This window comes from Agrobacterium sp. Ap1, from assembly GCF_017313375.1.
Taxonomy (GTDB): domain Bacteria; phylum Pseudomonadota; class Alphaproteobacteria; order Rhizobiales; family Rhizobiaceae; genus Neorhizobium; species Neorhizobium cellulosilyticum.
Genome location: NZ_JAFLMY010000005.1, coordinates 115,344 through 173,014 on the forward strand (window position 1 = coordinate 115,344; position 57,671 = coordinate 173,014).

Here is a 57,671-nt window from a genome sequence, read left to right on the forward strand (position 1 = left end):
GCGGATGGCGACGAGTTCGCCGTTCTCGACCAGCAACCGGCCGTACCCGAAAGGCTTGTCGGTATGAAAACCGATGACGACGACATCGGCGCCCTCGGCCAGTTTTTCGCGCGCTGCGGCAAAGGGAGCGGCCGTGATCAGCGGCACGTCTCCATAGGCCACCAGCACATCGTCGAAACCTTCGGCAATCGCCTCACGCGCGGCAAGCACCGCATGGCCTGTCCCGAGCCGCTCTGTCTGCAGAAAGCTCTTCACCGAAATCCCGTCGAGCGATCCGGCCTTCGCGACCTTTTCGGCATCGCGGCCCACCACCAGCGCCGCGTCGGTCATTCCCGCAGAAGCCACCGCCGCCATAACATGCGCGATCATCGGGCGGTTTGCGACCGGATGCAGCACTTTCGACATCGACGATTTCATCCGCGTGCTGTCGCCCGCAGCGAGAATGACGGCAAGGCAGGAACGGCTCATTTAGGGAATCTCCTTCGGCATTTGCTCGCTGTTTAGCAGCAACAATCTTGCAGGGCGATAAACGGCTTGTGTCTCAACGACATAAAAAGAAAGGGCGCCCGAAGACGCCCTTTCGATCTGTAACGCGGAAAAAGCTCACTTCGGCAGCTTGTCGTCCACGCCTTCGATGTAAAAGTTCATGCCGAGCAGAACGCCGTCTTCGGCCTTTTCGCCGGCCTTCAGCCATTCCGAACCGTCCTGCTTGTTGATCGGGCCGGTGAACGGATGCAACTCGCCCGACTTGATCTTGGCTTCGGTCTCTTCCGCCATCGCCTTCACGTCGTCCGGCATGTTGGTGTAGGGCGCCATGGTCAGGATACCGTCCTTCAGGCCGTCCCAGATCTGTTCAGACTTCCACGAGCCGTCGAGAACCGCCTTGGTGCGCTTGATGTAATAGGCGCCCCAGGTATCGACGATTGCCGTCAGCTGCGTCTTCGGGCCGGCTGCGATCATATCGGAAGCCTGACCGAAGGCGAGAATGCCGCGCTCGGCAGCAACCTGCATCGGAGCAGTCGTGTCGGTATGCTGGGTGAGGATATCAACGCCCTGGTCGATCAGCGCCTTGGCGGCATCGGCTTCCTTGCCCGGGTCGAACCAGGTATTGGCCCAGACAACCTTCAGCTTGAAGTTCGGATTGACCGACTTCGCGCCGAGTTCGAAGGCGTTGATGCCCATGACGACTTCAGGAATCGGGAAGGATGCGATGTAGCCGGCGACGCCCTTCTTCGACATCTTGGCGGCGATCTGGCCCTGGATGTAGCGGCCTTCGTAGAAGCGCGAATTGTAGGTCGCGAGGTTTTCGGCGGACTTGAAACCGGTTGCGTGCTCGAACTTCACGTTCGGGAATTTCGCGGCAACCTTGACCGTTGCGTCCATGAAGCCAAACGAGGTCGTGTAGATCAGGGCGCAGCCAGAGCGAGCCATGCGCTCGATGGCGCGCTCGGCATCCGGGCCTTCCGGCACGCTTTCCAGGAACGGCGTCTCGATCTTGTCGTCGAGAGCCTTCTGCAGCGCCTGGCGACCGATGTCGTGCGCCTGGGTCCAGCCACCGTCGGTCTTGGAACCGACATAGATGAAGCAGATCTTCTTCTTTTCCTGAGCCGACGCGCTACCGGCAAAACCGCCGAGCACGGCAGCGGTAGCAGCCAGCGCAATGATGAGTTTTTTCATTTTCCAACCTCTGATGGAGTATGACATGAACGTTAACGTGGTCACCGATCGGGGACAAATGGTTTTCCGAGGGATGCCGGCGTATTGATGAGCGTCGTGCGGCGATTATGCGAAATGATGATCAGCACGACAATAGTTGCGACATAAGGCAATGCGGATAGAAGCTGCGACGGAATGGCTATCCCGCCACTCTGCGCCAGAAGCTGCGCATGCAATTGTCCGATGCCCACGGCACCGAAAAGATAACCACCGGCGAGAACCCTGAGCGGCCGCCAGGATGCGAAGACGACGAGCGCCAGCGCGATCCAGCCACGGCCGGCCGTCATGTTCTCCACCCATTGCGGCGTGTAGACGAGCGAAAGCTGTGCGCCTGCAAGACCGGCACAGGCCCCGCCGAACAGGACGGCGAGATAACGTGTGCGAACCACGTTGATCCCGAGCGTGTGCGCCGACCCGTGACTGTCGCCGATCGCCCGCATCTTCAGGCCTGCGCGGCTCTTGAACAGGAACCAGCTGATACCAAAGACCAACGCCACCGACATGTAGAAGATCAGGTCCTGGGAAAACAGCACACGTCCGAAGAACGGGATATCGGACAGGAGCGGAATGACGATTGGCTGCAGGCGAACACCCGGCATACCGACAAAGGCTTCACCAAGCTGTCCCGACAGACCGAGGCCGAGGATTGTCAGCGCCAGACCGGTCGCGACCTGATTGGCGACAAGCGTCAGCGTCAGGAAACCGAAGAGCAGCGAAAAAATGCCGCCGCCGATGATGCCGCCGAGAATACCCAGATAGGCGGAACCGGTCAGCTGCGCCGTGGCAAACGCGGCAACCGCACCCATGATCATCATGCCTTCGACGCCGAGATTGAGCACGCCCGATCGCTCGGTCACCAGTTCGCCGAGAGCGGCAATGACCAGCGGCGTCGATGCGGTGATAACGGTCAGAAGGATAGCTTCGAACATCAGCTTTTTCCTTCCTGAGTGGCGGACGGATTGACGATCAGACGTATCCGATAATGGATCAGCGTATCGCAGGACAGTACGAAGAACAGGATGAGCCCCTGGAAAACACGGCTGACCTTGTCGGAAATGCCGAGAGAAAGCTGCGCCGCCTCCCCACCGAGATAGGTGAGCGCCAGCACGAAGCCCGAGGCGATGATACCGAGCGGATTGAGCCTTCCGAGAAACGCGACAATGATCGCGGTAAAGCCGTAGCCCGGCGAAATCACCGGCTGCACATGGCCGATCGAACCGGAGACTTCCGAAATCCCGGCAAGCCCGGCGAGTGCGCCGGAAAGCAGCATCGAGAACCAGACCATTTTCTTCGCCGAAAAGCCTGCAAACCGCCCTGCCCGTTCCGACTGTCCCAGCACCGAGACCTGAAAGCCTTTCAGCATGAAGCGCATCATGAACCACAGCGCCACGGCAGCGATGAGCGCGAAGACGATGCCGAGATGCGCGCGACCCGAATCGAGGATTTCCGGCAGCACCGCTTCCGACTGGAAACTCTTGGTCTGCGGGAAGTTATATCCCTGCGGATCGCGCCACGGACCACGCACCAGCCAGTCGAGAAACAGTTGCGCGATATAGACCAGCATCAGGCTGGTCAGAATTTCGTTCGTATTGAACCGGGTCTTCAAAAGCGCCGGAATACCGGCGTAAAGCGCCCCGCCGATCATTCCCATGATCAGCATCAGCGGCAGGATCAGCGGCGAATGCCATTCCGGGTTCAGCACGGGCAGGATCGAACCGGTGATCGCACCGATGGTGAACTGCCCTTCCGCGCCGATATTCCAGTTGTTTGACCGGAAACAGACCGACAGACCGACCGCGATCAAAATCAGCGGTGCAGCCTTGATCGCCAGTTCATGCAGCGACCAGACATCGAGCAGCGGCTCGACGAAATAGATGTAGAGCGAGTTGAGCGGGCTTTTGCCCAGAAGGCCGAACATAATTGCGCCGGCAATCAGCGTCAGCGCCAGCGCCAGAAGCGGCGACAGGACCGAAAACAGCATGGATGTGTTGGCGCGTTTCTGAAGCTCAATGCGCATGTGCGGTCTCCATTCCGGCCCGGTCTTCTCCAGAAGACTTTTCCCCGGAATGACTGTCATGGATGCCGCCCATCAGCAGGCCGATCTGTTCAAGTGTAAGCTCTCCTGCAGGATAGGGGTCCGAAAGCCTGCCATCCGAAATCACGGCAATCGTCGTGGCGATCTCGAAAATCTCGTCAAGATCCTGGCTGATAACGACGACGGCGGATCCTGCTTTCGCCAGATCGACAAGCGCCTGACGAATGCGGCTCGCGGCGCCCGCATCGACACCCCAGGTAGGCTGGTTGACGACCAGCACGGAAGGCTGTCGATCAAGCTCGCGGCCAACGATGAATTTCTGCAGGTTTCCACCCGAAAGCGAGCCGGCAGCAGGGTCTTCGCCACTCTTGCGCACATCCATCATCGAACAGATGCGTCGTGCGGCAGACAGGATCGCATCCCGCTTGACGATGGCGAGAGGTCCGCCGGCCAGAAATGCCTTTTTATCGGACCGGCTTCGCGCCAGAAGCAGATTGTCGGAAAGCGAAAGCGCCGAAACCGCCGCGTGGCCATGCCGCTCTTCCGGCACGAACCCCGCTCCGAGCATACGGCGCCCGTTAATCCTAAGGCGACCAACAGGTTTTCCGCGCAGGACAATGCCATCATTGTCAGCAATCGGATATTCGCCGGAAATGGCATCAAACAGTTCCGACTGGCCGTTGCCGGCGATGCCGGCAATGGCAAGCACCTCGCCCGCCCGAACCTTCAGCGAGATATCCTTGAGTGCTACCGCAAACGGCGTACGCGAGGCGACCGAAACCTTGTTCACCTGCAGCAGAATGTCGCCAAGCGCGTTGGCGCTATCGCGTTTCACCTCGGCCACTTCGGTCCCGACCATCATCCGTGCAAGCGAGGCAGGCGTTTCATGCTTGGGGTCGCAAGCACCGGTAACCTTGCCGTGGCGCAAAACGGTGGCGCGATCGCAGATGCGCTGAACCTCTTCCAGACGGTGACTGATATAAAGAACCGAACGCCCTTCGGCCTTCAGCCGCATCAGCGTCTCGAACAGACGCTCGGCCTCCTGCGGCGTCAGAACCGATGTCGGCTCGTCGAGAATGATCAGCTTCGGGTTCTGCAACAGCGCCCGCACGATCTCGATGCGCTGGCGTTCACCGACGGAAAGATCGGCGACATGGGCAGACGGATCAAGCGGCAGGCCATAAGCTCTGGAGACGCTCGCCGTCTCTTCCGCGATCTTCGCCAGAGGCGTCCTTGGGTCAAGCGACAGGGCGATGTTCTCCGCCACCGTCAGCGCCTCGAACAGAGAGAAGTGCTGGAAGACCATGCCTATGCCGAGACGTCGCGCCTCGCCGGGCGATGGGATCACCACTGGCTTTCCTTCCAGTGAAACTGTCCCTGAACTCGGCTGCAAGACGCCGAAGAGCATCTTCACCAGCGTAGATTTACCAGCGCCGTTTTCGCCCAGCAGCGCATGGATTTCCCCATGGCCGATATCGAGATCGATGGCATCGCACGCCGCGAAACTGCCGAAGAGCTTTGTCAGCCCCCGGACAGACAGAAGCGGGCTTGCCTCAACGCCCTCGGAAGAAGTCACGGAACCCCCTTTTTATCATGCAGAGCCGTCCGTTGAAGCTCTGCATTGTTTACGTCTTTAAAATGAAGTGGCCACCTTCCGCATGTCAGAAGGCAGCCGCCTGATATTGATACCGGTTTTGCAGACTTCCACAACATGAAAGAACGGCTCGCCGGTCACCTTGGCCTATTTTCCAAGGTTCGGAAAAAGCTGCAATATTCCACCGATGCAATAGAGGTAAATGCCGCTGATCACCACACCCCAGACGACCCAGTCTGGAGACTGGAAATGCAGGAGCAGCGAATAACCGCCAAGGGCGCACCAGATGGCTCCAACGGTCAGATTGAGCGGCCGCAACCGCTTGACGCGCACCGGATGCAGAAAGTTGATCGGCAGGAAGGTCAAGACCACCGAAACGGTCACCACGATCATCGCGGTCGTTGCACTTGCATCGATGACAAAGAGCGTAAACACAACCATGTTCCAGACGACCGGGAAGCCGGAGAAGAAGTATTCATCCGTCTTCATGCCCATGTCGGCGTAGTAGATCGCGCTCGAAACCACGATCATGCCTGCCGCCACGAACGACCACGGTTCGCCGATCATGCCGCTCTGGTAAAGCGCAAAGGCTGGCAAGAGAACGTAGGTCACGTAGTCGATCACATTGTCCAGCATGTCACCGGACCAGTTCGGCAGCACTTCCTTGACGTTGAGTTTGCGGGCGATCGGCCCGTCGACGCCATCGACGAGCAGTGCCAGACCGAGCCACCAAAACATGTCGATGAAACGATGTTCGGCCGCAGCAACGACGCCGAGAAAGGCGAGAAAAGAACCCGAAGCGGTAAAGATGTGGACGCAGAAGGCGCGGATTTCCGCATAGGGCACTGCACGATAATTGAAGATTCGTCTGAACACGCGCGCCCCGTTTTCTTACTTCCCGCCTCTAGCTTGATCTTCGGGTATGCTGCCAATTCCGGCGCATTGCAACCGCCAGCCGCCTTTATCATGGGTTTTACACCACTTAGCGCCAATGAGAGAGCAATCGTCTATACCCCATGGATTGAAGCTTCCGGAAGCTCTACATAGAGCCCGGCTAAAGCGTGTCGCGATCATCCAGATTCGCTCATGAGCTTTAGATTCTTGATTTGTCGCACGTCTTCAGCGCAAAACCGCTGCACGGTTTTACGCGACATGCTTGAGGAATTGGAAGCGGACAATGCAGCATTACGAGATCGCGATCATCGGTGGCGGCCTGGCAGGCCAGGTGGCAGCTCTTGCACTCGGACGTGCGGGCCGAAAAGTCTGCCTCGTCGCCGCAGCGCCGAAACACGACGATGGACGCACGACTGCGTTGATGGACCAGTCCGTGCGCTATCTTGAGCGTCTCGGCGTATGGGAGAAAATCGCGCCCGCCACGGCCGCACTCTCCGTGATGCAGATCCTCGACGGCACCAACCGCCTCTTGCGCGCGCCGCCGGCGCAATTCCGCGCCAGCGATATCGGCCTTCATGCCTTCGGCTACAATATCCCCAACAAGGCGCTGGCCGAGGTTCTCGACGGCGCCCTGGCTGCAGAACCGAACCTGACCCGCATAGAAACGAATGTCGAGACTGTCGCTATAACGGCTGACAAGGTGACGATCGCGATCGATGGCGGCGAGGTTATCGAGGCCGACTTCGTCATCGGCGCCGACGGCCGCAAGTCGATCACCCGCGAAGCGGCGGGCATCGATGTGCGCAAATGGTCCTACCGGCAGTCCGCCGTGGTGCTGAATTTCGCCCACACACTGCCGCATGGCAATGTATCGACCGAATTTCACACCGAAAGCGGGCCGTTCACTCAGGTTCCGCTGCCCGGCTCGCGCTCCAGCCTCGTCTGGGTCGTTCGGCCGGAGGAAGCCGCCCAGCTGACGAACCTGCCGACGGAAGAGCTGTCGGCGATCGTCGAAGCGCGCATGCAGTCGATCCTCGGAAAGGTCACCGTCGAAGGCAAGGCACAGGCCTGGCCGCTGTCGAGCATGATGGCCGAGCGTTTTGGCGCCGGGCGCGTCGCGTTGATCGGCGAAGCCGCTCACGCCTTTCCGCCCATCGGCGCACAAGGGCTGAACCTGTCGCTGCGCGATAGCATGACGCTGGCGGATCTGTTGTCCGCCCAGCACGACCAGCCGATCCCGGCCGATGCCGGGGACCGCTACCATCGACGCCGGCGCCCGGACGTGATGAGCCGCACTTTCAGCGTCGACCTTCTCAACCGCTCGCTGCTGACCGATCTGATACCGGTCCAGATGGTGCGGGCAGCCGGCATGCACGTGCTCAACGCCGTCTCTCCCCTGCGCAACGCACTGATGCAGGAAGGTGTAGAGCCGGGTCGCAGCCTGAAGAATTTCGTTCGCGAATTAGGGAAACAGATCCGGCGGTAGGATCCCGCTGGAAATCACATACAACCAGGCCGGCAGCGTCACGACCGATAGAAGCGTGATGATCAGGATGCTGGCCGACGCCCTCTCCTGCCACACGCCATATTGCTGGCTGATGACGAATACATTGGCGGCTGTCGGCAGTGCCGCAAGCAGCATTGCCGCGTGCATCCACGCCGGATCGAAGTCCCCGACCAGAGACAGGACAACATAGACGCTGAGCGGCAGGACCAGAAGCTTCAGAACGGCGAGATAACCGAGATCGGCCGGAATGCGTTTTACCGGCCGCAAGGCCAGCGTAACCCCCATCGCGAACAGCGCACAGGGGGCAGCCGCCTGCGCCAGGTAATCGACGAGCTTGAAAGCAGGTTCGGGCAATTGGTACCCCGAGGCTGCCGCCGCAAAGCCGAGCGCCGTGGACAGGATGAACGGATGCAGCGCCACTTTCTTCACGATCGAGCCGACGATCAAGTGTAGCTGCCGCTTGTCGTCTCCGGCCACCGCCATCATCGCCGGCGCCATGATGAAATGCGCTGCATTTTCGAGGCAGACGATCAGCGCCACCGGCACCGCCGCCTTTTCGCCGAAGGCAAGCAGCGCCAGCCCCGGCCCCATATAGCCGATATTGCCGTAAGCCGCGGTAAAGCCCTGGATCGTGCAGTCCTCGAACGAGCTTTTCCGCAGCAGGAAGCCGATCAGGAACGCGACGGCAAAGACCAGATAGACCGCAGCAATCTCACCAAAAATGAAATCCAGCCGCGTCAGTTGCTCGATCGGCGTGTGCGACACCAGCTTGAAGAAAAGCGCCGGCAGCGCCGCATAGATGATGAAGGTATTGAGCCAGCCGAGCGCCTCGAGAGGCTGCCCCGTCGCTCTTGCCGCAACATATCCGATCAGGATCAGGCCGAAGAAGGGCAGAAGCAGCGCTACGACATCGACCATCGGCTCTTTTGATCCGCGATTAGAGCAATTCCAGCAAAAGTGGGAACCGGTTTTGCGTCCGGAATTGCGTTGAAACAAAAAGGGCCAGATCGATCAGCCGATCTGCATCAGGATTGGAAACGTCTCCTGGAACCAGATCGCCGCCGAACTGACGAAGCCGAAGATGAAGGCAAGGCCGGTGACGATCAGGAACACACCCATCGCTTTCTCGACCATTCCGAGATGGCGACGGAAACGGGTCATAAACCGCATGAAAACGCCTGAAAAGGCCGCCGCAATCCAGAACGGTACGGCAAGCCCGAGCGAATAGATGCCGAGCAGCGCCGCTCCCTCGCCCACCGTCTCGCGGGATGCCGCCACGCCGAGAATGGCGCCGAGAACCGGACCGATGCAGGGCGTCCAGCCGAAGGCGAAGGCAAGGCCCATCAGATAGGCGCCCGAAAGCGTCGCAGGCTGACCTGATGCCTGGAACCGCGCCTCACGCGACAGAAAACCTATCCGCAGCACACCGAGAAAATTCAGCCCCATGATGATGATGATCAGCCCGCCGATCTTCGACAGGAGATCGAGATGCTGGCGCAAAAGCACGCCGACCGTGGACGCACCGGCCCCGAGCATGACGAAAACGGTGGCAAAACCGAGCGTGAAAAAGAAAGCCGACCTGAGCACCGCCTTGCGTGCCGGCGATGCGGCCTGAGAATCCTGGTCGCGGAACTGATCAACAGAAATGCCGGCCATGTAACAGAGATAGGGCGGAACCAGCGGCAGGACGCAGGGCGAGAGGAATGACAGTGTTCCAGCCAGAAGCGCGGTAAAGATGGATATTTCGGCAATGGACACTGGATTGCTCCGCTTATCAGATGTGGCAGAGGCGCTATCGCCGATTGCCGCTTAATACCAATCACCTTTTATGCATCGACAGAAATCGATGGAAAAAGCGCCGAACAGCGATTTTTTTGAACGTTTTGCGGGTTGACCGCAAGATGTGACCTGCATATGTATCGCGCACTTTCGAAAGGCGCTGAGGCGCAATGGTGAGAGAGCATAGCTCAGCCGGTAGAGCAACTGACTTTTAATCAGTAGGTCCAGGGTTCGAATCCCTGTGCTCTCACCACTCGAAAGACTTCCATTGCCCGGTCTTTGGTAACATTCCCGCCGTTCGCGATACAATTCTTCAATACGATATGCCGCCTTCCAGCCTTACTCGACGGAACAAGTCTTTCGTTGTGGTGTTATTGCCGCCGAAGGAGACTTCCATGCGGATTATTTTCGTCGTTCTTATTGCCTCTGTTCTGAGCATCCTCGGTTTCAAGTATATGGATCGCTCGATCGGCGAGCAGCAGATCATGGCAACGCCGGCCGAAATGTCGGCAAGCAGCTAGCAGGCAGATCGAAAGCCGCCAGGAACAGGACCGACAGCACGTAATCATCCGCAAGGCATCCCCTTCCTCCCGATCCCGGACGCAGCCGCCAATCTGCTTTGTCGTGAGGGAGCTATATTTCGATGCCTAGTTTTCCTTTTGACCAAGGAGAAATCCAGATGAGACGCAGCACCGAGTTGATTGTCCTGGCGACCCTTATTGCCGGCAGCCTGGCGATCTTCTCTGCGTTGATACCGCCCCGACCCGGAAACCCGGTAAAAACCGACCGGCTGAGCGGAGAACAGACGCAGACGGCATTCCTGCCCGAACGTTTTGGCGTAGCGAGCAGCAGGCAATAGACATGCACAAAGAAAGACTATGGCCGGCGCTCCGCAAGAGCCCGGCCATAGTGATTCTGGACCAGCCTAATCCAGGTCATTTGAGCGGCACTAACCGACAACTTACGGTTATTTAATTTCTCCCGAAGCGCGTTTCATGGCATGGAGCGCGTAAGATTCTACGCCTGCAGGTAGGTCACACGGCTCGCCCGCAGCAGATGAAACAGACTGACCGATGAAAAACGAGGCCTAAGAGTGAACGCCCCTACCGATCCCCTCACTTCCGGCAAGCCGGACGCTCCGGATCTCGCCGCGATCCTCGCAACCTCTGGCCAGAAACAAAAGCGCGGGCGCGGCAAGTGGCTGCTTGTGCTCTGTCTTCTGCTGATAGGCGGCGGTCTCGGCTTCTATCTTTACGGCTCCGGCGACGGCCAGCAGTTCGACTACACGACGCAAGCCGCAAAGACCGGTGACCTGCAGGTCATCGTCACCGCCACAGGCTCGATCCAGCCGACCGATCAGGTCGACATATCGAGCGAACTCTCGGGCACAGTGCGCAAGGTCAATGTCAGCTACAACAGCCCGGTCAAGGCCGGTGATGTGCTGCTGGAACTCGATACCAACAGGCAGGAAGCCGATGTCCAGAGCGCGAGAGCCCAGCTTGCCTCCGCAAGGGCCAACGTTCTGAAGGCCAAGGCCGAAGCCGCCTCCGCAAAGATCAGCTTCGATCGGCTGACCTCGCTGGTCAGCAACCGAATCTCCAGCCAGCAGGATCTCGACGCCGCCAAATATGCCTATGATTCCGCGGTCGCATCGACGGATATCAACGAGGCAGCCGTCCTTTCCGCGGAAGCCAGCCTGCGCTTGGCCGAAATCAATCTCTCCAAGCTCAAGATCGTCTCGCCGATCGACGGCGTCGTTCTCACCCGCGACGTCGATCCGGGCGCGACCGTTGCCTCTTCGCTCAATGCACCGGTGCTCTTTACCATAGCGGGCGACCTGAAACACATGGAGCTGCAGGTCGCCGTCGACGAGGCCGATGTCGGCCAGGTCCGCGAAGGGCAGGAAGCGCGTTTTTCGGTCGATGCTTATCCCAACCGGCATTTCCCGGCAAAGATCGAATCCGTCCGCTTCGCCTCCGAAACCGTCAACAATGTCGTGACCTACAAGGCGATCCTGACGGTCGATAACGAGGACCTGCTCCTGCGCCCCGGCATGACGGCAACTTCGGATATCACCGTGCAATCGGTGACCGGCGCACTGCTCGTGCCCAATGCGGCTTTGCGTTATTCGCCGCCGTCGACCATGCAGCGACGCGGCAGCTTTCTGTCGCGCCTGTTTTCCCCGCCCCGTCCACGCGGAAATCGCGGTACCCGCAACGATGCATCTGCCGCAAGCCGGTCGGTCTGGGTTCTGCGCAATGGTACGCCCGAGCGCGTCTCCGTCGAAATGGGCGCAACCGATGGCCAGTTCACTGTCGTCAAATCACCGGACATGAAGGATGGCGACCTGTTGATCACCGAAGCGACTGCGCGTGGCCGCTGACTGGAGATCGACGATGACAGCACCCCTCATCGCATTCAGGCAGGTCTCGAAGGTCTATGGCCGTGGCGAAGCGACCATTCGCGCACTCGAGAAGATAGACCTGACCATCGCGCAGGGTGAGTTTGTCTCGATCATGGGGCCATCCGGCTCCGGTAAGTCGACGGCGATGAACATCATCGGCGGCCTCGATCTGCCGTCTTCCGGCGAATACATCTTCCAGGGCATCCCGACGAGCGGCTTCAGCCGCGCGCAACTGACTTTGCTACGCCGGCACATGCTTGGTTTCGTCTTCCAGGGTTTCAATCTTCTCGCCCGCACCTCGGCCGTAGAAAATGTCGAACTGCCGCTGGTCTATCGCGGCATGGACCATGCGGAACGCCGACGCCGAGCAATGGCGGCGCTGGAACAGGTCGGCCTGCGCGGACGCGAGGGCCACACGACCCAGGAGCTTTCCGGTGGCCAGCAACAGCGCGTCGCAATCGCCAGAGCCATCGTCACCGACCCGGCCGTGCTCCTCGCCGACGAGCCGACCGGCAATCTGGACACAAAGACCAGCGGCGAGATCATGGATCTCATCACCAGGCTCAATCGCGAAAACGGCATCACTGTCATCATGGTCACCCATGAAGAGGATATCGCCGCCTATGCGAAACGCCTCCTGCGTTTCGTCGACGGTCATCTCGTCAGCGATGAAATCCAGGCCAGGGAGGCTGCCCATGTGGTTTGAGACGGCAAAGCTTGCCTGGCGCGCCATCAGCCGCAACATGTTGCGCTCCTTCCTCACTGTGCTCGGCGTCGTCATCGGCGTCGCTGCCGTCATCGCCATGGTCACCATCGGCAACGGCACCACCGCCAAGGTGCGCGACGAACTCTCGAGGCTTGGCACCAACACGCTTTTCGTCCGTCCGGGCCAGTGGGGACCGGGCCGGGCAAGCACAGAGGCCAAGCGCTTCACCGATGGCGATATCACGGCAATCCGTGATCAGGTGAGCGGCCTGCGCGCCGTGGCACCCGTCAACCGCGGCACGGCGACCGTGATTGCCGGCGGCGCCAACCGCTCCACCAGCGTCATCGGCACGACCGCCGATTATCTGGTCGCGCAGGATTGGGAACTGGCGCTCGGCCGGGATTTCTCAGCCACCGAAGATCGTGGCAGCCAGGCCGCCTGCATCATAGGCGAGACGACACGCCGGGAACTGTTCGGCGCAGCAGATCCAGTCGGCCAGAGCATCCGTGTCAGCAACGTCGCCTGCCCGGTCGTCGGCGTTCTTGCCGTCAAGGGCCAGTCGGGCATGGGCGATGATCAGGACGACACGGTGATCATGCCGTTGAAACTGCATCAGCGCCGGATCGGCGGCACGACAACAATATCGAGCATCGTCCTTTCCGCGCAGGATGGCGTTTCGACGGCAAAGGTTCAGGCAGATGTCGAAAGCCTGCTGAGAGAGCGCCGTCGCATCGCAATCGGTCGCGACGACGATTTCTCCGTCAACGACATGTCGCAGATCGCCGCCGCCATGACCGGCACGACGATGCTTCTGACCGGCCTTCTCGGCGCGGTCGCCGCCGTCAGCCTGCTTGTCGGCGGCATCGGCATCATGAATATCATGCTGGTCTCGGTTACCGAGCGCACCCGCGAAATCGGCATCCGGCTTGCTATCGGCGCACTGGAAAACCAGGTGCTTACGCAGTTTCTGGTCGAGGCCGTGATGCTGTCGATCTTCGGCGGCGTGATCGGCATCGTCACCGGACTTGCTCTCGCCTATGGGGTCGTCAGCTTTCTGGAAGTTCCGTTTGTCGCCAGCCCCACGATCATTCTGCTCGCATTCCTGTTTTCAGCAGCGATCGGCATGATCTTCGGTTATTTCCCGGCAAGACGGGCAGCGCAGCTCAACCCGATCGACGCACTTCGCCACGAATAAGGCCATAAATTGCCGGTGGGAACCGGCAATTCGTCAATAGGCGGATACGTCGCGCTCTTCTTCCGCAAACGCCATCTGCAATTCCATCTGCACGGCGTGCATGAAGATTGCGGCCTGATGACGGATTTCTTCTTCCTCGACACCCTGAGCCCGGAACCCCTTGGCGAACTGTGCCATTTCGGTGCGCCAGAAACGGTTTGCCTCTTCGCCGTGAAGACGCTGAAGAGCGTCGGCGCATCGCCTTACGTCGGCGGTCCGCCGGTCGGCGGGGAACTGCAGCAGTGTCATGCCATCTCCATACTCGATGGGCCGAATCGCCCGTACATGAAGGCACTTTCGCCGCCAGACCTTCACAAAAAGTGAACCGGTCAAAAACCTTTTGGTTCCGATTCAAGGCCTTGCCGTCCCATTTTCGGACAATATGTTAGGATCGAGTTAGGCTTAACGCCCTGCTTCGAGGGGCGCTCAGGCGATTGATAACCAGCCCGGCGCAAGGCGAAGCACTGAAAGATGTCCCCACACACGTCATGAGGACAGATGAAAGGGACATGAATGTCTAAGGAACTTGATCACGTGAACCAGCCTTCGGACCAGTCTATCGCGCTCTTTCTGCAGGAGAACGATATGGACGGCCTGACCGACATTCTCGTAGAGGCATTGTTCCAGGCTCTGAGCATCATGGATGACGAAAAGCCCATCATGGAAACCCTGCATTAAAAGCAGTTCCGGCAAAGCAGGATGCGGTTCTGCGTCCGCAATTGCTTCAGGCTCTAGTCGGATACCGGCGGCTGATCATCTTCGGGCATCATCCGCTGGTAATACACCGCCAGTTCGGGAACCTCCTGCGCCAGCATCCCTATAAGATCGACCGGCGGCATTCTGCCCTCGTAATGAAGAGACAGAGCGTCTTTGTGCCGCTCAGTCAACGAAGTGTCCCGGTTTCGGGTGGCAGCAAAGACGCGCGTTTCCTCCTGTTTGCCCTTGACGGCAATCCTGTCGAGTTCAAAGACGCCAAAAATCCCGCCGATTTCATCCGCCGCCTTTTCGCCGATCAGCAGTGAAACGCCATAGGCTTTCGATGCCGATTCCAGCCTGGCCGCCAGGTTGACCGCATCACCGAGCGCCGAATAATCGAAGCGCTGTTCCGACCCCATATTGCCGACGACGCATTCGCCGGTGTTCACCCCGATGCCGATCCTCAACGGAAAGAACCGTCGCCCGTCAGCCTCCGCCTCATGCTGCAGTTCGTCATTCAGCGTCTGCATCGAGGCAAGCATGTCGAGCGCCGCAGACACCGCATGGACGGCATGGTCCGGGTCGTCGAGCGGCGCATTCCAGAACGCCATCAGGCAATCGCCGATATATTTGTCGATCGTCCCGCCATGGGACAACACGATCTGCGAAAGCGGCGTCAGAAGCCGGTTGATCAGTGCAGTCAACTGCTCCGGGTCGTCCTTCAGCTGCTCCGATATGGTTGTGAACCCGCGCACGTCGCAGAACAGGATGGACAGGAACCGTTTCTCGCCACCGAGTTTCAGCTTGCTCGGATCCTTGGCCAGTTGCGCCACCAGCGCCGGCGCCAGATATTGGGAAAATGCCCGCGTGATCTGTCGGCGGCTCTTGCGCTCCTGTGCATAATCGAGTGTCGCCTGGGCCGCGGCGACGCCGGCAAAGGCGAAGGATGGCGCAAGCGGCGACACGAACAGCCCGGCCCAGTGAAGCGCAAGATAACTTCCGCCGGCAAGAAGCAGAACCGCGGCAACCACGCCGATTATGGTCTTCCACCCGGTACGCCGGCGCACAAGCAGATAGGCACAAAGCGCCGACAGCAGGACTGTCGCCTGCGTCAACGATCCGCGTAGTTCGGTAACGGACCGGCCGAAACGAAGATTGTCGAGGATCGTCGCCTGTATTTCGGCACCGGCTGTCAGGCGTCCGTCATGAACCGTATGCGAGGTGGCAAAGGCATCGGCCCCTCCGCTGGCGATGGAAGGCGCATTCTGCAGGCTCAGGCCGACAATAACCGTCTTGCCCTTGAAAAAACCCGGCGGCAGAAAATTGACGGGATCGAGCGCCTGATAATAGGAAACCGTCCTGTATGTTCTCGCCCCCCCGAAGACCTGCACCAGCCTCCCCTCGTCCGGGACCTCGACAGCATTACCGCCCGCAACGGCAATGGTGGCCGCAAACCCGTCGACAATCGCCGGTACACGTCGAAATGCACCGTCGCGATCGAGCGATATCGAGGCTATTCCGGCAGCGGCTCCCCTTGATGTAAAAATCTCGAGCGGCATCACCCGGATATATTGGTCGGCCTGCTCCGCGGTAACGATCGTCTCGTCGGCCGCCAGAACCACGTCGGGTCCCATGACATCGGCCAGCGCCTGATCATTCACGGATGACGAAGGTTCGGAAAAGATGATGTCCAGCCCGATAACCTTTGCGCCCGCATCTCGAAGTTGCGTGACAAGCCGGGCATGAAGACTTCGCGGCCACGGCCATTGCATGTTGATGTCGGCAAGCGACGGTTCATCGATCGCGACGATCACGATATCGTCCGAAGGCACACCCGGTCCGCGGATCGTCGACAGATAATCGAAAGCCCGATAGTCCATCAGCGCCCAGCCCGGCAGGCGAGAAAGCAAAGCCACCGCGCCGAAGACGAATACCGACAGAAGCAGCACCTGCAGGGAGCGCGCAGCCATCAATCGGCGCGCAAATCGCCATCGTGAGCCGGATTGCATCAGAACCGGACCCTGAACGTGCCTTTGAACGAACGCCCCCAGCCGGGTATGTCGTTGTTCAGTTCGATATCCTCGTCCAGCAGGTTGTAGGCAGCCAGTTCAAACTCGAAGCGCTTGTCGAACGGTTCCCAGACAAGATTGGCATCGAGCGTCCAGTAGTCATCGAGCGACACGCCGGCCTCGTTGACACGGTCGCCGATGTAATTGGCGGCAAGCGTCGTCTTGACATGCGCCTGATTGACCCAGGTCAGTGCCACCTGCCCCGCCCATTCCGGCACGAAGGGTAGCGGCCCGCCCGATGTCGGCGTGCCCGAACCCTGATCCTCGGAATCCGTATAGGCGGCGGTCGAGGACAGGCCGAAACCCGCCCCGAGCACCGCATTGGCCGTCAGGCTCGCCCGGTCGAGCCGCCCTTCGCTCGTGGTAAACGGTGTCGAGACCAAGGGAATCGGAATGCGCGGATGATCCATCTCCTGGTGTTGATATTGCAGCGCCGTGAAGAAATCAGGCGTCCATTCGGCATCCCATCGCAGGGCATAGGTATCGACATACCCTTCCGTCCCGACCGAGATCGCATTCGGCTGGATGCCGACGATACCGATCGGCGACAAGGTCGGTGTCGTGAGGTCGATGCTGCTTCGCATGAACCCTGCCCGCAGCCACTGACCGTCCGTCGGTGACCATGCAAGCCCGATCCGCGGCTCGATGCGCGCCACATCCGACGTCTCGCCATCGATATAGCTGCCGAACAGGGCATATTCCGCCTTCAGACTGTCGCTGATTTCATGCAGAAGATCGACATAAACCCGCCCGACCGTGCTTTCATCGTAATCGGTAGTGCCAGGCGCCCCGGTAACACCGCGATATACACGCCCATCGATCCGGCCTCCCTCCACACCGTATCGCCAGGTAAAATCGTCCGCACCAACCATGTGATTGACCGCGGCTATATAGGATCGCTGCCGAAATTCTTCCCGGGCGGAAACTGTGACAAGCGGGCCTCCGGGTGGCGTGATATCGAGCGACTGGGTGTCATCGCTGCTTATGCCGCCATAAAGCAGAGCAGCATTGACCACATTTTGGTAGGCAACTGTATGGCTCCAACCCAGACCGGCATTGGTCACGCGAGCCGAGACATCCTGATAAGTCCTCAATGTGGTACCGCCGACATCCCCGGTCAAATCGCGAAAAACATCGCTTTTTGCGTCGTTGAAATAAAACACTAGCCGATCATAAGCCGTCGGGCTTGCCGTGAGGTAGGCATTGCCGCCAAGCAGCTTGTTTTCGGTTTCGAGATCCGTGAGCGCCCCGGTATCACGCGCATCCGGCACTTTCTGCCATTGCAGGTTCGCATAGAGGCTGACCGGGAACGGCAGGTTTCGATAGGCCTGTACCTCGCCTTCCGCCGTATATCCCGCCTCGCCCCCTGCCGTGGTGAAGCCGCCTCCGAGTTCGACCTCGAAGAAAGGCTGCTTCAACAGGTTCGCCTCGCGCGAACGGCCCGAGATGATATGCGGATCAAGCAACAGGCCCTGCAACAGAGAGGAAAACGCCTGGCTGTTGCCTTCGTTGGTAATGACATTGTCGCCATAGAAATAATTGTCGACGAAAGGATCGCTGCTGCCGCGCAAACTCTGGTCAACATAGGCCGCCGCCTGGAACGGGTCGAAGGCCGCATCGCCATAATATTCGCCCCAGGCATCCAGCCCCTGCAAACGAAACGCATCGTTGAGTGTAGATCCGGCCTCGTGATTGGCACCGACGGAGGTGAACTCGCCCCCCCGCGCCTTCGACCGTCGCAGATATTCCTGCGCATGCCGGATCGCCCCGACCGAATCGTAATCGTCGATCGCCAGCGCCGTCCTCACCGCCGCGATAACCGGATCGTTGTCATCCAGCCGGTCGGCATTGTCGAGTGCCTGGTTTGCAGCGACGCGATCGCCCTTCTCGTAATGCGCGGCGGCCAGCATCAGCTGTCCTTGAGAATAGGCGGGATTGGCAACCGTGCCGGCCAGCAGGTCTTCGACAGCCTTGTCCACCTCGCCCGTCTGCAGATAGTAGCGCCCGCGGGCGACAAGCGCGAGATCGAAGGCCGGATCAACGGCCATGGCCTTGTCGATCTCCGCCTTGGCCTTTTCGATTCGGCCCGTATCGAGATAGAAGATCGCAAGATTTGCATGCGGGATGGGATCCTGAGGATCAAGCTCGATCGCCTTCAGGAAGGCTGCCTCGGCTTCGCGGTTGGCATCGCGGGAGGATTGCACATTGCCGATCACATTCCACGTCGAGCTGCTGCCGGGTGTCACCCGAGCGGCGGCCTCGAGATCCTCCATGGCGCCGCTGTTGTCGCCCTGAAATCCCGCCCTGTAGAGCGCCCTCGCCTCAAGCGCCGTCGGCTCGTTCGGATCGAGCGACAGTGATCGATCGACCGCCTGCTGATATTCCGGCCTGTCGTTGAGAAGAAGCGCCAGCATTGCCCTATAGGCCGGAAGCTGCGGATCGTCCGGATATTGCCGCTCGGCATCCTTCAGCACGCCCATTGCCGCGCGCAGATCCTGCAGGAAGCCGACCGCATAGGCCCGCAGGAACGCCGCATCCGGCCCTTGGACGCTCCGCGGCATCTTTTCCACCCGGGTCGGATCGGCAAGACTGCGGGCATAATACCCGCCATAAAGCGCCACACCTCGTCGTTTTGCATCGAGCCCGCGCTGAGCCTTGTCGAACAGCTTTGCCGCCTCGGCATAATGCTTGTCTTCGGCCAGCATGATCGCCTCGATCAGCGAGAGCCGGGCCTTCTGGTTCGCGGTCAACGAGCGCCGCTCAAGCGCGCCAAGCGTCCGTTGCGCTGCGGGGCGTCCTTCGAGCGTCAGCTGTGTCTCGGCCAGCGTCACCCATTCCTCCGTCGTGCGCTCACCAGCCGGCTTGGCGACAATCCGGTCGGCCTGCCTGCGCATCTGCGCCACCGGTTGGTTCGATGCAGGCATCCGCCTGAAAGCCTCCCGTGCCGGCAAATAAAACAGCATCTGCTCGCGATCATCGCTATCGACGATCACCACCTTCTGCGGCGCCTGGCCGATCGAGGCGACGGCACCTTCGCCCTCACGCACATCGACACTGCCCTGCGGATTGCTGAGCCGCACCTCGCCTTCGAGCACACTGAGCGATGTCCTTGCCCCATCGACCGTCATCGTCCAGTCGGTTCCACGAATGGCGGCGGCCGCTGCCGGTGTCTGCACCTCGACGCCCGGCCCGCCGCGCTCGGCGCGCGCCCAGATCGTCCCGGCCTGCAGTTCCAGCACCGTATCGGCACCCGAACCTGACGTAACCTGCTTCACCACCAGCGTCGCATTGCGGCCCATACGGATCTGCGTCCGGTCGGAAAACAGGATTGCAAGCTGCCCGGTCGCATTCGTCCGCAGCACATCTCCGCCGACGAGATCCTGCCTCAAATCCACGAATTGCCAGTTCGAAACGTCGATAAAACGGACTTCCTCGCCCGTCTTGCGTGCAATCACCGCGCCGGCAACTGAGCCATCACGCGGCACGGGCTCACTGCGCGCGGGAAGACCACCCCCGGCACCAAGCAGCGTCAAAGAAACCGCAAATAAAAATCGATTGAGCACCCCGCGCATGCCGCAACCTGTGGACACAAACATATAAACTGTCAAGTTTTCGAGCCGATGTCACCTTGCTTTAAGAGGAAGGTGTATTAACACGGAGACACTTGAACGAGGGATCTCAAGAGTAATGAGCGATTTCGACAGCGCACCGACAGAAATGCTGGAAATGCCGATGGCGACAGGCATCGTCACGGAAGAATACATCAATCATATCCGCAAGGTGAACGATGTCTTTTACGATCAGATCAAGATCTCCGATCAGAAGGCTGCCTATATCTTCACCTTCATGCTTGCCTTTCTGATCTCGTCGGCAGAAGGACGCGGCGTATTCACCTTTGCCCGCTACACAGAGGGCAGCTGGCTGGTCGTCATCGTCTCCGGCGCGCTTGCGATTACGTCCGTATCTTCAATCATCTCGGCCATCATGGTCGTATTGCCGCGTCACATCGACAAATCCACCTCGCTTTTCTGGGGAACCTGGCCCCAGCACCGGCCGATTTTCGAACAGGCCGCCCAGCACAGCGATGTCAGCTATCTGTTCAACCAGTATCTCGACAATGCCGATGTACTGTCGCTGATCGCCCGGCAGAAATACCGCTTTGTGGCCTATGCATTCCGCGGCCTTGTTTTCACCGTTTTGGCCTATGTAATTCTGCTTCTTGCAACCTGACGCGAATCCCTCTCTTTCCCGGCCTCCCCTTCTGGCCCCGCCCATGGACCCCCCGCCAATGAATGCTGCCCTGACACCCTTCCTGACCATCGGCCTGCTCATTCTCTCCAACGTCTTCATGACATTTGCCTGGTACGGTCACCTGAAGTTCGAAAACAAGCCGCTCTATCTTGTCATTCTCGCCAGCTGGGCGATCGCCTTTTTCGAATATTGCGCCCAGGTCCCGGCAAACCGCATCGGCTACGGTTATTTCAATGCCGCCCAGTTGAAGACGATCCAGGAGATCATCACGCTCTCTGTCTTCGTCATCTTCTCGGTCTTCTATCTGGGCGAATCGTTCCACTGGAAACAGGCGATCGGTTTCGGGTTCATCGCGCTCGGTGCTTTCTTCATCTTCACCAAATAACGGGGACGTTGCCGGCCTCGTTGGAAAATAATCCGCTGGCGTCGCGGCAACTTAGATTTTGCCGCAGTGCCGTTTCATCCCCGCAACCGCCGTATGCGCGACAATCAGCCTGTCATCGGATGGGAAACCGGATTCGCGAACCGGCCTCCTCAACGGATTTCGGATCGGTTTTCCGGTGATGGTCGAAAGATCGGGGCAAACGGGAACTGACACGTCTCGAAAACCCGGATGATTTGGCCGGGGCAGGCAGATCGATTATCTACCAATCCACCAAATGCCACTGCCTGCTCCATTCCCGTTTCCACCATGCCGGCTTTGCCTTGCGTGGTTCTTCTCGCTGCACGGGATTTCACAAGAGAACGTAGCGGCCGTGCCGACGCTCGCGGCCTTTTCATCGGCAGTACCTTCTATTCCGCCGAAGTTTGTTCTAGAGACAGTGCTTCATCCGCCAGAACTGGGCGGCAGACTGTCTTTAGGTATGTTGATCGATGCTTGATTCTCTTAGAAACGCCGCCCGCTCCTGGGTCGCGAAGTCTCTGCTTCTGCTCTTGGTTGCCTCTTTCGCCATCTGGGGTGGCAGCCAGTCGCTTATCGCCTCGAATGCGAACACCGTGATGACGGTCGGCGACCAGGAAATCTCCACCGAGCAGTTCCGGCTTGCCTATCAGCGTCAGATTGCCAACCTCAGCCGCCAGTTCGGCACCCAGCTGACGGCCCAGCAGGCCCGCTCCTTCGGCATAGACCGTGAGGTTCTGACCCAGCTTTCGGCAGGTGCAGCCCTCGACCAGCTTTCCGATGACATGAATCTCGGTCTTTCCGAACAGCGCCTGGCAGACCTGATCGGTGAAGACCCGGCTTTCAAGGGCACCAACGGCCAGTTCGACCATGACCTGTTCTCCTCGCGCCTGCGCAATGCAGGCCTGCGCGAAAACGACTATATTGCCGAACGCAGCAAGGTCGCAGTCCGCAGCCAGGTCGTGGAAGCCGTTTCAGACGGCTTCAAGCCGCCGCAAGTCATGCTCGATGCGTTGAAACAGTATCGCGACGAGGCGCGCACAATCGATTATCTGCTTCTGTCGAACGCCAATATCGATCCGGTCAAGGCACCGGCGGATGACGTTCTGACCACATGGTTCGACGCCAACAAGGCCAAGTACCGCGCACCGGAATACCGCAATTTCGCCTATGTTAAACTCGAGCCGAGTGACATCGCCGACGCCTCCTCCATTACCGATGACGAGCTGCGCGCCGAATACGACAAGCGCAAGGACGGCTACAAGACACCCGAAACCCGCACGATCGAACAGCTGACCTTCCCGAACAAGGAAATGGCGGATGCAGCAGCAACGCAGTTGCGCGACGGCACGACCACGTTCGACCAGATCATCAAGGATCAGGGCAAGACCCCGACCGACGTCCATCTCGGTGACTTTACCAAGCAGAGCATCCCGGACCCTGCCTGGGCCGAACCAGCCTTCAAGGTTTCGGCCAATGGTGGCACCACCCCTGTCATCAAGGGCACGTTCGGCTCGGTCATCCTGCGCGTCTCCAACATCCGCCCGGAAAGCACCCGCGGCTTCGACGAAGTCAAGGAAGAACTGCGTCAGCAGATGGCGGTTGCAGCCGCCTCGCGTGAAATCGCCAGCGCCCATGACCGTTTCGAGGATCTGCGCGGCGGTGGCGCGACGCTCGATGACGCTGCCAAGGAACTGAACCTCAAGCTCGTCACCGTGACGGCAGATGCCTCCGGCCAGGACGAAAAGGAACAGCCGATCGCAAATCTTCCGGCTGCCAGCAACCTGATCGCCGAAGTGTTCCGCACAGAACCTGGCCAGGACACGATCCCGGTCAGCCTCGGCAATGTCGGCTACATCTGGTTCGAAGTTCGCAACGTAACGCCGGAACGCGAGCGTTCGCTTGGTGAAGTACGCGAAAAGGTCGTGGTTGACTGGACCGCCGAGCAGCAGCGCGAAGCCCTCACCGCCAAGGCAACCGAGCTGAAGGCTCGTCTCGACAAGGGCGAAACTCTGGCCGCGATTGCCGCGGACCTCGGCATCGCCGTCGAAACGAAGACCGGCCTGCGCCGCAACGCCGAAGATGCGATCTTCGGCGCGGAAGCGATCACGACCGCCTTCTCCGGTCCCGTCGACACGACAGGCACCGCCCTTGCAGCAGATCGCGAAAGCCGCATGCTGATGAAGGTGACCGCTGTCGAGCAGGCTCCGTCTGATGAACTGGCCAATGACCCGCAGCTTCAGCGCCTCGCGGAATCAGCAGGCGACGACATGCTTGATCAGATGGTCAACAGCCTGAAGGATCGTTATGGCGTCTCGATCAACCAGACTGTCCTCGATCAGTCCGCATCAACAGTTCAATAATTGAGGCAAATGCCGAAAATGCCTGACTTGAAGCCATTCCTCGCCAAGGTCGCCACCGGCGAATCGTTGACCCGCGAAGAGGCGCATGACGCCTTCGGAATTCTCATGTCCGGCGAAGCGACGCCCTCGCAGATCGGTGGCTTCCTGATGGCACTCCGGGTACGGGGCGAAACGGTTGCGGAAATGACCGGCGCCGTCTCGACCATGCGTGCCAAAATGCTGCGGGTCGAGGCTCCGGCGGATGCCGTCGATATCGTCGGCACCGGCGGCGACGGCGCCGGAACCTACAACATCTCCACGCTCGCCTCGATCATCGCCGCAGGCGCAGGCCTCTCGGTCGCCAAGCATGGCAACCGTGCGCTCAGCTCGAAGTCCGGCACGGCCGATGCGCTCTCGGCGCTCGGCGTCAACCTGGAGATCGGCCCGAACCAGATCGCACGCTGTATCCGTGAGGCTGGCATCGGCTTCATGTTCGCTTCCATGCATCATGCAGCCATGCGCCATGTCGGCCCGAGCCGGGTGGAACTCGGCACGCGGACGATCTTCAACCTGCTCGGTCCGCTCTCCAATCCGGCCGGCGCAAAACGCCAGCTGCTTGGTGTCTATTCGCCGCAATGGCTGATGCCGATTGCCGAAACACTGCGGGAAATGGGATCCGAAACCGTCTGGGTCGTGCACGGCCAGGGTCTCGACGAGATCACCACGACAGGCACAACGCAGGTTGTGGCACTTGAAGGCGGCAAGATCCGTGAATTCGAACTGAGCCCGGCCGATTTCGGCGTCGCACCCGCAACGCTCGCCGACCTGAAGGGCGGTGACGGCATCGCCAATGCCGCGGCGCTTCGTGCCGTCCTCGGCGGCGCGAAAAATGCCTATCGTGATATCTCGCTCTGCAACACAGCGGCCGCTCTGGTCGTGGCCGGCAAGGCAGAAACACTCAAGGATGCTATGCTGCTCGCCACCGCCTCGCTTGAGAGCGGTCAGGCCTCTGCAGCACTGGACCGGCTCGTGGCGGTCTCCAACGAGAAGGAATAGGATCATGGCCGATATCCTGCAGAAGATCGAAGCCTACAAGCGCGTCGAGATCGAAGCGGCCAAGACGGCGGTGCCGCTTGCAGAGATCAAGGCCCGCGCTGCCGACCAGTCTGCCCCGCGCGGCTTCTTGAAGGCTCTGCAGGCGAAGAAGCAGGCCGGTCAGTTCGGCCTGATCGCCGAGATCAAGAAGGCAAGCCCGTCCAAGGGCCTGATCCGTCCGGATTTCGATCCGCCGGCGCTGGCAGCAGCCTATGAGGCAGGCGGCGCTGCCTGCCTTTCGGTTCTCACCGATACCCCGAGCTTCCAGGGCGCACCGGAATTCCTCGTTGCTGCCCGCAATGCCTGTGCGCTGCCGGCCTTGCGCAAGGATTTCATGTTCGAGCCCTATCAGGTCTATGAAGCCCGCGCCTGGGGCGCCGACTGCATCCTGATCATCATGGCATCGCTCTCCGACGACGAGGCGCTGGCGCTTTACGAGACCGCAACCGAACTCGGCATGGACAGCCTCATCGAAGTGCATGACGAAGCCGAGATGGAACGAGCACTGAAGCTCCCCTCGCCGCTGCTCGGCGTCAACAATCGCAACCTGAGAACCTTCGAGGTCAGCCTTTCGACCAGCGAACGCCTGTCGGCGATGGTCACCGGCGAAGACCGCCTGCTTGTCGGCGAAAGCGGCATCTTCACCCATGAGGATTGCCTGCGCCTGCAAAAGGTCGATATCAGCACCTTCCTCGTCGGCGAGAGCCTGATGCGCAAGGATGATGTCGCAGCGGCCACGCGGCTGCTTCTGACCGGACAAGCAGGCACGCTGGCGGCCGAGTGATGGCTGACAGCAAGCTCACCCACATAGATCAGGCCGGCGAGGCCCATATGGTCGATGTCGGCGACAAGGCCGAGACCGCTCGTTCGGCAACCGCCGAAGGTTTTGTCCGCATGTTGCCGGAGACGCTGGCGCTGATCCGTGAAGGCAATGCCAAGAAGGGTGATGTCATCGGCACCGCCCGCCTTGCCGGCATCATGGCCGCCAAGAAGACATCCGACCTCATTCCACTCTGCCACCCGCTGATGCTGACCAAGGTTTCAGTCGAGATCTTGGAAGACGACAGCCTGCCCGGCCTGCGCGTCACAGCGACAGCAAAGCTCACCGGCAGGACCGGCGTCGAAATGGAAGCCTTGACCGTCGTCTCCGTCACCTGCCTGACCATCTACGACATGGCCAAAGCTGCCGACAAGGCGATGGAAATCGGTGGCATAAGGCTGCTCGAAAAGACTGGCGGCAAGTCCGGCCATTATAAAGCGTAAAGCCCGAGGAGATTTCGCCATGGCGCTTTTGCCCGTTCCAGACGCCAAGGCCCGTCTGCTTGCCAGCGCCCGCCCGGTCGACGGCATCGAGACGCTCCCTCTGGCCGATACAGCGGCTCGCGTGCTTGCTTTTGACATTAAGGCCAAGCTGACCCAGCCCCCATTCAATTCCTCTGCCATGGATGGCTACGCGCTGAGAGCGGTCGATGCGCCGCAGATCGGTTCAGAACTCACAGTCATCGGCACTGCCGCCGCGGGGCGTGCCTTTGATGGCCCTCTCGGCCCCGGCGAAACCGTTCGCATATTCACCGGCGCTCCGGTGCCGGAAGGCGCCGATACGATCCTCATCCAGGAGGACGCCCAAAAGATCGGTGACGACAGCATCCGCACGACATTTCAGGTCACCGGCGGGCGACACATCCGTCCTCGTGGTCAGGATTTTGCCGAAGGCGAAACGGTGCTGAATGCCGGCACGCTTATCGATTTCTCGCATCTGACCGTCGCAGCCGCGATGAACCACCCGACGCTTCCCGTATTCTGTAAGCCGAAAGTGGCGATCCTCGCCACGGGTGACGAACTGATTGAGCCGGGCGGCAATCCCGCTCCCGCGCAGATCATCGCATCCAACACATTCGGCATTGCCGCTCTCGTGCGCGACAATGGCGGTGAGGTTCTCGATCTAGGCATTGCCCCCGATCGGCAGGACGCCATCTCCGCTGCGATCAAGCGCGCTCGTGATGCCGGAGCCGATATCCTCGTCACCCTCGGCGGCGCTTCCGTCGGCGACCACGATTTGGTGCAGGCGACGCTGAAGGCATCCGGCATGGAGCTTGATTTCTGGCGGATCGCCATGCGCCCCGGCAAGCCGCTGATGGTCGGCTCGCTCGACGGCATGCATGTTCTGGGCCTGCCCGGAAACCCGGTCGCCAGCATGGTTACGGGCATGCTGTTTCTCGAACCGCTGCTGCGCCGCCTTGCTCATCTGCCGGAGCGCAGACGCGAAGTCGATGGCATCACTGCAAGGCCGCTTCGCCCCAATGACCAGCGGCAGGATTATCTGCGTGCAAAGATCACCCGTGACGAACTGGGCAATCTGGTCGCCGAGGCAAATCCGAAGCAGGATTCGTCGATGATGAAGATCTTTGCCCATGCCGACGGTCTCATCGTCCGCGCGCCGCATGCGCCGGAATTGGCAGCAGGCGAACCTTGCCGCATGCTGCTTATCCGTGCCCTCGACTGATCCGGTTGGCGAGGAAATCCGTAGGCTTGGGCATACTTGCCCAAACGGAGTAGATCGTGCCTGACACCGCATCCGCCATCCTTTGGTTCCGCCGCGACCTGCGTCTCGACGACAATGCCGCACTCCATGCCGCGATCGATGCAGCTGGCCCGGTCATCCCCGTCTATATCCGCGAACCGGTACAGCCCGATATCGGTCCGCTTGGGGCCGCACAGGCATGGTGGCTTCATCATTCCCTGGCAGCGCTCAAGGACAAGCTGAAGTCACTGGGCAGCGACCTGATGTTTGCGACGGGCAAGGCCGATGACATCATCATCGATATTGCCCGCAAGACCGGCGCAAAGACGGTCTACGTCAATCGCGCCTATGAACGAACCACGGTCGACCGCGAGATCGCCATCGCGCTCAAGGATGCAGGCATCGCCATCCGCGCCTTTCACGGCCAGCTGCTGCATGATCCGAAATTGATCCGCACCGGCTCCGGTAGCGCCTTCAAGGTTTACACGCCGTTCTGGAACGCCATGCAGAAGCTTCACGAGCCGCATGGCCCCATTGCCTCACCCAAATCCATCCCGTCGCCCGAGAGCCATCCCCGTTCTGAAGCGCTCGATAGCTGGAACCTTTTGCCGACCAAACCGAACTGGGCCGCAGGTTTTTCCAGACACTGGACGCCCGGCGAGGCCGGTGCGCAGGAAAAGCTCGAAGACCTGATCGACGCCGACCTGCATGATTACAAACGCGGTCGCGATTTCCCGGCGATCGACGCGACCTCCAGACTGTCTCCGCATCTGGCGCTCGGAGAAATATCCCCTGCCCGTATCTGGCACGCCACAAACGGGCTGGCTGACAAACATCGCGACGATCTGGTCCATTACCGCAAGGAACTGGCCTGGCGCGATTTCTGCTACAATCTGCTGGTCGAGTTTCCCGATCTGCGCACAAAAAACTGGGACGACAAGTTCGACGCCTTCGAATGGGAGTTCAACGCGGCCGATTTCAGCGCCTGGACCAAGGGCATGACCGGTTATCCGATCGTCGATGCCGGGATGCGCGAACTCTGGCAGACCGGTTACATGCACAACCGCGTCCGCATGATCACCGCATCCTTCCTGATCAAGGACTTGCTGATCGACTGGCGCCGCGGCGAGGAGTGGTTTCGCGATACGCTGCTCGATGCCGATCCGGCCAGCAACACCGCCAACTGGCAATGGGTGGCCGGCTCGGGCGCGGACGCCTCCCCCTTCTTCCGCATCTTCAACCCGATCCTGCAGGGCGAGAAATTCGATCCCGACGGCGATTACGTCCGCCACTTCGTGCCGGAACTGAAAGACCTGCCGAAGAAATACATCCACAAGCCCTTCGAAGCGCCGAACCATGTTTTGGCCGGCGCCGGCGTGGAACTCGGAAAGACTTATCCGAAACCTATCGTCAATCACGGCATGGCTCGTGACCGGGCGCTTGAAGCCTACAAGGGCCTGAAAGGCTGACGCAGTACCGCTTGCAGCAGGATTGACGTTTCAACCGGTTCCATCCGCGATTAATCTCCTTTTTCTGCAAGAGGAGAGATCAGAATGACGGGACGGAAGATCGCAGTCGTCGGACTTGGCGGGATCGGCGGCGTTGCCGCGGCCTGCCTCAGCTTGTCACCGGACAATGACGTGACGGTCTGCGCCCGCAGGCGGATCGACACGCTTACCTTCGATCACCACGAAGAGAGCAAAAGGATACCGCTAAAGACACTGACGGAGCCAAGTGGCGCCGAACCGGTCGACTGGGTGATCCTTTGCACCAAGGCACAGGATGTGGCCTCTGCCGCCCCTTGGCTGGAACGCCTCTGCACGCCGCAGACGACGGTTGCCGTCCTGCAGAACGGCATTGCCCATGAGGAGCGCGTTGCCCCCCATGCGAAGGGCGCGACCGTGCTTCCGGCAATCGTCTATTACAATGGCGAACGTTTCGCCCCCGACCATGTCCGCCTGCGCCACATCCGCGGTCACGATCTGCTTGTGCCTGCAGGAGCGCAAGCGGAAGCCTTTGCGGCCCTTTTTGAAGGCACCCCCATCGATGTCGGGATCAGTGCGGAATTCATCACTTTTCAATGGCGCAAACTGCTGGTCAACGTCATCGCCAACCCGATCACGGCGCTTACCCGCCAGCGGCTTGGCGTCTTCCAGCGCGAGGATATCCAGCAGCTATCTCTTGGCATTCTTGACGAAGCAGTGGCGGTCGGTCGCGCCGAGGGCGCGCAACTTGCAGGCAATGAAGCAGAAATGATCCTTGAGACGTTTCTGGCCTATCCGCCGGAAGCAGGCACCTCCATGTATTTCGACTGCCTCGCAGGACGTCCGCTGGAAATCGAGGCGCTGAATGGTGCGGTCGTTGCCGCAGGCCTGCGCCACGGCCTTGCGACGCCCTTGAACACCGCAATGCTGACCTTGCTTAAGACTGTCAGCGACGCCAATACCAAAACCGCATAACAAAAGACCCGGCCGAAGCCGGGTCTTTCTTTTCTTATACGAGGCGGCTCTGTTCCAGCGCCGCTTCGATGAAGCTTGCAAACAGCGGATGCGGATCGAGCGGGCGGCTCTTCAGTTCCGGGTGGTACTGGACGCCGATGAACCACGGGTGATCCGGATATTCGACCGTTTCCGGCAGAACGCCGTCCGGCGACATGCCCGAGAACACCAGGCCGCAGCTCTCAAGCCGCTCCTTGTAGTCGACATTGACTTCGTAGCGGTGGCGATGACGTTCCGAAATCTCGGTCGAGCCATAGATTTCGGCGATCTTAGTTTCCTTCTTCAGCGCCGCATTGTAGGCGCCGAGACGCATCGTGCCGCCGAGGTCGCCGGCTGCCGCGCGCTTCTCAAGCGCGTTGCCCTTGACCCATTCGGTCATAAGACCAACGACCGGTTCCGAGGTCGAGCCGAATTCGGTGGACGAAGCCTTCTCGATGCCGGCCAGATGACGGGCGGCTTCCACCACCGCCATCTGCATGCCGAAGCAGATGCCGAAATACGGCACCTTGCGTTCGCGGGCGAACTGGGCGGCAAGGATCTTGCCTTCCGAACCGCGCTCGCCGAAACCGCCGGGAACCAGAATGCCGTGGACCTTTTCGAGGTAAGGCGTCGGATCTTCCTTTTCGAAGACTTCCGACTCGATCCACTCGAGCTTGACCTTGACGTGGTTGGCGATACCGCCGTGATGCAGCGCCTCGATCAGCGACTTATAGGCATCCTTCAGACCCGTATACTTGCCGACGATCGCGATCGTGACTTCGCCTTCCGGCGTCCTGATGCGGCTGCAGACGTCTTCCCAAGGGTCAAGGCGCGGCTTCGGAGCCGGCTCGATGCCGAATGCGGCCAGAACCTCGTTGTCGAGGCCTTCCTTGTGATAGGCGATCGGAACGTCATAGATATTGGCAACGTCGAGCGCCTGGATGACGGCGCTTTCGCGCACGTTGCAGAACAGCGAAAGCTTGCGGCGTTCCGCTTCCGGGATTTCCCGGTCGGCACGAACGAGCAGAATGTCGGGATGGATACCGAGCGCCTGCAGTTCCTTCACCGAATGCTGAGTCGGCTTGGTCTTCAATTCGCCGGCTGCAGAAATATACGGCATCAGCGTCAGGTGAACATAGATCACGGTGCCGCGCGGCAGGTCGTTATTGACCTGGCGGATGGCTTCCATGAACGGCATCGCCTCGATATCGCCGACCGTACCGCCGACTTCGCACAGAACGAAATCATAGTCGTCATTGCCCTCGGTGACGAAATCCTTGATCTCGTTCGTCACGTGGGGAATGACCTGAACGGTTGCACCGAGGTAATCGCCGCGGCGTTCCTTGTCGATGATGTTCTTGTAGATCCGGCCGGTGGTGATGTTGTCGGTTTTGGTCGCCGAACACCCGGTAAAGCGCTCGTAGTGACCGAGATCAAGATCCGTCTCAGCGCCGTCGTCGGTCACAAAGACCTCGCCGTGCTGGGTCGGGCTCATCGTGCCCGGATCAACGTTGAGATAAGGATCGAGCTTCTTCAGCCGAACCCGGTAACCCCTCGCTTGGAGCAATGCTCCGAGGGCCGCGGCCGCAATACCCTTCCCAAGGGAAGAGACCACGCCGCCAGTGATGAATACATATCGCGCCATGGGAGTCACCGGTTACCTTTTCACACACGATTCCGCCAGCAGAAATTTTGCCAATCGCTAAAACGGCTGTGGAATCTTCACAAAATAAAACCGGCAGGCTTTTGGCCTGCCGGAGCTTGAAGTCTCAACCGGAGCCTTACTGGCCGGTCGGTACGCTGTTCGACGGCGCAGCGGGCGCAGCCGGAGCGGCAGCAGGTGCCTGACCCGCGGCCGGAGCTGCTGCACCGGTTTCGGACGGAACGCCGTTTCCTGCGGGAGCCTGTGCCGGCGGTGCAGCCGGTGCCGGGCCGAGCTGGTCGAGAATGCCGTTGCCCGTGCCCTGCTGGCTCTGCGGGATACGGTTCAGGATATCGGTCGGCTGCGAGTCGTAACGGGCCAGAATGCCGAGCGCCAGCGAAGTGACGAAGAACAGCGCCGCGAGGATCGCCGTCGTGCGGGTCAGCGCATTGGCCGTGCCGCGCGCCGACATGAAGCCGGAGCCGCCGCCAATGCCAAGTCCGCCGCCTTCCGAGCGCTGGATGAGCACTACGCCGACAAGCGCAAGCACGATCATGAGATGGATGACGATCAAAACGGTCTGCATGTATCGGGTCCCTGCCCTACGCGGGCAACAATCTAGAGTTTGGCGGCTCTTTACATGAGCCTATCGCTCTTTCCAAGCCTTGATTACAAGGTTTCGGCGATCAGCCCTTCATAGACGGAGTAGATGGCGAGGAAGTCGGCTGCTTTCAAGCTCGCCCCGCCGATCAATGCACCGTCGACATTGGCAATGCCCATCAGCACCTCGGCATTGCCCGGTTTGACCGAACCACCATAAAGGATCCGCATCTTCGTTCCTTCGTCGCCGAAGCGCTTGGCGAGTTCGGACCGCATGAAGGCATGCGCAACGGCAATGTCCTCGTTCGTCGGGGTCAGCCCTGATCCGATCGCCCAGACAGGCTCATAGGCAATAACGGTATTTTCAGCCGTGGCGCCATCCGGGATGGAGCCGTCCAGCTGCCGCTTCAGCACATCCAGCGTCTGGTAGCTGTCGCGTTCGCCGGCAGTCTCGCCGATGCAGATGATCGCGGTCAGATCCGCCTGATGGGCAGCCACAGCCTTGTCGCGAACCAGATGGTCCGTTTCAGCGTGATCCGTGCGGCGCTCGGAATGGCCAAGAATGACATGAGTTCCGAAGCAGTCGGCAATCATCTCGGCAGAAATATCGCCCGTATGCGCGCCCGAAACCTTCTGATGGCAATCCTGCGCGCCGATCATCAGCGGGCTGTCGGTGCACAGCGCCGTTGCGACATAAAGAAGCGTCGCGGGCGGGCAGATCAATGCGTCGACACGATCAGCCAATGGGCCAACTACGCACTCCGCCATTGCCTTGATTTCACCGAGCGCATCACGTGTGCCGTTCATCTTCCAGTTTCCGGCCACAAGCGGGCGAACGTCTGGGGTCATCGGGCAGTTTCCTCCTCAATTTATCGGCAAACCTCGAAACGAGATCGCAGTCATCGTGTTCAAAATCCGGTCATCCGGACCATCCGGCATCTTTCGTACGCTGAAAAATGACCGTGATTCAAGCGCTTGCTTCAAAAGCCGCCGCCTCCCAGTCGCGCGAAGTGACAAAACCGGGAAGCCCTTGATGAAATTCAATCGGTTGAGCGCCACTACAGATCGATTTAACTGGGCGTCGCACCTAATTTCGAGCAGTCAGCACGAAATTGAGCACCTTGCGCCAGTCGACCATCCGGATCGGTGTTCCATGCCCTCCGGTCTGAAAAAGACTGAATCGCGCGGGATAGTTTGAGGCGCGTAATCCGCGAAAAATCTTTTCCTGGTCTTCCGCCTTGTAGACGCTGTCGGCGCTGCCATGGCCGAAATAGATCGGCAGCTTGAGCTTTGCGTAAGGCGTTCCTGCTAGCCCCGCATCCGGCGGGCCGCCGAGCAGAACCATGCCGCCGAGATAACGGACGGTATCCCTGTCTCGCACGATGTTCTGGCAGATGATCCCGCCCATCGAGGCGCAGGCGAGAATGACCGGACGCCCTCCCGATTGTTCGAAAGCGTAGCGCGTCAATGCGCCGACATCGGCAGCCCCCTTGTCATCGAAGGATTTCACGCTGACCGAATAATAGGTGCCGCCATTGCGGGCGCTAAGGTTCTTCAGCCGGTTGAAATTGCCCCCGAACGAGTAGTCGTTGACGCCTAAACGGCGATCTCCGCCACGCCCATGGATAAAGATCACGGCAAAGCGTTCGCCGGAAGACGGTCCGACCCGCGTCACGTCCACATTGCGGCCGCCAAGCGTCAGCGTCTCGTTTTCTTGGCTCCGGCGAACGGAGAGATCGACATAGGCGCCGCGCACCCGGCGCTCCGGCTCCTGGTCGCGTTCGTTGATGTCGCGAAGCTCGTTATAGTCCATCACCTCGTAAGCGCCGCCATCGTCGCTCTTCAGCACCTTGTGGCTGGAAAACAGGTTATCCTTGAAAGGCGGGATCGGCCCTTCCTGCGCCATAACGACGTCACCGGTCGATGATATCAAGATCGCAAGAAGCGTGGCGAAAATGAAATGAACTGTGGACATGCGGGGTTTCATTGAGGTCCTTCGGTCTTGAAAGCTTGCCATGGCAGGGTCTAGCTAGCATTGCTGGCAGCAAAGGCCGCACGCGCGGCATCGCGAAAAAGCCGGTTTTCTGGCAGAATCGCAAGTGATTCGAAACAATATGAGACGGGTATGGCTTCCTCCTCGGCACCTCGGCAGGCAGCAGTGAAAGACCAGATGGACGACAATAACAACGATCTTTTCGGTGATCCCTCGGCGAATGCCCAGCCGGTGACGACCCAGCCGGCGACCGCAAAACCGGTCGCTGCTGTGCCGGCACCTGCAATTGCCGCCGAACCGTCCACGCCCCGCCCAGCCCCGCTCAAGAGCGGCGGCGAAGACTACGGCGCCTCGTCGATCCGTGTTCTCGAAGGTCTCGAACCGGTGCGCATGCGTCCCGGCATGTATATCGGCGGCACCGACGAAAAGGCGCTGCACCACCTCTTCGCGGAAGTCATCGACAACTCGATGGACGAAGCGGTCGCCGGTCACGCCAATTTCATCGAAGTCCATCTCGATGCCGAAGGTTTCCTGACCGTTTCCGACAACGGCCGCGGCATTCCGGTAGAGAACCATCCGCAGGTTCCCGGCAAGTCGACGCTCGAAGTCATCATGACCAAGCTGCATGCCGGCGGTAAATTCGACGGCGATGCCTATGAGACCTCCGGCGGCCTGCACGGCGTCGGCGTGTCCGTCGTCAACGCGCTATCTGATGTGCTCGAAGTAGAGGTCGCCCGCAATCGCAAACTCTATCGCCAGACCTTTTCCCGCGGCGTACCGCAGGGTGGCCTGCAGGAACTCGGCGACGTGCATAACCGCCGCGGCACCCGCGTGCGTTTCCATCCCGACCCACAGATTTTTGGCGAGCGCGCCAAGTTTGAAGCCGGCCGCATTTTCCGTATGGCCCGTTCCAAGGCCTATCTTTTCGGTGGTGTCGAGATCCGCTGGAGCTGCGATCCGGGCGTAGTGCCGGAAGGCGGCGAGATCCCGGACAAGGCCGTCTTCCACTTCCCGGGTGGCCTGAAGGATTATCTGGCCGCAACGCTCGGCAAGGATTTCACCGTTACCCGCGAGATTTTTTCCGGCCGCACGGAAAAGACCGGCGGTCATGGTGCTATGGAATGGGCGATCACCTGGTATGGCGGCGATCCGCAGCTGCATTCCTACTGCAACACCATTCCGACCCAGGAAGGCGGCACGCACGAGGCGGGTCTGCGCATCGCGTTGACCAAGGGCCTGAAGAACTACGCCGAACTGACACAGAACAAGCGCGCCAAGGAGATCACCACCGACGACGTGATGATCTCGGCCGTCGGCATGCTCTCGGTCTTCATCCGCGAGCCTGAATTCGTCGGCCAGACCAAGGACAAGCTCGCCACCGTCGAGGCTCAGCGGCTTGTCGAAAACGTGCTGCGCGATCCGTTCGACCATTATCTCGCCGGCAATCCCAACGAAGCGGCAAAGCTGCTCGACTGGGTGATCGAACGCGCCGAAGAGCGCCTTCGCCGCCGCAAGGAAAAAGAAGTCAACCGCAAGACGGCGGTGCGCAAGTTGCGCCTGCCCGGCAAGCTTGCCGACTGCTCGCAGAATACGGCCGAGGGTGCCGAACTGTTCATTGTCGAGGGCGACTCCGCTGGTGGCTCTGCGAAGCAGGGCCGCAACCGAACCAATCAGGCCATTCTTCCGTTGCGCGGCAAAATCCTCAACGTCGGTTCGGCAAGCCGCGAAAAGCTCTCCGCCAACCAGCAGATTGCCGATCTCATTCAGGCGCTCGGCTGCGGCACGCGGTCGAAATACCGTGAGGAAGATCTTCGCTACGAGCGCGTCATCATCATGACCGATGCCGACGTCGATGGCGCTCACATCGCCTCACTGCTGATCACCTTCTTCTATCAGGAAATGCCCGAGCTGATCCGCGGCAACCATCTCTATCTGGCGGTGCCGCCGCTCTACGTCATCCGCCAGGGAGGCAAGACGGTCTATGCCCGCGACGACGCCCACCGCGCCGAGCTGATGGAGACGGTCTTCAAGGGCAAGAAGGTCGAGATCGGGCGCTTCAAAGGTCTGGGCGAAATGATGGCCGCGCAACTGAAGGAAACCACCATGGATCCGGCCAAGCGCACGCTGCTGCGGGTCGATATCGACGAGGTGGATTTCGAAGGCACCCGCGAGGCGGTCGACAACCTGATGGGCACCAAGGCCGATGCACGCTTCCGCTTCATCCAGGAACGCGCCGCATTTGCCGAAAATCTCGATATCTGACAGCTGGGCAGCAAGATAGGATTGCGTGACGGGGCGCGGCATGCTTCACCGGAAAGATCGTTTTTCGATCACCTGAACAAAGCACCCCGCCATGAAGCAGATCCTCTCCATCCAGTCCCATGTCGCCTATGGTTACGTGGGAAATCGCGCTGCCACGCTTCCCCTGCAGCGCCTCGGCCATGAAGTCACCGTCATCAACACGGTGCAGTTTTCCAACCATACCGGCTACCTGAAATGGACCGGTGAAGTGTTTTCCGCCGACCATATCGAGAGCATTCTCGACGGGCTGGAAAGCCTTGGCGCACTTGAGAAGATGGATGCGCTTCTGACCGGTTATCTCGGCGACCCGGCGATCGGCGAAATCATCCTCGCGGTTCTCGACCGACTGCCTGAAGGAACGCGCTGGCTCTGTGATCCCGTCATGGGCGATGTCGGCCGCGGCTTTTTCGTCCGCCCCGGCATTCCCGACTATTTCCGCCAGAAGGCGCTCGCCCGCGCCTCGATCATCACGCCGAACCAGTTCGAACTGGAATATCTCGCTGGCCGCCAGATCCTGACACTCGAAGATGCGCGCAAGGCCTGTCGGATGATCCACGAGATGGGGCCTGAAACGGTGCTCCTGACCTCGCTCATCCATGACGGCACGCGCGACGACGAAATCCAGATGCTGGCTTCGTCGAAATCGGGCAAACAATTCCTCGTCACCACGCCGCGCCTGCAATTCGACCCGGCACCCAACGGTGCGGGTGACTGCACCTCGGCGCTTTTCCTCGGCCACATCCTGTCCGGCGCACCGCTCGATCAGGCGCTGTCGAAAACAGCCTCCAGCATTTTCGCGCTGTTCGAAAAGACGCTTGCCGCCGGAAGGCGCGAACTCAACATGATTGCCGCACAGGATGATTTCGCCCGTCCTGCGCCTTTGGCGGTCGTCAGCCTCTAACGCGTCTCGAGCAGCTTGGTGACGGCGGAGATCAAGGCCTCCGCCTCATACGGCTTGCGAACGATCGGCGCGGTCAGGTTGGCCGGAATGATCGAACGGTCGCTATATCCGGTGGCGAACACGAAGGGCACCCCTCGCCGCACCAGTTCCTCGGCGATCGGAAGCGATGTGCCCGATCCGAGATTGACGTCGAGGATCGCGACGTCGGGAGTAAAGCCTCTCAACCTGCGCAGCGCTTCCGATACGGACGGCGCCGTCGTCACCTTGTTGATCCCGTGCTCGGCCAGCATGGATTCGACATCAGCCGCAATCAGCATCTGGTCCTCGACCAGAAGGAATTCCTTCTCCGCCAGATGAGGCGTCTCGAGCCTTTCCGTTTCGGCAGACTCTATATCGCCAATGTGAATAGTCGTGACATCGTCATCGCCATGCAGATGTTTCGACGGCACGACGAAACGTGCCTCTATGCCGGTCTCGGGATAGTTCACCTCCGCCGCGCCATCGAGTTCGTAAGGGATGCTGCGGCCGATGAGGACGCTGCCGAAGCCGCTTCGGCTTGGTGGCTTTACCGCAGGTCCGCCGCTTTCGATCCAGCTCATCTCACAAGCACCCGTTTCGAGCCTCTTCCACCGAACATCGAGCCTGCCGCCCGGCACCGAAAGCGATCCATATTTGGCGGCATTGGTCGACATTTCATGCAGGACCAGAGCCATGACCGAAAAGGCCCGGCTGTCCAGCCAGACGCGCGGTCCCTCCAGCGCCACGGACCGGGTGCCCTCCATATAGGGGCGCAGTTCCGCCTCCAGGAGATCCAGCAACGAACCGCCGTCGCCGCCGCGCACCACCTGGTCATGCGCGAAAGCCAGCGCCTGGATGCGCCCCTTCAGCGAACCGACATAATCGGTCAAGCTGCGGCCGCTTTCCACCGGATGCCCCACCAGAGCCTTGATGATCGACAGGATGTTCTTGACCCGGTGATTGAGCTCCTCGTTGAGCATCCGCTGGCGCACGTCCGCCTTGCCGCGCTCCTCGGCCAGCATTTCGTTGTGATGCAACACGATCTCGACGAGAACCGCGCGAATAGCTTCGCCAATCTCCCGGTCGCTGTCGGTCCAGGGCTGTGCCTGCAGCCTGACGGTTTCCTTCCAGATGGCGAAGCTCTTGCGCGGTGTCAGCCGATCTCCCATCGGGCCGGTCATATAGGACTTGTCAGGATTGCCCGCCCAGTCCAGCGTCTGCACCACTTCCTTTCGGAAGAAGAAGAGATAGTCCTTCGGCCGCTGCGAAAGCGGTATGGCGAGCACGCCGCAGGCATCGTCCGGTGAAATGCCGGATTGCGGAATGGCTTGCGAAAGCTGAAAGGTCGACCAGACCTTGCCGCCAGTAAGCCCGCCGATCTCGTCCGCCAATTCTCCGATCATCTCGAGTGGCGGTGTGTTCCCCTGGCTGGACCAGACGCCATCCAGCCACAGGCCGACCCCGTCGCATGGCAGCATGGTCGAGAAAGCCTCCAGCGACCCTCGCAGCAGCAGGCTGATGTCGCGATGATGCGAAGCTTCCTGCAGGAACCGGTCGAGCGACCGACGTGCAACGCTTGCGGTCTCGTGCAGCTCCTTTTGTCTGAGCGCAGAAAGATGCAGCGAGAAGAACTCGCCGAACGTTTCCGCCGCCACCCGCTGCGGCATCGACAGGATTTTCGGCGAATAGTGATGGCATGCGATCAGCCCCCAGAGTTCGCCATCGACTACGATCGAGATCGACATCGAAGCGCCGACGCCCATGTTGCGCAGATATTCGCAATGGATCGGCGAAACGCTGCGCAAATGCGCGAAGGACAGATCGAGCGGCTGGTTGTCCTCATCCAGTTCAGGCACAATCGGCACACGCTGATAGTTTGCGTCACAGATCACCCTGATCGTGTTCTTAATGTAGAGCGCCCGCGCCTGGACCGGGATGTCGCCGGCCGGAAAATACTGGCCACGAAAACTCTCCAGATCGCGTCTCTTGTATTCGCTGATGACCTTGCCGGAGCCATCCTGCTCGAAACGGTAGACCATGACCCGATCATAACCGAGCATGGCATACATCAGCCTTGTAGCGCTCTGCACCAGCCGGTCGAGGCTGGAGACATTGCGGATCCGGCTGATCAGCATGCGGGCAACTTCGAGTGGCTGGTCGGTATCGTTGGATGCCGGCTCGAATTCGAGGATCACTTTTTCGCCATTGCGGTGAAGCGCAATATCCATGACAGGACCCGAAGCAAGGCGCAAAGCATGCCGCAGGGCGGGCCGGGCAGGATCGTCGGATGTCGCCAGCGCGTTGCGCAGCGTATGGGCAACATCGCCCCCCAAGACCGTTTCAAGCCTTTCGCCGATCACGGAAGATGTGAGCCCCAACATCTCTGCCAGATTCGCGGAATGCTGCAGGATGACGGAACCAACGCCGTCACAGACCATCAGGCAACCATGCGGCTGAATGGAACCGGGGATATGAATTGGTTCACGGTCGCAATTGGTGAGGTTGACCGCTTCAGTCTGACGCATCAATTTTCCCTTGAAGCTCCCGTCCTGCCAATGGCACACATGGCTCCTGTTTTCCGGCGCGCCTATCAAAGACCCGCAAGCTGTTTAAAACATACCCGTGTTAAATGGAGCGGTATCGCCAATTGGCAATTTCATATTTCTATCGCATCTAAGCGTTACCGCAAGTAAGGAAGTAGCGTTTTAATGAATCGGTGCGAAGCTTGTTTTCACGACCTTCTCTGGCCATATAGGGGCCAGATTTAGACAGGAATTTATGGTGAACCGCAGCAGCAATCGAAAAGGCAGCGCCGAGCCGCGTTGGCTTGGCCCCGTTAGCCCGAACAGGGTTGCCCTGATCTCACCGATTTCGGCTGCACGCTGGCTGTTGATCATTGTAGCTGCCGCCGCCATTTATTTCTTTCACGGCTTCATGGTTCCGGTACTTGCTGCCCTGGTGATAGGCTTTGCCAGCTGGCCACTCTACCGGCGCCTGCTGACCCATGTCGGTGGCAACACCACAATCGGCGCAACGCTGGCGATTATCTTCATCGTTCTCTTCATCGTCATCCCGATCAGCATCGGCGCATCCTATGCCGCCAGGGAAATCGCTGATTGGTTTCGCTGGGCCGTCGAGGTCAACCGCAACGGCGCGCCTCCACCAGCCTGGATTATCGGTCTGCCCTTTGCCGGAGAATGGCTCGGCACTCAGTGGACCCGCCATATCGGCGCGCCTGGTGCTGTAGGAGAACTTGCGCAGCTAATCAGCGGCGCCAATATCGGCGCAATCTATCATGGCGTGCTTGTGGCCGGAAACAGTGCCTTCCACATCATGCTGACATTGCTGTTCATGCTGATCGCGCTGTTTTTCGTTTATCGCGACGGCGCTTCCTTCAGCGGCCAGATCGACCTTCTGGGCGAGCGGATTTTTCCGACACGCTGGGAACGGATTTCTCGCGTCGTACCTGCCACGATAAGCTCCACCGTCACCGGCATGACGCTGATCGCCATCGGTGAAGGCATCGTGCTCGGCATCGCCTACTGGATCGCCGGCGTTCCCTCACCCGTCACATTCGGCGTGCTGACCGGCATCATGGCTCTCATTCCGGGTGGCGCGCCGCTCTCCTTCACGCTGGTATCGGCTTATCTCGTCGCCAATGGCTCCTATGTTGCAGGCGCCGGCCTGTTCATCTGGGGTAGTGTCGAACTTTTCATCGTCGACAAGACATTGCGCCCCCGCCTTGTCGGAGGCCCGATCAAACTGCCCTTCCTGCCGACATTTTTCGGCCTTGTCGGCGGCGTCAAGACGATGGGTTTTCTCGGCCTGTTCATCGGACCGGTTCTCATGGCCCTCGTCGTATCGATCTGGCGGGAGTGGATTCGCGAGGTCAAGATCGCCGATGTAATAGAGGCGGAACAGCCCTCTGATCCCGAGGTCGTGCTTGCAGAGGAAGACTTGCCGCCGGTACGCAAGGTTTCCGGCCCTTAAGCCAATATCGGACAGCCCAGCCTTCATCGGGCCATGATCTTCATCATAAAGCTCGGTTGAACGTGTTGGAGATATGAATGAACGCTGCCCTTGTTGTCATGACCATTCTCGGCTGTAACGACAGCGGGACCGACTGCAAGTACATAGCGACAGCCCAGGAACGCTGGCCGTCTGTGGCGATGTGCGATTCCGTCTCGGAAGATCACCTTCCGACCTATGCGAACCAGCCCTATCCGGTCCTGATCGCCGTTTGCCAGGACCCGGAAATCGCCGGCATACCAAATGTCGGGCCTATCCCGGTAACGCGCCCTTCTGCCTCACCAGAAATCCAACCGGCCGAGATGAACACGTCTGACACGTCGGTGGACGCAAATGCGCAGAAGGTCGAAGTCGCCGAAGTGACGCCGGAAGAAGCGGAAACACTGGCCGGACGAGCCATACAGCGTGTGAAGACCGTACTACCGACAACAGAAGGCGTCAAAACGCTGATGAAGAAGCCGGTGCGTCTTGTGGAAGGCGGCTATTCCTGGGTCGCACGCAAGTTCGATCACTGACACCACAATCTGCGACCTTATAGACGATCAGGCGACGAGTGAAACATCTGCAGCGTAAGAGCGTGCGCTGCGACGTAGCTCGCCGCGTTGGAGCAGGTCTACCATATCCAGCAATTGTCCGACCGCACCACCATCTCCACGTAAGCCCTCGAACCGCTTGAGCAGCGCGAGATAACACGTGTCAAGACCACCGCCAGCGGTTGCGCGACGCCACAAGAATACCGCCTCGACAAACACGGCGACGATATCACGCCCTATCCCAGCCGCTTCGAACAAGGCTCGCACCGCATGAACCCTGCCGGTCGCGAGGATCGCACGGACGCGGCGCTCTTCCAGATGAACGAGCGAGACGATGGCCGATGCAAAGAAATCCACCTTGCCGCTGCAAAGTGCGTGAATGAGAAGTGCCGGGGTGAGCCGCCCGCTCGTATTCAGATGCTCGACCAGCAAGGGGATTTCATCCTGCAAGATCGATCCGGCAATCGCGACGATCGCCTCGTCACCGGCTTCGCGTGTCATGACGTCGATGCGCTTGGCACCGATCGTTCTGGTGACCAGGTCCGAACCGGCAAGCGCGGCCGCCACATGGGCGACCAGCATGTGTCGCACATCGGCAGGAAGGTTGCCGCGCTCGAGCAGGAGATGCCGCACATCGGCCAGATGACCGAAGCGCTGCGCCATGCGGCGCAGGGTAATGCGACTGACAGAGGCGGTATCGTTTTCCAAAAGGAGGACGATCTCGGCGCCGTCACCCACCTCGGCAACCGCGGCAGCAGCACTGCAGCCGAGCCCAGGCCGTGTTGCGACCAGAGACCGCGTGAACGAATCGCCACGTCCGGCCAGTTCGACGAGATCGGCGTCGCTTAAGACGGGAGAGCAGGCAATCACCGTGCAGGCAATCTCCGGCTGGTCTTCGGCAAGCGACATGATGATCGCGCGGGGTGCTGCGTCCGAAGAAGCGAGAGCCTCGGCCAGCGCCAGACGCACTTTCGGCGAAGGATCGTCCAGAAGATAGGTCATTGCCATTATCGCGGCGCGATGCTCGTCCGGGCCGAGCGACGACTTGATGAACGCATCGGCAAGCGCGCTTGCGGCCCTTGCCCGATCGCCGGTCCTTGCCGTTTCAGCCCAACGTAGAAATGCCTGTACGATCACAATGCGCCTCGGAAATCTGGCCGCGGCTTCAACGGCCCGACTTGCCGAACGCTAGTTTGAAAAGGTTAATATTGGTTCACCACGTTTATTAACCCCGACATCCAGGCGGGCCTTATCAGGCAGTTATCGGGTCGGTCGGGCGATCTGGAACACATCCGTACCGCCATCCGCATAATCCATATATCCCATGCGCGCGATCGGCCGGGCGAGATCCATGGCGATTCGCCCGTCGCGAATGATTTCCTCGCTGATATGGATGCCGACGACCTGACCGAAGACCATGAAGGATTGCGAAGTCTCGTCGTTGAGCCCCTTCGGCTGGATAATCTCGGTCAGCCGGCATTCCAGCGCCGTATAGGCCTCGGCCACATAAGGCGCATCGACAACCTGCCCCATCGCCGCAGTAAGCCCCGCCAGCTCGAACTCGTCGACACCGTAATCGACGGGTGCCGAGGATGCGTTGACGTGATCCGCAAGATGCCGGCTCGCCAGGCTCGCGGTAAACACGCCCGTCTCCTCGGCATTCTTGAGGCTGTGCTTACGCCCTGACGACGAGAACATCACCAGTTTCGGCGTATCAGACACGATGTTGAAGAAGGAGTAGGGCGAGAGGTTGAAAGACCCGTCCCTGCCCTTGGTGCCGATCCAGCCGATCGGTCGCGGCGCCACGATCGCCTTGAAGGGATCGTGCGCCATGCCGTGATCATTCGTGTCCGTACGGTAAAACATGTTGGTCTCGCCTCAGGCGTAGGTGACGACATCTGCAAGCTGCGGCCGCGGACGATCCGGCATCGGGAAATCGCTGGAACCGATATGGATGAAACCGGCAACCTTTTCGCCTTCCTTCACGCCAAGCGCGGTCAGGGCTTTTGCATCATACGCAACCCATTCGGTGCGCCAGTTGGCAACATAACCGCGTGCCTCGCAGGCCATCAACATGTTGAGGCAGACAGCGCCGGCAGACAGGACCTGCTCCCATTCGGGGATCTTCGCATGCGGCGCCGCCGTGCTGATCACGCCGACGACCAGCGGCGCGCGGGTGAAGCGCACCCGCTCGGCTTCCTTCGCCGCATCAGTCATCTCGCCGTTCTGCGCGCAAGCGATTTCAAGGAAAGTTTCGCCGAGCGAGACGCAGACATCGCCGCGATAGACGACAATCCGCCAGGGGGCGATCTTTCCATGGTCAGGCACGCGCACGGCTGACGTGAGAATCTCATCCAGTTCCGCCGCATCCGGAGCCGGCCCCTTGATCTGCGCAACCGGTGTCGAGTGGCGTTCACGCAGATAGTCGATCAGCTTTACGTCATTGGTCATGTCCGAAACTTCCATTTGGTGGGATGTGGTAGAATGAGGCCTTGAATTTGCCTTTCCCATGGTCTTCAAGTGGCCAGTCAGAAAACAAGAGTCAACCGGTCATCGAATGTCAGGCATCTCCATTGTTCGCCATATCTTCCTTGCAGAAGCATTGCTGCTTCTCCTCGTGACAGGCGTTCAAGCGCAGGAAGGTGACGCATTCAAGAGCTTCAAGCAGCTCGACAGCTCAGCCAAGATGCCGAAGCTGAACGCGTTTTCCCCATCATCCATCCTGCCTCAAAGCGCCGTCGCCAAGGATGTGCGCTTCAGCGCCAAACTGACCAGTAACGGCGACGTGATGAAGGATGGTCTCGCCTGGCGGGTGTTCAGCCCGATTGCCGGCGAAGACGGCAAGCTGCCGCTGGTGGCAAGCTCGAATGGCGGCTCTGCCGATTTTCAGCTGGCGCCCGGCGATTACTTCGTCAACTGCGCCTTCGGGCGCGCCGGTATCACCAAAAAGCTGACCGTTCCGGCGGAGGGCAATGTCGCCGAACAAACGCTCGTGCTGGATGCAGGCGGCTTTGTGCTGAATGCCGTTGCAGGAACCGACCAGCGCATCCCCCCAGGCCAGCTCAGCTTTTCCATCTATTCTTCCGAGGTTCGCGAAAACGGCGACCGCGCTCTGGTCATGTCTGACGTCAAGCCGAACACCATCGTTCGGTTGAATGCCGGGACCTACCATGTCGTCTCCGAATATGGCGACATCAACGCGGTCGTGCGCGCCGATATCCAGGTCGAGGCAGGCAAGCTCACCCAGGCGGTGCTGCAGCACAAGGCGGCCCAGATCACTCTCAAACTGGTTTCCCAGCCCGGCGGCGAAGCGATCGCCGATACCGCATGGTCGGTGCTGACCGAGGCCGGCGACGTCGTCAACGAAAGCGTCAGCGCCTTTTCGACCATGGTCCTGTCGGAAGGCAATTATCTCGCGGTCGCCCGCAACAAGGACAAGACCTATCAGCGCGAGTTCAGCGTCAAGGCCGGCCGCAACACGGATGTCGAGGTCCTGATGCGCAATCCGCGCAACAGCGGCGAAACGGCAGCGGTCGAACCGCAGGATTGAGTTTAGGCGACTGATCGTCGCCTCCCTCTGACCGGTCCAATCTTGAACATTTACACTACAGCGCAATGCATCGCCGCTGATCGATTTTATTCTTGAAGACTCTCTCTGGAGCCTAGTTTTTCCCAGTGGCTTAAAACCTCCGTGATGTAGGAGACGGCGACATGTTCGATCAACCTGACGGCTGGAGAGCAACAAAACCGAACGAACGCGCACTTTTGATGCATCTGCTGCGGGGCGATTTTCAAGGAAAGGCAGAAATTCTCCAGCAGATGGCGTCACTGCAAGTGATGTCCATCGACCAGAAAGGAAGCCTGAAGCTTAGCACTGACGGGCCTCTGGCTGACGTGAAGGACAATGATGCCCCGTCGCCGCGCGCAAACGACTTCATACCCGTTGAAGGCTTCTATGATGATGGCACTTCAGATGGTTGGAGCCCCATTCGCATGGCAAGATTAGTCAGACTGGCACTGCATGTGACGAATGGTAGAATATCCGAACTCGAAATCTACAAAGAGGACGGGAGCCCGTTCATAATGGATCCATACGAAGTCGACCTTAAGAAGGTACATTTCTACTGACGCGCTTGTCACGTTTGACGACACCTAGTTCATGCACCTAGTCTGACGCCAGGGAGAGACGTGATGATCCGCAGAGACTTCGATCCTGACACCGTCATGCCCGATGGCAGACCGCCCGCCAAAGGCATGGTTTTCGATCCCAAGGCAGAGGGCGCGTGGCGCGGTTCGTTGCACGGCGAAGTGATCAACGGTCCGGTTACCGTTCTCGCCTATGGCAATGATACGCCCGGACAGGGGCCGAAGCTGCATGTCCATCCCTATGACGAGACCTTCATTATTATCGAGGGACGCGCGCGCTTTTTCGTTGGTGACGACGTGATCGAGGCTGGCGCGGGAGAAGCAGTTCTCGGCCCGGCGGGCATTCCGCACAGGTTCGAAAATCTCGGCCCCGGACGCCTGCAGACGATCGACATTCATCATTCGCCCAGATGGATCCAGACGGACCTGGATTGAGAAATCAGGCCGCTTCCTTGCGAATCGCTTCTTGCGCAGCCTGCCTTTTCTCCTGAAACTTCGCCAACCGCGAACGCCTGACCGGGCGCATCGAAAATACCGCGTCATGGAGCACCGTCAGCAGGTCCTTGCGTTCCTTGATGCTGGAAAGTTCTTCCCAGGTCATCATCGCACCGACACGCGCCCGGATCGAGCTGCCGGAAAGCCGCTTGAACTCGCGGATCAGCAATGACAGCCTGAGCGTCAGCGACAGCTTGCTCGCAATGTGGAAGAGCGGGCCGTTCTGGCCTTCGAAATGGATCGGCACGACATTGGCCTTGGCGGTCTGCACCAGCTTTGCCGCAAAAATCTTCCAGGGAAGATCCTGCGCCATGCCGAAACCCTTCTTAGCGGTGGCGACGCCGCCGGCTGGAAAGATGATGATCGTCACGCCTTCTTTCAGAAGCTTCAGCGCTTCGTGGCGGGTCTGCATGTTGATCGCCAGCGCTTCCTTCGTTTCCTCGAAGGAGACAGGCAGCGAATAGGGCGCCATTTCCGGCACCTTCAGCAGTTCGTCATTGATCAGGACACGGAACGGTCGGCCAAGCTGTTCGGCCATCGCCAAAACAGCAATTCCGTCGCCGATGCCGAACGGATGGTTGGCGACGATGACGAGCGGACGCCCGTGCTCGACAACAGGCAGCCACTCCCCCTGCACGTCGAGTTCGACATCGATGAGATCGAGCATCTTGCCGAACACGCGATCGGTCTTGCCGACGATGTCCTTGCGCCAGATGTCATAGAGGCGGGCATAACGGTCGCGGCCGGACAGGCCCTCGATGGAGCGGATAAACCAACGCTTGAGGCGCGGATCGCGCTCGTTGGCGTAAGAGAGTTCCTTGAAGCGCATTCTGTCTCCGCGGAAGCTCCGCCCATTCATCACGAGCTTATAATATTTCAGTCCGATGACAATATTCTGACAGCGCCCGTGCATGACGGGCGCTGTCGATGTTTCAAAGATCAGGCAGCTTTGATCTTGGCGGCCTTGCGGCGCTTGACGTCCGGCGGCGTGGCTTCATCGACCAGCGAGGCGAGTGCCTCGTCGAGAGACATGGCCGTCTGCGCCTGCGAGCCGAGGCGACGGATGTTTACCGAACGCTGTTCCGCTTCCTGACGGCCGCAGACGATGATCACCGGAACCTTGGCAACCGAATGCTCGCGGACCTTGTAGTTGATCTTTTCGTTGCGGAAGTCGGTCTCGACCTGCAGGCCCGCATCACGCAGCTGCTCGGCAACTTCGCGGCCGTAATCGTCGGCATCGGACGTGATGGTTGCAACGACGACCTGCGTCGGCGCGAACCACAGCGGCATATGGCCGGCGAAGTTTTCGATCAGGATGCCGAGGAAACGTTCCATCGAGCCGCAGATGGCGCGGTGGATCATCACCGGCTGGGTCTTTTCCGAGTTCTGGTCGATATAGAACGCGCCGAACCGTTCCGGCAGGTTGAAGTCGACCTGCGTCGTGCCGCACTGCCATTCACGGCCAATCGCGTCCTTCAGCGTATATTCGAACTTCGGACCGTAGAACGCGCCCTCGCCCGGCAGGATGCCGGTTTTGATGCGGCCGCCCGACTGTTCCTCGATCGTCTTCAACACGTCGGTCATCACGCTTTCGGCGCGATCCCACAGAGCGTCCGTGCCGACGCGCTTTTCAGGACGGGTCGACAGTTTTACGACGACTTCCTCGAAGCCGAAATCCTCATAGACCGACAGGATCAGCGCATTGATGCGCAGGCATTCCGCCGCCAGCTGCTCGTCGGTGCAGAAGACGTGCGCATCGTCCTGCGTGAAGCCGCGAACGCGCATCAGGCCATGAAGCGCACCCGATGCCTCGTAGCGATGCACGAGACCGAATTCGGCAAGACGGATCGGCAGTTCGCGGTAAGACTTCAGACCATGCTTGAAGATCTGCACGTGACCCGGGCAGTTCATCGGCTTCAGCGCGAAGACGCGGTTATCCGCCTCCTCGTCCTTCGGGTGAGTGAAGGCGTAGGCGGATTTTACCGCGAACATGTTTTCCTGGTACCAGCCCCAGTGACCGGAAGTTTCCCACAGCGAGGCGTCGAGCACCTGCGGTGCATTGACCTCTTCATAGGTGCCGGCCAGACGGCGGCGCATATAGGCCGTCAGCGTCTGGAACATGCGCCAGCCCTTGCCGTGCCAGAACACCACGCCCGGACCTTCTTCCTGGAAATGGAAGAGATCCATCTCGCGGCCGAGCTTGCGGTGGTCGCGCTTTTCGGCTTCGGCGAGAACGTGCAGATACTGGTCCAGCTCTTCCTGCGTTGCCCAGGCCGTGCCGTAGATGCGCGTCAGCATCGGCTTGGTGGAATCACCGCGCCAGTATGCGCCGGCAACCTTCATCAGTTTGAAGGCGGTGCCGATCTGGCCCGTCGAGGCCATGTGCGGGCCGCGGCAAAGGTCGAACCAGCCGCCCTGATTGTAGATCTTCAGCTCCTGGCCTTCCGGGATCATGTCGACCAGCTCGACCTTGTAGGCCTCGCCCCTGTCGGCAAACACGTCCTTCGCCTTTTCGCGCGACCAGATCTCCTTGGTGAAGGCGGCATTCTTCTGAATGATCTCCTTCATCTTCTTTTCGATCTTCGGCAGATCTTCGGGCGTGAAGGGCCAGTCTTCGCGGCTGTCCGGGTGGACGCGCTTGAAGTCGTAGTAGAAACCGTTCTCGATAACCGGGCCGATCGTCACCTGGGTGCCAGGCCACAGGTCCTGCACGGCCTCGGCCATGACGTGAGCGGCATCGTGGCGGATGAGTTCCAGCGCGCGCGGATCGGTGCGCGTGACGATCTCGATCTTGCCATCGATGACGGGATCGGAGAGATCGCGCAACTCGCCATCGAGCGCGATTGCGACGGCCTTCTTGGCCAGCGACTTGGAAATGGATTCGGCAACGGCAAAACCGGTCGTGCCCGCGTCGAACGCGCGAACGGAGCCATCGGGAAATGTAAGGGAAACGGACATCTGAATTCTCCTGTCCAGTCCCGCCAACGAATGCGGGTGGTCAAAAAAGGACCGCGGCGGCTTTGGCCGAAGCGGCATCGAACGCGTGCGTGATAGTCAAAAATCGCGGCGGAGTAAAGATTACGAGGCCTTTCGGCCCCAGCGCCAAAGCCGCCACGGCATCCATTGCCGATAACCGGCTTCAAGCGCTTCCGGCACCGGATCGAGCCCGCTCGTGCCGCCTGGCCCGCAACGCGCGACGCGAAACAGCGTCAACCAGAAACCGGACCAGAAACCATGTCTGGCGAAGGCTTCGTAGCCGTATTCGGAACAGGTCGGGATATGCCGGCAGGAATTGCCGATGAAGCCGGAGAGCGTCAGCTGGTAGAGACGGATGAAGCCCATGCCGAACAGCCGTCCGGGCGTCTTGCGGAACGGGCCTTGCCAGTTGCGGGAGAAGCGCGGTGCAGGCTTTTCGTGATTGCAGTCGGGGGAGTTGCACATCAGGCGTCGCCGCCGGAGGCGTCGGATTTCCGTCCTTCGTTTGCGCGCATATGCCCCCCTCTGGCCTGCCGGCCATCTCCCCCACAGGTGGGGAGATCAGCTGGGCGCGCGCGCTCGACCTCGCGCAAACCTTGTTTGACTGCGAGTACGAGCTCTTTGTTTGGCAAGACGCCTGCCGCGAGTCGATCTCCCCCCTTGTGGGGGAGATGGCCGGCAGGCCAGAGGGGGGTAGCCACGGCAACCAACCTCACGCCTCCAGCCTGTCCACCTGCCTCGCCTCGATCTGATCGATTGCATCCACGACAGCATCGAAAGTCAGCATGGTCGAAGCGTGGCGGGCCTTGTAGTCTTTCACAGGCTTCAGATACCGCATATCCTCGAAACGACCGACCGGGCCTTCGCCTCCATCCTTCAGCATCGCCAGCATGTCGAGGCGCGCCTGACGCAATTCACCGGCTGTCGCGCCGACCACATGCAGCGCCATGATTGCCGAAGAAGCCTGCCCGAGCGCGCAGGCCCGCACCTCGTGGGAAAAATCCGTCACCACACCGCCATCGAGCTTGAGATGGACCCGCACTTTCGAGCCACAGAGCTTGGAATGCTTCTCGGATGTCGCATCAGCGTCAGCAATCACACCGGCGCGCGTGATATTCCCGGCGAACTCGAGAATCTTGTTGTTATAGATGTCGTCCATGCAATGCGTCCGTTTCGTCGTGATACGCGCTGGTGATCCGGTGAACGGATCGTCACGTAAAGGCTCTTGGGAATGCGCCTGTATCTGACTATATGTGATGCCTCGAAGCGATGATCAATAAAACAGGATTTTGCCAATTTTGCGCGTCCGCGGAAGAGAATACCTTGTCAAAAGCCCCGCCAGCGATCAGATACGGGCTTTGAGACCGGCTTGAACGGCGCAAACTCGCGCAGGCGAGCCGTCGGAATGCTGATGATGACACACCCGAATGTATGTCGGATGCGGCCTTGAACCGCATCGGGAGACAATAGATGGATGCGATTGTGAAGAATTTTCCGGCCGCCGGCCAGGAACAGGTGAAGGACAAGGCACAGCAGCCGATTCGTCCAACCCAGCAGGAAGCCGAAGAGGCAGTCCGCACGCTGTTGCGCTGGGCAGGTGACGATCCCGCCCGCGAAGGCCTGCTGGACACGCCGACGCGCGTTGCAAAAGCCTATCGCGAACTGTTTGCCGGCTACGAGCAGTCCTACCAGGAAGTGCTCGGCCGCACATTCGAGGAAATGTCGGGCTTCGACGATATCGTTCTGGTGCGCGACATTCCCTTCTTTTCCCATTGCGAACACCACATGCTGCCGATCAAGGGCATGGCGACGGTCGCCTATCTGCCGAATGGTCCGGTTCTCGGCCTGTCTAAGATCGCCCGCGTCATCGAAATTTTCGGCCGTCGCCTTCAAACTCAGGAAAACATGACGGCACAGATCGCCAATGCGATCCAGGACACCCTGAAGCCGCGCGGCGTTGCGGTGCTCATCGAAGCCGAGCACATGTGCATGGAAATGCGCGGCGTGCAGAAGCAGGGCTCACGTACGCTGACCACCACGTTCACCGGCGAGTTCAAGACCAATCCGACCGAGCAGGCACGTTTCTTCACGCTTGCCCGCAACCGGTGATCCGCACAGGTATCTGCCATGAACATTTCAGAATTCCCTGCCCCCTCCGCCGACAAGGCCGAGCTTGAGGGGGCGGGCCTCTTCACGCCGCGTTTCGACGATAACGGCTTGATCACCGCCGTCGTCACCGATGCGCGCGACGGCGAACTTCTGATGGTCGCACACATGAATGCCGAGGCATTGAAGCTGACGGTTGATACCAGCATCGCCCATTATTACAGCCGCTCGCGCAAATCGCTTTGGAAGAAGGGCGAAACCTCCGGAAACCTGCAGACCGTCCACGAGATCCGCACCGATTGTGATCAGGACGCAATCTGGCTGAAGGTCTCCGTTGCAGGCCATGACGCGACCTGCCACACCGGTCGCCGCTCTTGTTTCTATCGGGCGGTAACAAAAGATGACGACCGTACCATCCTTGAAATCAGGGACGATGCGCGTCATTTTGATCCTGAAGCCGTGTATTCCAGCAAGCCGACCGAATAGGTAACCCGTCCCATTCTGATCCAGCTGCCGCCAGAGTAAACGCTTTCGAAACCATCCGATGCGTTAATTAGCGATTACGCAGTGATCGGCTCAGGAGGGTATGGATCAATGCTGAACTGGACTTGGAACCGTTCGGACCGTCAGGCCGCGTCGCAGGACACTGTTACGGCTGGCGTCGAAAACCCTTCGCCCCCGGTTGTGATTGCCCCTCCCCGTAAAGCAAAACTTTCGCTTGCGCTTGGCGGCGGTGCAGCCCGCGGCTGGGCGCATATCGGCGTCCTGCGGGCGCTCGACGAAGCAGGCATTGAGGTCGGCATGATCGCCGGCACTTCGATCGGCGCACTCGTCGGCGGCTGCTATCTCTCCGGCAAGCTCGACGAACTGGAAGCATTCGCCCGTTCGCTCACCATGCGCCGCATCGCAGCGCTTCTCGATCTTACCATCGGCGGCGGCGGGTTGTTCGGCGGCATGCGGCTTACCAAGCGAATGCAGGAACATCTCGAAGGCTTGGCAATCGAGGATCTCGATCGCCCATTTGTGGCGGTTGCGACCGAACTTCTGACCGGACACGAGATCTGGATCTCCAGCGGCTCGCTGATCACCGGCCTGCGCGCATCCTATGCGCTTCCCGGCATATTCGAACCGGTCAAGTGCAACAATCGGACACTGGTCGATGGCGCTTTGGTCAATCCGGTGCCGACCTCCGTCTGCCGGGCCTATGAGCAGCCGCTCGTCGTCGCCGTGAACCTGAACTACGACGTCTTCGGCCGCTCGGCCGTGGTCAAGCACAACGCGAGCGTCCAGACCTTCGACGAAGTGATCCGCGAACGATCCGACGAGGCCAAGGTCGGCGTCACCGGTACGATGGTACAGGCCTTCAACATAATCCAGGAACGCATTTCGCGCGCCCGCCTGGCCGGAGACCCGCCGGATCTCGCACTTCATCCGCGCCTGAATGATATCGGCCTGTCGGAATTCCACCGCGCGGGTGAAGCGATCGAGCGCGGTTATGAAGAAACCATGGCGCAGATCGGCGCCTTGAAGCGCATGCAGGAGGTCTTCGCCCGCTAGAAACGGGCGAAGCAGTTTTCAATGAACAAAGCCGCGCCTCAGCTGGCGATATAGGCCTTCATCTGCTCGGCCTCGAGCTCGACTTCGCGCATGCGCGCCTTTACCACGTCGCCGATGGAGATAATTCCGGCAAGCTTCCCATCGGTTTCGACCGGTACGTGACGGAAGCGGCCGGCAGTCATCATTTCCATGACCTCTTCCACCGTCTGCTCTTCACGACAGCGCGTTACACCCGTTGTCATCATTGTCTGAACCGGCTTTTCGAGCGCGGCAACACCGTGGGTCGCAATCGTCCTGACCAGATCACGTTCTGTGAAGATACCGGCGATACGTCCCTCCAGACCGGCCACCACGACGGCACCGATCTTCTTTTCGTTCAGAACCGACGCAACCTCCAGCAGCTTCCGGTCTGGTTCGACCGTCTGAACTGCGCGCCCTTTGGCATCAAGCATCATCTTCACGGTAGTCGACATGCCTTCTCCTTACCAATCCACATGGCCAATCACCGTGCCGAACATCTCCTCCTCCGAGACTTCCGGCACTTTCTCCATACATCTGGAATTGTAGATCGGCCCCGAGGCGAGTTCAAGCCGTGGCAGTTACAGCTCACGGTAGCGAATTGGATCGAAAAGCGCGAACAGCAGAAAGCCGAAAAGAAAACCGCCTATATGGGCGTCCCAGGCGATATCACCCGCATTGCTGCCAATCAGCGGCAGGCCGACGGCTACGAGAATATTTCCCAAGAACCACATGGCCGTGAAGATAACCACCGTGCGATTCGAAAACGCACCTAGGATCGATTGGCGAGGATAAAGATGCCCATGGGTGCGATCGTAGCCGCCGCCATCGGGAAAGGCGAAACGGCAGGAGGCCCCCATCAGCGCCGAGACCACACCGGACGCACCGATCAGCAGGGTTTCCTCACCCCAGTGAAGGCCGGCATGAAAGAAAGCAGCAGCGGCCGCGGATAAAACCCAGAAGATCACGTAACGAACGGCACCTATGCGCCGAACAACAGGCGTGCCGAACGCCGCGAGCCATAATGCATTGAAGGCAATATGCTCCACACTACCGTGAAGCAGCGAATAGGTGACCGGTGTCCAGAGCCATTCATATCCCTGCTCCGACAACGGAAAGATGTAGCGGATAGGGGTAAACGCCAGCGTGACGATAAACTCGGCCTGCGCGTCTGCGCTCAGCAGATACTCCTGGACGATATAAAGCGCGGCCAGCAGAACCATGCTGGCCAGAAGAATGCCCGGCATATTGAAGACGGGCTGCCTCTCACGCCTTCCATTCTGCGCGAATGCATCGTCATCGGGGGCCATGTCGGGCCTATCGTCCATGGCCAATCCTTCCGTCATCAGCAGTGAATCAGGAATACAGCAGCGTTCGGGGCTTGAAAAGCCGCGCATACGGGCATGTGACACGCCGCATGGGTTCGCCGTTACACCACCCATGCCAACTGGCACGATTTTCGCTGGGTAAAGCCTATCCACACGGTTCCGAGGGGCATTCTGGATCATAATCGAACAGGACTGACGCATGCTACATACGGCAACACAAGAAATCTTTAACTACTGGAACGGCTTAAGAGGCAGCCGGCCGGCCCCCTTGCGTTCCGAGATCGACCCGTCGGCTTTGCGCCGTTTCCTGCCACATCTGTTCATCGTCAACTCAACCGTCTCCGACAGGCCGACTTTCGCACTTGCCGGGACACGTATATGCGAACTTTTCGATCGAGAACTGCGTGGCCTCGACTACACGTTCATGTGGCTCGGTGCGCAAGACGATGAGCCGACGACAATCCTCAAACATGTCCTGTTCTACGAACGCCCCGCTTTGCTCGACATCAGATTGTCGCATGACGGGCAAGATTACGCCCATGACCTGCTTCTGATGCCTATCCGTTCACAGGGATATCGAAGCGATCGTGCGCTCGGGGCGCTCGTGCCGCGTGAAACTCCGCTCCCTTTCACCGCCCTGCCGGTACGCGGCCTGGCTTTTGAAAGCTGGGGCTTCGTCAAACCGGACGGCACGCGACCAACCATCAGCGCCGACAGCAATGTCTCGACAGCAATGCCGATCACCTTTTTTCGCCGCCTGGTCGGGCAGAAAGCCGCCCAACCCGGACGATAAGTCCGGGCGCCGGGACAACCATCTGTTAACTGCCTAATGTTATCTATCGGGTTCAGCATCAGCTCAGAGCCAGACATATTAACATGTACTCCTTCCAGCCGGCACAGACCCAGCAGACGCATGCGATCGCTGCCCAGCGCTCGTTTCAGCGCGTCGCGGTCAACGTCGAGGGACGTCTCATGCTGGCTGATCATGAAGAATATCCCTGCACGGTTATAGACATGTCGCCCGGCGACGTGAACTTTGTCTGCGCCGGACAGCCGCGCCTGAACGAGCGCGTCATAGCCTATCTCGACCATCTTGGACGACTTGAAGGCAATGTGATCAGCCTCACCAACGATGGCTTCGTATTGTCAATCAACGCCACCGAGCGAAAGCGCGAGAAGCTGGCAGCCCAGCTGACCTGGATTGCCAACAAGCACGAGCTTGGCCTGCCGGAAGATCGTCGACACGATCGCCTGATGCCGCGCAACACGCTGACTGAACTGACTCTCGAAGATGGCAGCCGCTATTCCTGCCGCCTAATGGACCTTTCCTTGTCGGGCGCAGCTGTCGATGTCGAGATCAGGCCGGTCATCGGAACCCCGGTGCGACTTGGCAATATGCGCGGCCGCGTCGTCCGCCATTTCATGGAAGGCGTCGCGATCGAATTCGCGTCGGTCCAGTCGCGCGAAGCCCTGACGGAATTCCTCTGACGCGTTTCGCGAGAATCCAGTTTGGCTCGCCCTACCTCAACTCTTCGCTTTAAAGCTTAAAGCACCTCACCACAGCAAGGCTGCGGACCGTCTGCGCGCGACAGCACCCTAATCTCCCGATATCATTTTCAGCCGATCGTTCGTTCGTTTCCACGTCCGAAATCGACACGAAAACGGCGGCTCCCCACGCACTGCCGTCCGAAAATCGGTCAGTATCAAAAAAAATGTATCTTTTCGGGATTTTTTCCAGGCAATTTTGCAGGCCTAGAAGGGCGTTTTTGCGCGCCGTCAGAGCAATTTGAACTGCATTTTCGAAGCCGGTCGGAGCATACACATCCCAACCGCCTTACGATTGGCGAGAGCACGAACAGACTGACGTGACGAGATTCCAGAGACTTACGAGAAGGTCGGCCGGATTCGAGTAGAATTTTAGCTAAATTTGCCGCGAATTTTCGTCGTCTTTTATTCAAAAACAACGCGTGTTTTATTCGGTTTTTCGTCAATATCTATTACAATAAGCGATTGATTTTACGTCGCTATTTTGCGTTCACTCAAAGGCTTTCCGGCATTGTCTCACCAACCACGGGGAGACAGAAAAAATGACGCTTCCGAAAAGACTTGCACAGGTATTCCTGACCGCCGCCATCGCACTCGCAGCTGCCGCACCATCGCTTGCAATGCCGGCCGGTGCCATGCGCGTCATCGGCAAAGCGAGCCCGCCGATCGGTCATTACGAATTCTGCAAGACCTATGTCAGCGAATGCAAGCCGCTTAAGGGCGATGCCGGCCCCGTTGCGCTGACGGAAGACAATTGGCGCACGCTGCTTGACGTCAACTACACGGTCAACACAGATATCACCCCGATGACCGACCAAGAACTTTACGGCGTCGAGGAGTTCTGGACCTACCCAACGACGGCAGGCGATTGTGAGGACTTCGTTCTCCTGAAGCGCAAGATGCTGATGCAGAAGGGCTTTGATGCATCGGACCTGCTCATCACCGTCGTGCTGCAGCCGAACGGCGAAGGCCATGCCGTCCTCACCGTCCGCACCGATCGCGGCGACTACATCCTCGACAACATGCGCAACAAGGTTCTCCCCTGGATGGACACGGAATACACCTACCTGAAGCGTCAGGACACGGTTGATCCGTCGCGCTGGGTCAAGCTCCAAGATGGCCGCGCCATCGCCGTGGGCAGCGTCAGCCAGTAAACCGACCTCAACGAATTCACCGAAAATTAACCCTGCCCGCGAGACTATCGCGGGCAGAGGCGTTTGGACCCCGTATCCTGTTCCGGTCCCGCAAAATCACATCTGGACACGGGACCGACCATGACACGCCGCGCCTCAGCGCAGCCGCAGGAAGACCTGCCACTCATTTCCGATCGATTTCTGCAGCGGCTGACGCTGGCCACGATCCTGCTTGTTGCAATCACCCTTGCGATCAGCATCGGTGGCCGCTGGCTTGGTCAGCGCATGGCGCTGGGCGGCCACTCGGAAAGCGGCGCCATGCTGGCCGTCACCATCGGCGAAGACACGCTGCAGGTTCCTGAAAACACGATTCGCTTCGCCGAACAGCGGCACTCCGGACCGGCAGAGCGCATCGACCTCTACCTCATATGGCCGGGCATGATGGGATACGGCCATGATCGGCGCGACAGCTTTGACAATGTCGAGCGCTCCGACCTGCTTATCTTTCTGCAGATTTCCCAAAGCACCATGTCGAAAGACATGTCCGGACGCCTGGAGCCGATCTACACCCAGCTGTTTGACGGACCGCCGGTCCCCTACGGCAATGGACTGACGCTTCACCACCTCAAG

At 59.7% G+C, this 57,671-nt stretch carries 55 protein-coding genes and 1 tRNA gene (2 of these 56 cut by a window edge); 31 read left to right on the forward strand and 25 right to left on the reverse strand.

The genetic code is table 11. From position 1 onward, the window contains the following. From glmU to pcsA, 6 genes are all read right to left on the reverse strand, one after another. Positions 1-468, reverse strand: partial view of a bifunctional UDP-N-acetylglucosamine diphosphorylase/glucosamine-1-phosphate N-acetyltransferase GlmU gene (glmU, locus tag JZX87_RS12000; protein ID WP_206825721.1) — the 5' end (the start) only. The gene continues 894 nt to the left of window position 1, outside the view; the window shows 468 of its 1,362 coding nt (coding positions 1-468); the start codon lies at positions 466-468; its stop codon lies off the left edge, out of view. Positions 469-603: 135 nt separating this feature from the next. Continuing rightward, the gene (locus tag JZX87_RS12005) at positions 604-1,677 is read right to left on the reverse strand and encodes a BMP family ABC transporter substrate-binding protein (protein ID WP_183821619.1); all 1,074 of its coding nucleotides are present in this window, start codon (positions 1,675-1,677) and stop codon (positions 604-606) included. A 41-nt stretch (positions 1,678-1,718) separates the two neighbouring features. After that, positions 1,719-2,645, reverse strand: coding sequence for an ABC transporter permease (locus JZX87_RS12010; RefSeq protein WP_206825723.1), 927 nt, complete (start codon positions 2,643-2,645; stop codon positions 1,719-1,721). Continuing rightward, positions 2,645-3,733 (reverse strand): ABC transporter permease, encoded by a 1,089-nt coding sequence (locus JZX87_RS12015; protein WP_206825724.1) that lies wholly within the window; start codon positions 3,731-3,733, stop codon positions 2,645-2,647. Before JZX87_RS12015 ends, JZX87_RS12010 begins: the two co-directional genes overlap by 1 nt. Next, complete coding sequence (locus JZX87_RS12020; protein ID WP_206825726.1) at positions 3,723-5,327, reverse strand: ABC transporter ATP-binding protein; 1,605 nt, start codon at positions 5,325-5,327, stop codon at positions 3,723-3,725. Before JZX87_RS12020 ends, JZX87_RS12015 begins: the two co-directional genes overlap by 11 nt. 165 nt (positions 5,328-5,492) lie before the next feature. Beyond that, entirely contained in the window at positions 5,493-6,221 is a 729-nt protein-coding gene (gene pcsA, locus JZX87_RS12025) for a phosphatidylcholine synthase (RefSeq protein WP_148144782.1), read from the reverse strand. 301 nt (positions 6,222-6,522) lie between these two features. Between pcsA and JZX87_RS12030 the strand changes: the two genes are divergently transcribed. Then, positions 6,523-7,725 carry a UbiH/UbiF family hydroxylase gene (locus JZX87_RS12030; RefSeq protein WP_206825727.1) on the forward strand — a complete coding sequence of 401 codons (1,203 nt, stop codon included), beginning with the start codon at positions 6,523-6,525 and terminating at the stop codon, positions 7,723-7,725. Here the strand turns inward: JZX87_RS12030 and JZX87_RS12035 are convergent. Both JZX87_RS12035 and JZX87_RS12040 read right to left on the reverse strand, forming a co-directional pair. Continuing rightward, complete coding sequence (locus JZX87_RS12035; RefSeq protein WP_206825728.1) at positions 7,702-8,664, reverse strand: AEC family transporter; 963 nt, start codon at positions 8,662-8,664, stop codon at positions 7,702-7,704. The genes JZX87_RS12030 and JZX87_RS12035 overlap by 24 nt on opposite strands. A gap of 93 nt (positions 8,665-8,757) precedes the next feature. Then, the gene (locus tag JZX87_RS12040) at positions 8,758-9,504 is read right to left on the reverse strand and encodes a cytochrome c biogenesis CcdA family protein (protein WP_206825729.1); all 747 of its coding nucleotides are present in this window, start codon (positions 9,502-9,504) and stop codon (positions 8,758-8,760) included. Between the two features lie 198 nt (positions 9,505-9,702). Here JZX87_RS12040 and JZX87_RS12045 point away from each other — a divergent pair. From JZX87_RS12045 to JZX87_RS12065, 6 genes are all read left to right on the forward strand, one after another. Next, positions 9,703-9,778 (forward strand) — tRNA-Lys (locus tag JZX87_RS12045). Between the two features lie 142 nt (positions 9,779-9,920). Further along, entirely contained in the window at positions 9,921-10,046 is a 126-nt protein-coding gene (locus tag JZX87_RS31300) for a hypothetical protein (RefSeq protein ID WP_280518256.1), read from the forward strand. Positions 10,047-10,204: 158 nt separating this feature from the next. Beyond that, entirely contained in the window at positions 10,205-10,384 is a 180-nt protein-coding gene (locus JZX87_RS12050) for a hypothetical protein (RefSeq protein ID WP_183821613.1), read from the forward strand. Between the two features lie 234 nt (positions 10,385-10,618). Beyond that, positions 10,619-11,908, forward strand: a complete 1,290-nt coding sequence (locus JZX87_RS12055; protein ID WP_206825730.1) for an efflux RND transporter periplasmic adaptor subunit — start codon at positions 10,619-10,621, stop codon at positions 11,906-11,908. A 13-nt stretch (positions 11,909-11,921) separates the two neighbouring features. Continuing rightward, on the forward strand, positions 11,922-12,635 hold the full coding sequence (locus JZX87_RS12060; RefSeq protein ID WP_206825731.1) for an ABC transporter ATP-binding protein: 714 nt from the start codon (positions 11,922-11,924) through the stop codon (positions 12,633-12,635). After that, complete coding sequence (locus JZX87_RS12065; protein WP_206825734.1) at positions 12,625-13,830, forward strand: ABC transporter permease; 1,206 nt, start codon at positions 12,625-12,627, stop codon at positions 13,828-13,830. Before JZX87_RS12060 ends, JZX87_RS12065 begins: the two co-directional genes overlap by 11 nt. Before the next feature lie 33 nt (positions 13,831-13,863). On the opposite strand, the gene JZX87_RS12070 is transcribed toward JZX87_RS12065, so the two are convergent. Further along, positions 13,864-14,118 carry a DUF6074 family protein gene (locus tag JZX87_RS12070; protein WP_206825736.1) on the reverse strand — a complete coding sequence of 85 codons (255 nt, stop codon included), beginning with the start codon at positions 14,116-14,118 and terminating at the stop codon, positions 13,864-13,866. 264 nt (positions 14,119-14,382) lie between these two features. Between JZX87_RS12070 and JZX87_RS12075 the strand changes: the two genes are divergently transcribed. Then, positions 14,383-14,547 carry a hypothetical protein gene (locus JZX87_RS12075; protein WP_206825738.1) on the forward strand — a complete coding sequence of 55 codons (165 nt, stop codon included), beginning with the start codon at positions 14,383-14,385 and terminating at the stop codon, positions 14,545-14,547. 53 nt (positions 14,548-14,600) lie between these two features. Here the strand turns inward: JZX87_RS12075 and JZX87_RS12080 are convergent, their stop codons facing one another. Both JZX87_RS12080 and JZX87_RS12085 read right to left on the reverse strand, forming a co-directional pair. Continuing rightward, a complete protein-coding gene (locus tag JZX87_RS12080; protein ID WP_286194532.1) occupies positions 14,601-16,535 on the reverse strand; it encodes a CHASE2 domain-containing protein in 1,935 nt (644 codons plus the stop codon). 38 nt (positions 16,536-16,573) lie between these two features. Beyond that, on the reverse strand, positions 16,574-20,206 hold the full coding sequence (locus tag JZX87_RS12085) for a FecR domain-containing protein (RefSeq protein ID WP_206826117.1): 3,633 nt from the start codon (positions 20,204-20,206) through the stop codon (positions 16,574-16,576). 115 nt (positions 20,207-20,321) lie between these two features. On the opposite strand from JZX87_RS12085, the gene JZX87_RS12090 reads away from it, so the two are divergent. The 9 genes from JZX87_RS12090 (at position 20,322) to JZX87_RS12130 (ending at position 29,702) form a co-directional block, all read left to right on the forward strand. After that, positions 20,322-20,864, forward strand: a complete 543-nt coding sequence (locus JZX87_RS12090; RefSeq protein WP_206825742.1) for a Pycsar system effector family protein — start codon at positions 20,322-20,324, stop codon at positions 20,862-20,864. A 58-nt stretch (positions 20,865-20,922) separates the two neighbouring features. Continuing rightward, positions 20,923-21,270, forward strand: coding sequence for a DMT family protein (locus JZX87_RS12095; RefSeq protein WP_148144793.1), 348 nt, complete (start codon positions 20,923-20,925; stop codon positions 21,268-21,270). 488 nt (positions 21,271-21,758) lie between these two features. Then, complete coding sequence (locus tag JZX87_RS12100; RefSeq protein WP_206825751.1) at positions 21,759-23,648, forward strand: peptidylprolyl isomerase; 1,890 nt, start codon at positions 21,759-21,761, stop codon at positions 23,646-23,648. Positions 23,649-23,666: 18 nt separating this feature from the next. Next, entirely contained in the window at positions 23,667-24,683 is a 1,017-nt protein-coding gene (trpD, locus tag JZX87_RS12105; RefSeq protein WP_206825752.1) for an anthranilate phosphoribosyltransferase, read from the forward strand. Between the two features lie 4 nt (positions 24,684-24,687). Further along, entirely contained in the window at positions 24,688-25,506 is an 819-nt protein-coding gene (gene trpC, locus JZX87_RS12110) for an indole-3-glycerol phosphate synthase TrpC (RefSeq protein ID WP_206825754.1), read from the forward strand. After that, positions 25,506-25,985, forward strand: coding sequence for a cyclic pyranopterin monophosphate synthase MoaC (gene moaC, locus JZX87_RS12115; RefSeq protein ID WP_206825756.1), 480 nt, complete (start codon positions 25,506-25,508; stop codon positions 25,983-25,985). The genes trpC and moaC overlap by 1 nt, the downstream gene beginning before the upstream one ends. Positions 25,986-26,004: 19 nt before the next feature. Then, positions 26,005-27,225: a molybdopterin molybdotransferase MoeA gene (locus JZX87_RS12120; RefSeq protein ID WP_206825757.1), complete on the forward strand. Its 1,221-nt coding sequence runs from the start codon at positions 26,005-26,007 to the stop codon at positions 27,223-27,225. Positions 27,226-27,281: 56 nt separating this feature from the next. Beyond that, positions 27,282-28,712, forward strand: a complete 1,431-nt coding sequence (locus tag JZX87_RS12125) for a cryptochrome/photolyase family protein (RefSeq protein WP_206825758.1) — start codon at positions 27,282-27,284, stop codon at positions 28,710-28,712. Between the two features lie 84 nt (positions 28,713-28,796). Then, positions 28,797-29,702 carry a 2-dehydropantoate 2-reductase gene (locus JZX87_RS12130; protein WP_206825762.1) on the forward strand — a complete coding sequence of 302 codons (906 nt, stop codon included), beginning with the start codon at positions 28,797-28,799 and terminating at the stop codon, positions 29,700-29,702. 34 nt (positions 29,703-29,736) lie between these two features. On the opposite strand, the gene pyrG is transcribed toward JZX87_RS12130, so the two are convergent. The 4 genes from pyrG to JZX87_RS12150 all read right to left on the reverse strand — a co-directional run bounded on the left by pyrG (position 29,737) and on the right by JZX87_RS12150 (position 33,937). Further along, positions 29,737-31,365, reverse strand: coding sequence for a CTP synthase (gene pyrG, locus JZX87_RS12135; RefSeq protein ID WP_206825767.1), 1,629 nt, complete (start codon positions 31,363-31,365; stop codon positions 29,737-29,739). A 136-nt stretch (positions 31,366-31,501) separates the two neighbouring features. Next, positions 31,502-31,948, reverse strand: coding sequence for a preprotein translocase subunit SecG (gene secG, locus JZX87_RS12140; protein ID WP_206825768.1), 447 nt, complete (start codon positions 31,946-31,948; stop codon positions 31,502-31,504). An 83-nt stretch (positions 31,949-32,031) separates the two neighbouring features. Then, positions 32,032-32,811 carry a triose-phosphate isomerase gene (gene tpiA / locus JZX87_RS12145; RefSeq protein ID WP_206825769.1) on the reverse strand — a complete coding sequence of 260 codons (780 nt, stop codon included), beginning with the start codon at positions 32,809-32,811 and terminating at the stop codon, positions 32,032-32,034. Positions 32,812-33,049: 238 nt separating this feature from the next. Then, positions 33,050-33,937, reverse strand: coding sequence for an alpha/beta hydrolase family protein (locus tag JZX87_RS12150; protein WP_206825774.1), 888 nt, complete (start codon positions 33,935-33,937; stop codon positions 33,050-33,052). A 195-nt stretch (positions 33,938-34,132) separates the two neighbouring features. On the opposite strand from JZX87_RS12150, the gene parE reads away from it, so the two are divergent. Both parE and pdxY read left to right on the forward strand, forming a co-directional pair. Then, entirely contained in the window at positions 34,133-36,217 is a 2,085-nt protein-coding gene (gene parE, locus JZX87_RS12155; RefSeq protein WP_206826118.1) for a DNA topoisomerase IV subunit B, read from the forward strand. Between the two features lie 91 nt (positions 36,218-36,308). Next, positions 36,309-37,157 (forward strand): pyridoxal kinase PdxY, encoded by an 849-nt coding sequence (pdxY, locus tag JZX87_RS12160; RefSeq protein WP_206825781.1) that lies wholly within the window; start codon positions 36,309-36,311, stop codon positions 37,155-37,157. Here pdxY and JZX87_RS12165 read toward each other — a convergent pair. Then, positions 37,154-39,700 carry an HWE histidine kinase domain-containing protein gene (locus tag JZX87_RS12165; RefSeq protein WP_206825786.1) on the reverse strand — a complete coding sequence of 849 codons (2,547 nt, stop codon included), beginning with the start codon at positions 39,698-39,700 and terminating at the stop codon, positions 37,154-37,156. The two genes, pdxY and JZX87_RS12165, sit on opposite strands and share 4 nt — an antisense overlap. Before the next feature lie 256 nt (positions 39,701-39,956). Between JZX87_RS12165 and JZX87_RS12170 the strand changes: the two genes are divergently transcribed. Next, positions 39,957-41,165, forward strand: a complete 1,209-nt coding sequence (locus tag JZX87_RS12170) for an AI-2E family transporter (protein WP_206825788.1) — start codon at positions 39,957-39,959, stop codon at positions 41,163-41,165. A gap of 77 nt (positions 41,166-41,242) precedes the next feature. Then, positions 41,243-41,719: a hypothetical protein gene (locus JZX87_RS12175; protein ID WP_206825789.1), complete on the forward strand. Its 477-nt coding sequence runs from the start codon at positions 41,243-41,245 to the stop codon at positions 41,717-41,719. A 27-nt stretch (positions 41,720-41,746) separates the two neighbouring features. Here JZX87_RS12175 and JZX87_RS12180 read toward each other — a convergent pair whose 3' ends face one another. From JZX87_RS12180 to JZX87_RS12190, 3 genes are all read right to left on the reverse strand, one after another. Then, entirely contained in the window at positions 41,747-42,874 is a 1,128-nt protein-coding gene (locus JZX87_RS12180) for a DUF2336 domain-containing protein (protein WP_206825790.1), read from the reverse strand. Between the two features lie 123 nt (positions 42,875-42,997). Then, positions 42,998-43,603: a flavin reductase family protein gene (locus JZX87_RS12185; protein WP_183686056.1), complete on the reverse strand. Its 606-nt coding sequence runs from the start codon at positions 43,601-43,603 to the stop codon at positions 42,998-43,000. A gap of 12 nt (positions 43,604-43,615) precedes the next feature. Next, positions 43,616-44,188, reverse strand: coding sequence for a nitroreductase family protein (locus tag JZX87_RS12190; protein ID WP_206825791.1), 573 nt, complete (start codon positions 44,186-44,188; stop codon positions 43,616-43,618). 106 nt (positions 44,189-44,294) lie between these two features. Here JZX87_RS12190 and JZX87_RS12195 point away from each other — a divergent pair, with 106 nt between their 5' ends. From JZX87_RS12195 to JZX87_RS12205, 3 genes are all read left to right on the forward strand, one after another. Beyond that, positions 44,295-45,287, forward strand: a complete 993-nt coding sequence (locus tag JZX87_RS12195) for an RgsD C-terminal domain-containing protein (protein ID WP_206825792.1) — start codon at positions 44,295-44,297, stop codon at positions 45,285-45,287. A gap of 161 nt (positions 45,288-45,448) precedes the next feature. Then, a complete protein-coding gene (locus tag JZX87_RS12200) occupies positions 45,449-45,865 on the forward strand; it encodes a hypothetical protein (protein ID WP_183821593.1) in 417 nt (138 codons plus the stop codon). A gap of 63 nt (positions 45,866-45,928) precedes the next feature. Further along, positions 45,929-46,318: a cupin domain-containing protein gene (locus JZX87_RS12205; protein WP_206825793.1), complete on the forward strand. Its 390-nt coding sequence runs from the start codon at positions 45,929-45,931 to the stop codon at positions 46,316-46,318. A 4-nt stretch (positions 46,319-46,322) separates the two neighbouring features. Here JZX87_RS12205 and JZX87_RS12210 read toward each other — a convergent pair whose 3' ends face one another. From JZX87_RS12210 to JZX87_RS12225, 4 genes are all read right to left on the reverse strand, one after another. Further along, the gene (locus JZX87_RS12210) at positions 46,323-47,207 is read right to left on the reverse strand and encodes a 1-acyl-sn-glycerol-3-phosphate acyltransferase (protein ID WP_206825796.1); all 885 of its coding nucleotides are present in this window, start codon (positions 47,205-47,207) and stop codon (positions 46,323-46,325) included. Positions 47,208-47,317: 110 nt separating this feature from the next. Next, positions 47,318-49,336 carry a threonine--tRNA ligase gene (thrS, locus tag JZX87_RS12215; RefSeq protein WP_210349030.1) on the reverse strand — a complete coding sequence of 673 codons (2,019 nt, stop codon included), beginning with the start codon at positions 49,334-49,336 and terminating at the stop codon, positions 47,318-47,320. A gap of 120 nt (positions 49,337-49,456) precedes the next feature. Next, positions 49,457-49,819 (reverse strand): membrane protein insertion efficiency factor YidD, encoded by a 363-nt coding sequence (yidD, locus tag JZX87_RS12220; RefSeq protein ID WP_183821590.1) that lies wholly within the window; start codon positions 49,817-49,819, stop codon positions 49,457-49,459. 247 nt (positions 49,820-50,066) lie between these two features. Next, positions 50,067-50,513 (reverse strand): iron-sulfur cluster assembly scaffold protein, encoded by a 447-nt coding sequence (locus tag JZX87_RS12225; RefSeq protein WP_206825798.1) that lies wholly within the window; start codon positions 50,511-50,513, stop codon positions 50,067-50,069. A gap of 311 nt (positions 50,514-50,824) precedes the next feature. Between JZX87_RS12225 and folE the strand changes: the two genes are divergently transcribed. The 3 genes from folE (at position 50,825) to JZX87_RS12240 (ending at position 53,017) form a co-directional block, all read left to right on the forward strand. Continuing rightward, the gene (folE, locus tag JZX87_RS12230; protein WP_148144818.1) at positions 50,825-51,463 is read left to right on the forward strand and encodes a GTP cyclohydrolase I FolE; all 639 of its coding nucleotides are present in this window, start codon (positions 50,825-50,827) and stop codon (positions 51,461-51,463) included. 18 nt (positions 51,464-51,481) lie between these two features. Next, a complete protein-coding gene (gene hisI / locus JZX87_RS12235; protein WP_206825805.1) occupies positions 51,482-51,946 on the forward strand; it encodes a phosphoribosyl-AMP cyclohydrolase in 465 nt (154 codons plus the stop codon). A gap of 108 nt (positions 51,947-52,054) precedes the next feature. Beyond that, a complete protein-coding gene (locus JZX87_RS12240) occupies positions 52,055-53,017 on the forward strand; it encodes a patatin-like phospholipase family protein (protein WP_148144820.1) in 963 nt (320 codons plus the stop codon). Between the two features lie 38 nt (positions 53,018-53,055). Here JZX87_RS12240 and JZX87_RS12245 read toward each other — a convergent pair whose 3' ends face one another. Continuing rightward, entirely contained in the window at positions 53,056-53,490 is a 435-nt protein-coding gene (locus tag JZX87_RS12245; protein WP_148144821.1) for a CBS domain-containing protein, read from the reverse strand. A gap of 126 nt (positions 53,491-53,616) precedes the next feature. Further along, positions 53,617-54,345 carry a rhomboid family intramembrane serine protease gene (locus tag JZX87_RS12250; protein ID WP_286194600.1) on the reverse strand — a complete coding sequence of 243 codons (729 nt, stop codon included), beginning with the start codon at positions 54,343-54,345 and terminating at the stop codon, positions 53,617-53,619. 217 nt (positions 54,346-54,562) lie between these two features. Between JZX87_RS12250 and JZX87_RS12255 the strand changes: the two genes are divergently transcribed. The 4 genes from JZX87_RS12255 to JZX87_RS12270 all read left to right on the forward strand — a co-directional run. Continuing rightward, on the forward strand, positions 54,563-55,156 hold the full coding sequence (locus tag JZX87_RS12255) for a PAS domain-containing protein (RefSeq protein ID WP_206825807.1): 594 nt from the start codon (positions 54,563-54,565) through the stop codon (positions 55,154-55,156). Between the two features lie 83 nt (positions 55,157-55,239). Further along, complete coding sequence (locus JZX87_RS12260; RefSeq protein ID WP_148144823.1) at positions 55,240-55,851, forward strand: PilZ domain-containing protein; 612 nt, start codon at positions 55,240-55,242, stop codon at positions 55,849-55,851. Positions 55,852-56,450: 599 nt separating this feature from the next. Beyond that, positions 56,451-57,062 (forward strand): transglutaminase-like cysteine peptidase, encoded by a 612-nt coding sequence (locus JZX87_RS12265; protein ID WP_148144824.1) that lies wholly within the window; start codon positions 56,451-56,453, stop codon positions 57,060-57,062. A 120-nt stretch (positions 57,063-57,182) separates the two neighbouring features. Further along, positions 57,183-57,671, forward strand: the 5' portion of a protein-coding gene (locus JZX87_RS12270) for a hypothetical protein (protein ID WP_206825809.1). The gene runs 273 nt beyond the window's last position; 489 of the gene's 762 nt are visible here — the first part of the coding sequence; the start codon lies at positions 57,183-57,185; its stop codon lies beyond the right edge, outside the window.

Coding starts and splice junctions, on each gene's coding strand:
- JZX87_RS12005 (WP_183821619.1), bottom strand. CDS start 1,677: ATGAAAAAACTCATCATTGCGCTGGCTGCTACCGCTGCCGTGCTCGGC.
- JZX87_RS12010 (WP_206825723.1), bottom strand. CDS start 2,645: ATGTTCGAAGCTATCCTTCTGACCGTTATCACCGCATCGACGCCGCTG.
- JZX87_RS12015 (WP_206825724.1), bottom strand. CDS start 3,733: ATGCGCATTGAGCTTCAGAAACGCGCCAACACATCCATGCTGTTTTCG.
- JZX87_RS12030 (WP_206825727.1), top strand. CDS start 6,523: ATGCAGCATTACGAGATCGCGATCATCGGTGGCGGCCTGGCAGGCCAG.
- JZX87_RS12035 (WP_206825728.1), bottom strand. CDS start 8,664: ATGGTCGATGTCGTAGCGCTGCTTCTGCCCTTCTTCGGCCTGATCCTG.
- JZX87_RS31300 (WP_280518256.1), top strand. CDS start 9,921: ATGCGGATTATTTTCGTCGTTCTTATTGCCTCTGTTCTGAGCATCCTC.
- JZX87_RS12050 (WP_183821613.1), top strand. CDS start 10,205: ATGAGACGCAGCACCGAGTTGATTGTCCTGGCGACCCTTATTGCCGGC.
- JZX87_RS12060 (WP_206825731.1), top strand. CDS start 11,922: ATGACAGCACCCCTCATCGCATTCAGGCAGGTCTCGAAGGTCTATGGC.
- JZX87_RS12065 (WP_206825734.1), top strand. CDS start 12,625: ATGTGGTTTGAGACGGCAAAGCTTGCCTGGCGCGCCATCAGCCGCAAC.
- JZX87_RS12070 (WP_206825736.1), bottom strand. CDS start 14,118: ATGACACTGCTGCAGTTCCCCGCCGACCGGCGGACCGCCGACGTAAGG.
- JZX87_RS12075 (WP_206825738.1), top strand. CDS start 14,383: ATGTCTAAGGAACTTGATCACGTGAACCAGCCTTCGGACCAGTCTATC.
- JZX87_RS12080 (WP_286194532.1), bottom strand. CDS start 16,535: ATGGCTGCGCGCTCCCTGCAGGTGCTGCTTCTGTCGGTATTCGTCTTC.
- JZX87_RS12085 (WP_206826117.1), bottom strand. CDS start 20,206: ATGCGCGGGGTGCTCAATCGATTTTTATTTGCGGTTTCTTTGACGCTG.
- JZX87_RS12090 (WP_206825742.1), top strand. CDS start 20,322: ATGAGCGATTTCGACAGCGCACCGACAGAAATGCTGGAAATGCCGATG.
- JZX87_RS12095 (WP_148144793.1), top strand. CDS start 20,923: ATGAATGCTGCCCTGACACCCTTCCTGACCATCGGCCTGCTCATTCTC.
- JZX87_RS12100 (WP_206825751.1), top strand. CDS start 21,759: ATGCTTGATTCTCTTAGAAACGCCGCCCGCTCCTGGGTCGCGAAGTCT.
- trpD (WP_206825752.1), top strand. CDS start 23,667: ATGCCTGACTTGAAGCCATTCCTCGCCAAGGTCGCCACCGGCGAATCG.
- trpC (WP_206825754.1), top strand. CDS start 24,688: ATGGCCGATATCCTGCAGAAGATCGAAGCCTACAAGCGCGTCGAGATC.
- moaC (WP_206825756.1), top strand. CDS start 25,506: ATGGCTGACAGCAAGCTCACCCACATAGATCAGGCCGGCGAGGCCCAT.
- JZX87_RS12120 (WP_206825757.1), top strand. CDS start 26,005: ATGGCGCTTTTGCCCGTTCCAGACGCCAAGGCCCGTCTGCTTGCCAGC.
- JZX87_RS12130 (WP_206825762.1), top strand. CDS start 28,797: ATGACGGGACGGAAGATCGCAGTCGTCGGACTTGGCGGGATCGGCGGC.
- pyrG (WP_206825767.1), bottom strand. CDS start 31,365: ATGGCGCGATATGTATTCATCACTGGCGGCGTGGTCTCTTCCCTTGGG.
- secG (WP_206825768.1), bottom strand. CDS start 31,948: ATGCAGACCGTTTTGATCGTCATCCATCTCATGATCGTGCTTGCGCTT.
- tpiA (WP_206825769.1), bottom strand. CDS start 32,811: ATGACCCCAGACGTTCGCCCGCTTGTGGCCGGAAACTGGAAGATGAAC.
- JZX87_RS12150 (WP_206825774.1), bottom strand. CDS start 33,937: ATGTCCACAGTTCATTTCATTTTCGCCACGCTTCTTGCGATCTTGATA.
- parE (WP_206826118.1), top strand. CDS start 34,133: ATGGACGACAATAACAACGATCTTTTCGGTGATCCCTCGGCGAATGCC.
- pdxY (WP_206825781.1), top strand. CDS start 36,309: ATGAAGCAGATCCTCTCCATCCAGTCCCATGTCGCCTATGGTTACGTG.
- JZX87_RS12165 (WP_206825786.1), bottom strand. CDS start 39,700: ATGCGTCAGACTGAAGCGGTCAACCTCACCAATTGCGACCGTGAACCA.
- JZX87_RS12175 (WP_206825789.1), top strand. CDS start 41,243: ATGAACGCTGCCCTTGTTGTCATGACCATTCTCGGCTGTAACGACAGC.
- JZX87_RS12185 (WP_183686056.1), bottom strand. CDS start 43,603: ATGTTTTACCGTACGGACACGAATGATCACGGCATGGCGCACGATCCC.
- JZX87_RS12190 (WP_206825791.1), bottom strand. CDS start 44,188: ATGACCAATGACGTAAAGCTGATCGACTATCTGCGTGAACGCCACTCG.
- JZX87_RS12195 (WP_206825792.1), top strand. CDS start 44,295: ATGTCAGGCATCTCCATTGTTCGCCATATCTTCCTTGCAGAAGCATTG.
- JZX87_RS12200 (WP_183821593.1), top strand. CDS start 45,449: ATGTTCGATCAACCTGACGGCTGGAGAGCAACAAAACCGAACGAACGC.
- JZX87_RS12205 (WP_206825793.1), top strand. CDS start 45,929: ATGATCCGCAGAGACTTCGATCCTGACACCGTCATGCCCGATGGCAGA.
- JZX87_RS12210 (WP_206825796.1), bottom strand. CDS start 47,207: ATGCGCTTCAAGGAACTCTCTTACGCCAACGAGCGCGATCCGCGCCTC.
- thrS (WP_210349030.1), bottom strand. CDS start 49,336: ATGTCCGTTTCCCTTACATTTCCCGATGGCTCCGTTCGCGCGTTCGAC.
- yidD (WP_183821590.1), bottom strand. CDS start 49,819: ATGTGCAACTCCCCCGACTGCAATCACGAAAAGCCTGCACCGCGCTTC.
- JZX87_RS12225 (WP_206825798.1), bottom strand. CDS start 50,513: ATGGACGACATCTATAACAACAAGATTCTCGAGTTCGCCGGGAATATC.
- folE (WP_148144818.1), top strand. CDS start 50,825: ATGGATGCGATTGTGAAGAATTTTCCGGCCGCCGGCCAGGAACAGGTG.
- hisI (WP_206825805.1), top strand. CDS start 51,482: ATGAACATTTCAGAATTCCCTGCCCCCTCCGCCGACAAGGCCGAGCTT.
- JZX87_RS12240 (WP_148144820.1), top strand. CDS start 52,055: ATGCTGAACTGGACTTGGAACCGTTCGGACCGTCAGGCCGCGTCGCAG.
- JZX87_RS12245 (WP_148144821.1), bottom strand. CDS start 53,490: ATGTCGACTACCGTGAAGATGATGCTTGATGCCAAAGGGCGCGCAGTT.
- JZX87_RS12250 (WP_286194600.1), bottom strand. CDS start 54,345: ATGGCCCCCGATGACGATGCATTCGCGCAGAATGGAAGGCGTGAGAGG.
- JZX87_RS12255 (WP_206825807.1), top strand. CDS start 54,563: ATGCTACATACGGCAACACAAGAAATCTTTAACTACTGGAACGGCTTA.
- JZX87_RS12260 (WP_148144823.1), top strand. CDS start 55,240: ATGTACTCCTTCCAGCCGGCACAGACCCAGCAGACGCATGCGATCGCT.
- JZX87_RS12265 (WP_148144824.1), top strand. CDS start 56,451: ATGACGCTTCCGAAAAGACTTGCACAGGTATTCCTGACCGCCGCCATC.